We start from the raw sequence: 57,119 nt of genomic DNA, 5'->3' as shown, positions 1-57,119 counted from the left end.
GTTGCCCGTTTTAGGCTCGAATGTTCCGGGATTAGATGAAGTGATTGGTAATGACTCCTACTTATTTGAACTAGGTAACGCCCAGGAATTAGCCGATAAAATTGAGATCATTTGCAGTAGCCAAGCCCATTATGAAATGGCTACTCACTTTTTTGTCGAACGTTGTCAATCTTTTACTCTGGAGCAATTCAGAGAGAGCTATTACAAGGCTTATGATGAACTCTATGCCAGCAAATAATTACATCCCCTTGCTGGCTGCGGTTACCTTAGCCCTCTTCTTCGCACCAGTGAAAATCCAAGCTGGAGGTATCGCACTTGCACCAAGTGATATCGCCAGTCTTCTTTCACTAGGGTTGAGCGCTCTTGTGGTCATGGAAAGCAAAGCACGCAAGTTACTCCATCCGTGTATCGGGTTTGTGCTGCTGTTTACTGGTTATGTGTTTATTAACGGCTTGCTTAATCGTGTTCCTTTGATGCCGCTCATTACCGAAACCGTTCAGTGGGCAGCCATTCTGAGCCTACTCGGATTATTGTTCGCTTACGGCGCTTTCGATGATGATCGAGTGATGGTGTACTTGTGTTACGTTCTCTTCGTTGTCTGTTGTTTAGTCGCCGCCTGGCACTTTGCTCAAGGTTATCACAATGGGTTTAAACTGCTCGGGGTAAGTAAATATGCCTTTGGCCTGCTTTGCTCAATACTTTATTTGTACCGAGGCAAGATTCGTGCCTTCCATATATTTATGTTGATTGCGCTGGTGTTACTCGTTTTGTCACAAGAGCGAAAAGCCCTACTCGGTTTTTGTTTGCTCTTTCTTTTGGATCAGCTTTTCATTAAAAGTTTGATGAAAAAATCCGTCAGTGAAACATATACGTGGACCATATTACTTACCCTGAGTTTCACGGTGTTGGCTGCGGTGTCCATCACTTTGTATGTGGGCTTCGACACATTAGCCGACCAACTAGAGTTCACCCAAGAAGACATCTTGTTTGCCAATCAAGGCGAAGCGAGGTGGGTATCCAATTTGCACCGAAAACTTCTACTCGCCAATGGATTCGACATTCTCCAACAGCATCCCATTTTAGGAGTAGGAGCCAAAATGTTGCCTAGCTTTATGGTCGATTACTTTAACTATCAAGAGCTGGCGATTTACACCCACAACTTTGTCCTTGATACCGCGATCGAGTACGGGTTGCTGGGTATAGCCCTTTTGTTTGGCGGTTATTTTGGGTTCATCCGATTTTGCTTCCACAGCCTGAACGAGAACAGGAAAAGCCTGCTACTCGCATCGTACGCGCTGATTATGGTCTGCTTCGTCGCGGTCAATACCACGATCATTTTAATCCTGTTACTGCCAGTAATGATTAGCGTGAGGCCCAGCGATGAATCCAGCAACATTCCGTCACATTCGGTAAATAAAGCCACGAATTTTAGTAATCAAGGACTTGATCAATGAAATATTCAATCGCTCGACAATTTGAAAAAAACCGAGAACTTCGGGCTGACAACTTCGTCTTGGTTTACCAGATGGGTAAAGTCGGCTCATCCTCCATTGAGTACACCCTGGGGGAACGTAAAATCCCGAGTTACCACATCCATACCTTTGATGATCATGAAGAATTTCATATGTATCACAACAAACAGGATGTGAAGAAATTCTTTGATTTTAAAAACCGCGCGATTTACCGATTGGTACTCAACCAAAGAAAGCGGATTTTGCAAAAACGCGAACAGATCAAAATCGTCACTTTAGTGCGTGACCCTATCGCTACTGTATTGTCTCGTTTTTTCCAGGATCTGCATTTGCAATTTATCGAAGGTAAAAAAAATGAAGCGATCCACAACGACATGAACGTGACCTATCAGCACCTGGAACACTGCTTCGACAATTACATTAACCTTAACTATTTTGCCGACTGGTTCGACAACGAACTAAAACGTAACTTCAATATTGACGTCATGAGCCAGCAGATAGATAGCACCCAGCCTTTCTTTACCTTCAGCAACAATCAGGCACAAGTGCTTTTAATTAAGTGTGAAAAACTCAGCTCGCTAGACCAAGAGATTGGCCACTTTTTGAATGTCGATAATTTTGAACTAAAGAATAGTAACGAAGCGAAAAACAAGTGGTATTCAAACATCTATCAATACTTTAAGCAGCAGTACGATTTTTCTAAGCTGTTCTACATGTACGACTTGCCGCTTTATCAACATGTTTACTCGGCGCAAGAGCGAGAAGCCTTTAAGTCCAAATGGCAACAAACTCCGGGAACCAAGTCATCATGAAAAAAGTACTTCACATAACAGAGTCTTTTGGTGGTGGCGTTCAAACTGCACTCTACAGTTACGCGCACTCTTCACGTAATGAACCTTATCAGCATTTTCTGGTAGCCAGAGCTCGCGAGAGTGATTTAACCAATGACAGCAACCAAGATGTATTTTCGCGTGTTCAATGGGTGAAAGGCGGGTTACTGCAATTCATCAAAGATGCGAATAAAACAATTGATGAAGTAAAACCAGATATCGTGCACCTACACTCCAGTAAAGCAGGCTTTTTAGGGCGCTTTTTGCAACTCAACAACGCACGATTAGTGTACACGCCACACTGCTACGCATTTGAGCGAGAGGATATTTCCGGCTTGGCTCGCCAACTTTATAAAGTATTAGAAAAAGTGCGATTGAATAAAATCGATGTCGTCGCAGGGTGTAGCCAGCGTGAGTGCGATTTAGCCATCAGCATTGGTGCAAAACGAGCTGAGTTGCTTAATAACTATGTATCTTATAAAACTGAACAGCGTGAAAGACGAGATAAAACAGCCGCTTTAAAACTGGTCATCCTTGGCCGTGTCGCGCCTCAAAAAGATCCGAAATTTCTGATTGATACCCTCTCTCACCTCGATCTTCCCGCACTCCATCGTCAACTGGATATCACTTGGATTGGTGGTGGCGATCATGACCTTGAGCAGCAGTTAAAAGCCAAAGGCGTTCACGTCACTGGCATGCTTCCGCGTGATGAAGTGGTTAAGCAGTTAAAAGCATCAGATATTTATTTACACACTGCCGCTTGGGAAGGGATGCCGTTAACCATCCTTGAGGCCGCGAAGCTTCATCTTCCAATGGTTATTCGTCTGATTGGTGCAACGAAAGACTTGAACTATCCCTTCTTGGCACAAACGCCAGAGGAAATGGCAAAACAGCTTACTCACTGTATCAACCACTATCACGATATTGATTTTGGCCAATACACCACTGAATTGAATCACACGTTTAGTGAAGAAAAGCAGCGCCTCGCACTAAACAGCATCTACCGTTAGAGAAATTACATGTTTCAAGCGTTTCAACAAAAAAGACTGCCAGCCCCCAGCGAACAAAAAAGTTTGCTCTCGCTTGGTTTAAAAACCGCGCTCACCAGAGTGTTCAGCGCACTGTTTGCGTTTCTTCTCACGGTCATGGTATCTCGAACCACAGATGCGTCTACCGCTGGTCAGTTTTTCTTCTTATTTAACCTGGCCTCACTCACTGCGATTATTTCTCAGTTGGGCTTTGACGTTGCATTGGTGAGATATAACGCCATTGCATTCAGTAACAACGATACTCAACAACAAAGTGATAATTACAAAACAGCACTGTCCCGTAGTTTTGCATTTTGCCTACCTGCCGGGCTGCTGCTTTGCTCCGGGTTTTATCTATTTCCACACACCGTCAATCAGACTGGTGCGCCAATAATCGCAATCGTACTTGCCTTACTCTGCGTTCCTTTTTTGGTGCTTGGGCAAACCAATAGCCGAGTATTGCAAGCGAGTAAGAACGTGGTCTCATCCCTATTTGCTCTGCAACTAGGCGTAAGTATGCTGATGGTGTTATTTATTGCTACGTTAGCTCAGCTTGGTGTGCAAAACCTCAACTATTTAATGACGGCTTTGCTACTCGCCTGCATCATTGTTGCAGTCACATCGACGATAAACTGGGTGAGATCGGGGCAATTTCGCAAACCAACGTCAACGCCTAATCGCCAGCTGGCAGCTTCAGCCAAGCAAGTCTGGATTGGCAGCATATTTAACAACATGCTTCAGTGGGGAAGTTTGGTTATCGCTGGTTTCTTCATTTCCGCTTCAGAGATTGGTTTATTAGCCGCAGCACAGCGGACCTCACTATTGATCGGCTTTGTGCTCATCACGATTAATTTTGTCGTCGCTCCGATGTTTGCGTCGCTTTATAAAGAAGGTGAGATGAACAAATTACGTCATTTGAGTCGAATGGCGTGCCGGATGAACATTGCTGCCGCGTTAATTCCAGTATCAATTTGTACGTTGTTTCCAGTATTTGTACTCGGATTCTTCGGCGAAGAGTTTATTGCTGCCGCTCCGCTTCTAATCGTACTCTCTCTCGGTCAGTTAGTTAACGTTGCTACAGGCTCTGTGGGATATCTGCTTTTGATGAGCGGGCATGAACGAACCATGAAATACATTACCATCGGCTCTGGAACCATCTCCATTTTGCTATTGATCGCTTTATGCTACAGCTATGGCGTCATAGGCGCAGCTTGGGCAATGGCAATTGGTATGGCGATACAAAATCTAGCTGCACTCTACTTTGTTAAACGTTATTTAGGCTTCTTTCCAGTGGGTTAATGATGTCATCAATAATTGCGCGTATAACTTTAGGCCTGGTGTCTCTATTAACCGTTACTCTTTCGCTGTGGAAAAGTTCTGCTTTGAGTCATGCGACCTATCTCCATATGGAGCACTATGTCGGTGGCTCAACGACGCTCCATTTTACGTTCAGTTTGTTAATTGGTTTTTTTGCGGTCTTTGCATTCCCTCGATCTTCCAGTCCAAACAAAACAGATATTTTCGGTATTCGTCTTTTGCTATGTCTGCTACTGGTAATTTCTCTGGAGGAGTTTAGCCAGCTTTTTATTACCAACCGTACATTTAGCATTGCGGATCTCAGTACCAACTGGAGCGGCATGTTACTTGGTTACTTCGCCGCTAAGGCATGGCAAATGATCCGAAATCACTAAGCTGTCGGCTTCAACCGAGGATTAATAAGCGACAGCACAGATTAGGCATCTCGAGGTTATTGAGCTATCGCTATATAATGCAGTCAAATAACCTTGAGAAGCGAGCGCAACATGTCATCTCATCCAACAACGATTACCTTTTTTGAATTTCTCACTCCTTTGATCACATCGGGCAAAAAAACCATCACGATACGAGATAAGTCAGAAAGTCACTACATCCCAAATACCAAAGTGGAAGTCTTTACTTTAGAGACTAACCGCAAGGTATGTGACATCAAGATCCTATCGGTAAATCCACTTAACTTTGATGAAATTAACGAGTTCCATGCTGAACAAGAAGCCATGGAGCTAGCAAAATTAAAGCAGCTGATTAGCGATATTTATCCTAATACTGATACTCTTTTCGTTATTGAATACGAGTTGATCAAAACAAACTAGACGACCAGTCTAATTTAAAGTGAGGAATAACATGACAGACGCACTCAATCGCAGAATAGTACTTGCATCACGTCCACACGGTGCACCAACAACGGAAAACTTTAGACTGGAAGAAGTGGAGAAACCAGTACCACAAGATGGTGAAATGTTGTTGAGAACCGTTTACTTATCACTAGACCCGTATATGCGTGGTCGCATGAGTGATGCAAAATCTTACGCCGAACCAGTTGCCATTGATGACGTAATGGTTGCAGGTACCGTATGTCAGGTTGAAGTATCAAACCACCCAGATTACGAGGCAGGTGAATGGGTACTCGCTTATACTGTGGGTTGGCAAGACTACGCGATTTCAACCGGCGAAATGGTTATTAAACTGGGTAAAAATCCACAAAACCCTTCGTATGCATTAGGCGTAGCTGGTATGCCAGGCTTCACTGCCTACATGGGACTACTTGATATCGGTCAGCCTAAAACAGGTGAGACGGTTGTCGTTGCTTCGGCAACTGGGCCTGTGGGTTCGACGGTAGGGCAAATTGCTAAGCTGAAAGGCTGTCGCGTTGTCGGTATTGCCGGTAGTGACGAAAAATGTCGCTATGCAAAAGAAGAACTTGGCTTCGATGAGTGTATTGATCATAAAGCCGACGATTTCGCGCAACAATTGGAAAATGCATGTGACAATGGCATCGATGTCTACTTCGAAAACGTAGGCGGCAAGGTATTCGATGCGGTACTTCCGCTGCTTAATACAAACGCCCGTATTCCTGTATGTGGTTTGATTTCTCAATACAATGCGACCGAGCTTCCACAAGGCACAGACCACCTGCCACTGCTGATGGTTAACATTCTGACAAAGAGAATCAAAGTTCAAGGATTCATCATTTTTGATGACTACGGACACCGTTACGATGAATTTGCGCAAGACATGAACCAGTGGTTGTCAGAAGGAAAGATCCAATACCGTGAACAACTCGTACAAGGCCTGGAAAATGCACCTGATGCGTTCATCGGTCTGCTCGAAGGAAAAAACTTCGGCAAAGTTGTTGTACAGGTAAACAACCCTCTGTAAATATAGGATAAAGAATGATTAAACTTCACCATCTCAATCAGTCTCGCTCGAAACGCATTATCTGGTTACTCGAAGAGCTCAATGTGGACTATGAAGTCGTACCGTATATACGTGACAAAGTGACTTTTTTGGCTCCTCCAGAGCTTAAAAGTGTACATCCACTAGGCAAGTCACCAGTTCTGGAAGATGAAGGTGAAATCATCATTGAATCAGGCGCAATTACAGAATATCTGATTGAAAAATACGGCGATGGTCAACTGGCTCCAGAACGCGGAACGAAAGCCCATACACAGTATTTACAGTGGATGCACTTTGCTGAGAGCTCTGCGATATTACCAATATTGCTGAAACTCTTCGTAAGCAAAGAACCCGCTCAAACAGAGTTCTTATCAGGTTACGCTGATAAAGAAACCATGAGTGTGTTGAGTTACTTAGAGCAAACTTTGGAAGCGAAAACTTATCTGGTCGAAGAACGCTTGACTGGTGCAGACATCATGATGTCTTTCATCGTGGAATTGGTACATAAGTTTGGCATGAGCAAACATTTCCCTAATATTGAACGTTACGGGAATCAACTTGCCACTCACACCGCTTTCTCTAAAGCAGAGCAAATCGAAGGTAAATACGCTTAAATATGTCCCTTCGGTGTAATAAGTTCACCGAAGGGCTTATAGCCAACTATGCTCGACATTCTTGGTCCAGAGAGAACAATTTTCCGCACATTAGCGGTGTTCCCTGGACCAATTTTTCATCATTAACTTCGATTACTTTAAGCTATTCGATAATCAAGAGTTGTCTATCTACTACTGATTTTTAGCCACGGCTTTAATCAGCACAGAGGTATCCATACGCCCAAGACCGTCAACTTGCAGGTCGGCGTATTGTTCATCAACCATTTTGGTTAACGGAAGCTGCAAACCTACACGCTCTGCTTCTTTAAGGCAGAAGCCAAGATCTTTGCGCATCCAGTCAATTGCGAAGCCAAAGTCGAATTTATCTTGCGCCATGGTCGTGGCACGGTTTTCCATCTGCCATGAACCAGCGGCGCCATGCTTGAGTGTTTCAACCACTTGTTCAATGTCTAAACCCGATTTTTGAGCCAATAGCAGTGCTTCACTCAAGCCCTGTAGTACGCCAGTAATGCAAATTTGATTGACCATTTTACAGCGCTGACCCTGACCATTCTCACCCAATAACGTGATCTGTTTTGCGTATACATCCATCACTGGAGCAACCTGCTCAAAGATATTTGCCTCGCCGCCACACATGATAGTTAGGACACCATTTTCAGCGCCAGCTTGGCCACCGGAGACCGGGGCGTCGATGAAATGATTACCAACTTTGGTGCAAGCGTCTGCCAGCTCAATCGCCAATTCTGCAGAAGTGGTTGTATGGTCGACAAATACAGCACCTGCTTTTAAACCAACCAGCAGACCTTCTTCACCATAAACAACACTGCGAACGTCGTCATCATTACCGACACAGGTAAATACAATGTCACACCCTTCAGCCGCTTCAGCCGGTGTTTCACAGGCAACGCCGTTATACTCTTCCGCCCACTTATCCGCTTTCGCTTTTGTGCGGTTGTACACTTTCGTCTCAAATCCCGCTTTACTTAAATAGCCAGCCATTGGGTAGCCCATCACACCCAAACCAATAAATGCTACACGTAGTTTTTCCATTGCCTGCTTCCCTAATCAACTGAGTTTTGATGTTTTATAGTATGCTACTAAAGATTTCTGATTATTACTCGCAATTTATCTCTATGTTTTATACGTAAATAAGTGAAGTTCTGGATTCGATGACCATTTAAATGGGCAAGAAATAAAATGTGACTTATGTCAGAATAACCTATCACTCAACAACCTAGTAAAGTAATGAATTACCAAGCTGCTATTTTTGATATGGACGGTTTGCTGCTTGATACCGAGCGCGTCTGTATGCGTGTATTCCAAGAAGCCTGTGAAGTGCAAAAACTACCGTTTTACGATGAGGTATATCTATCAATCATTGGTCGTAACGCGGCGGGTATTGAAGCTATTTTCCGCAAAGCGTATGGAAATGACCTGGATAGATTACATCAGGAATGGCGAACTCGTTACAACGCAGTGGTCAAACATCAGGCTATTCCTGTAAAAGAAGGCGTAGTTGAACTACTCGAATGGTTGAAAGCGCAAAGCTTGCCTATCGCGGTAGCAACGTCAACAGCGAAAGATGTCGCTAAGATTAAGCTTCAATTGGCTGGATTAAGCAAATATTTCGATAACCTGACGACAGGCTGTGAAGTTAACAATGGTAAGCCTGATCCGGAAATCTACTTACTCGCCGCCAACAGACTGAATGTTGAACCGACTAAGTGCCTGGCTTTTGAAGACTCAAACAATGGTGTGCGTGCCGCTGTCGCCGCTAATATGTCGACTTACCAGATCCCCGATTTAGTCGAGCCATGCGACGAAGTACGCCAATTCGGCCACTCTATCGTGCCTTCACTACATGAAGTACTGAGAGAATTAAAGCAAACGCGTTAACACTCCGTCATGTAAACAAGCTCAGCCTATTGGTTGGGCTTTTTCATATTTGGCCTAATGCCAAGTCACCTGCTATTCTTTTTTCTTGTCCATCAGCCACGCAACGCATCATGTGATCAATCCAAGAGATGAACCAGTATAAGTTTGCAACAAAGTGTCAACGTACCACTCAAAGCACAGTTTTACGCTATTAACTCGTTGATAATGAGAACTATTGGTTCATATGAAACCAGTCAGCCAAAAATATAAAATGGAGAGTGTTATATGTCTTTACGTTTATTAGCAGCAACCTTTGCACTTGTTGGAGCAAGCTTTGGCGCACAAGCCAGTACCGAGTGTGAGGTATCACTAGATGCTAACGATATGATGCAATTTTCAGAGAAAACGTTAAGCGTTCCAGCAACATGTAGTGAAGTCACTTTGACTCTGAACCACACAGGTAAAATGCCAGCACAATCAATGGGTCACAATGTTGTCATTGCAGATACAGCCAATATTCAGGCAGTGGGTACCGACGGTATGACAGCAGGTGCTGATAACAACTATGTAAAACCTGATGACGAGCGAGTTTACGCGCACACTGACGTCATTGGTGGTGGGGAAAGCACAAGCATCACTTTTAGTACAGAAAAAATGACCGCAGGCGGTGACTACTCATTCTTCTGTTCATTCCCAGGCCACTGGGCAGTCATGCAAGGCAAGTTCGAGTTCAAATAATTTAAAGTTAAACGAATAATCAAAGGGAAGCATATATGCTTCCCTTTTTAGTTCAACGTCCTAATCAACACCAGGAATCCACGTTTGGTTGATGTTTATTCAGTAAGGAAACCGCCAGTCTGGTGTTTCCACAACTGTGCATAAACCCCATTTAGTTGCAGGAGTTCCTGGTGAGAGCCTTGTTCGATAACTTGACCATTATCCATCACAATCAAACGATCCATTGCCGCGATGGTCGATAAACGGTGAGCAATAGCAATAACGGTCTTTCCTTCCATCAACACCTCTAGGTTTTCTTGAATCGCAGATTCCACTTCAGAATCGAGTGCCGATGTTGCTTCATCCATGATAAGAATCGGTGCATTTTTAAGAAGTACACGAGCGATAGCGACACGTTGACGTTGGCCACCAGACAGTTTTACACCACGCTCACCTACTTCAACGTCATAGCCGACATTGCCTTGCTCATCTTTCAGAGTCTGGATAAATTCGTGTGCATGCGCTTTCTCAGCGGCGGTAATCACTGACTCCATAGAGGCCTCTGGATCACCATACAGAATGTTTTCTTTGATCGAGCGGTGCAACAAAGAAGTATCCTGCGTAATCATCCCGATATGCTGACGCAAAGACTCTTGCTCGACTTGTGAGATATCCTGTCCGTCGATGCAGATTTTACCGGAATTCACATCGTAAAAACGTAGTAGCAAGTTAACCAAGGTAGACTTGCCCGCACCTGAACGACCAACAATACCGACTTTCTCACCCGGTTTTATGGTCAGATTGAGGTTTTCAAAAACTGCCTTTTCTTCGCTGTAGTTGAACCCTACCTTGTCGAAACAAATTTCACCTTGTTGAATTTGCAACGGTTTCGCATTCGGTACATCTTTTACTTCAACATCGTTAGAAATCGTGCTGATACCATCAACAACAGTACCAATGTTTTCAAATAGCGTACTGACTTCCCACATAATCCATTTCGACATGCCTTGGACGCGCAATGCAATACTGATCCCGATTGCAATCGCACCAATCGTAACCGCCGCATCTAACCACAGGTAAACAGAAATCACACCAATAGACAGCAGCAACAAGTAGTTGATTGCATCGACACTCAACAGCAAACAAGTCACCATACGCATCTGACGGTATACCGTGACCAAAAACTGCTTCATGCTGCTTTCTGCATACTCTAACTCACGCTGAGAATGGGCAAACAGCTTAACCGTCGAGATGTTGGTGTAAGAGTCAACAATACGACCTGTCATCACAGAACGAGCATCCGCCTGATCGGTCGCCACGCGCTTCATTTTCGGAATAAAGTAGAGCTGAATGAAGACATACAGCGCAAGCCAGATAATAATAGGTAACATGAGCAAACCGTCTGCCTCACCCATCATCCATATCATCGACACAAAATAGACACTGATGTAAACCAATACATCCAGCAGCTTCATCACAGTTTCTCTCACTGCCAATGCACTTTGCATCACTTTGGTTGCAACACGGCCTGCAAAATCTCTTTGGAAGAAGCCAACAGCCTGCTTGAGTAAGTAGCGATGGATCAGCCAACGAATCGACATTGGGTAGTTACCCAGCAGTGTTTGGTGCATCACCATCGAATGCACAAAGCCTAATGCGGGCATGACGACAACCACCAGGAAGAGCATCATCAACATCTGATCGCCCTGGTCTTGCCAGAATGTGGCGCGATCTTGATTAGACAGTATGTCGACAAGCTCCCCCATGTAGCGCAATAGGGTGACTTCAGTGATCGCAATCAGCGCACTAAACACCGCCATGATAATAAGCGGCACTTCAAAACCACGAGTATAAAAACGACAAAAGCCAAACAATGTCTTGGGTGGCTTTTCGGTTTCATGCAAGGGGAACGGTTGGGTTAATTTTTCAAACCAATTAAACATAACAATTACTTTGGTACATCGATCAAATTTGCTGACGTTTTACTATCTTTTGATGCAAAAGTCAGTAAAATACCTAAACAATATATCAAATGATAATAATTACAATTTAGTTTTTTTATTTTAGATAATTGTCGGGAATGTATTAATGACAAATCATAACTACCTCGCCATCGCTGTGCGTAAAGCGTTGGTTTGTGCTATCGCGCCCGCTGCAGTGGTATCGTTTATGGCACACGCACAAGATGATGCAACTGAGATGGAAACCATCACAGTCACCGCACAAGCACTAAAAGTCGAAACGCCAGCAAAAGAAACGCCTCGCAGTGTTTCTATTATCTCTGAAGATGAACTGCGTGTTCGTGCTCCACAAAAGTTAGATGAAGCGCTACGCTACACATCAGGTGTCACATCCCAGCCTTACGGCGCTGATAACGACACAGATTGGTTTAAAGTGCGTGGCTTTGATGCGGCAACTTACTTAAACGGCAACCGTTTGTTCCGCGATGGCTACTACACCTGGCTCGTAGAACCATATGGTCTGGAAAGTGTTGAAGTCGTAAAAGGACCATCAGCGATTCTATTCGGCGAATCTGCACCGGGTGGTGTAGTAAACGCCGTGCAGAAGAAACCAACTTTCACACCACAAGGTGAAGTAAAAGTTGAAGTCGGCAACAACAATCATCAATCGGTTGGCTTTGATATCGCCGACGACGCGAATGATTCCGGTACTATGCGTTACCGTCTGGTTGGTTTAATGACCAGTCAGGATGGTGAACTGGACGATACAGAAAATGAACGTTTCTACATCGCACCAAGTCTAGAAATCGATGTGTCAGATCGTACTATGCTAACTCTGATGGCGACCTACTTAAAAGATGATGGTGTGCCAACTAACCCGTTCTTCCCAGCAGCAGGTACGCTAGTCGACTCGGAATACGGCAAAATCGATCCATCCACTAACCTGGGTGAACCAGATTACGACAAGTATGAGCGTACTCAATTCTCTCTGGGTTACCTGCTTGAGCATGATATCAACGATACTTGGACATTCTCGCAGAACGCAAACTACGGATCTAATGAGCTCTTCCTGCGCAGCGTTTACAGCATGCCATCTCCAGGCTGGGATTTAAACGACGACTCACTTTACTATCGTGGAATTGTATTCCGTGACGGAAAAAATCAAAGCTTCACTTTCGACAACAACGCAGTTGGCAACTGGATGACGGACAATGCCGAGCACACTGTGCTGGTCGGTATTGATCTGCAATACCACAAAACGAAGGGTGATGAACAAGACAACTATTCCTTTGGTACTGTTAACCCATTTAATCCGAGCTACGGGGACTACACACCACTAGACTCTGCAGACAACATCAAGCGCGAGATTGAGAAGTCTCAGGCAAGTGTCTACTCACAATACCAACTTAAGTTCCACGAACAATGGATTGGTAACGTTGGCGCTCGTTACGATTGGGTGAAAACAGAAAACAGTGGTAAAGGCGCAAGCGTTGATCAGAGTGAGTCTCGCGATGATGGCGAACTGTCTCTGAGCGCAGGTCTAATGTACCTTGCAAACAATGGTCTTTCTCCATACGCCAACTACTCTCAATCGTTTGAAGTGATTAGCACCATCGATACGGCAACAAGTAAGCTCTACAAACCGCTTGAGGGTGAGCAAGTTGAAGTGGGTGTTAAGTATGAGCCAAGCTTTATGGATGGCTTCGTTAACATCGCATGGTTCGATATCACACAGAAAAATGCACTGGTAACCAATCCATCAACTTGGGTAGCAACTCAAACCGGTGAAGTCACATCAAAAGGTGTAGAAGTAGAAGGTGCCGCTCAGTTGACTGACGATGTGAAACTGCTGGCGAGTTACACCTACACTAAAGCGGAAACGGACGAGACTTACGGTAACGGAACACAACAAGCAGGCCTTATTCCAAAACATCAGGCATCTGCATGGTTGGATTACAGCGCATACCGCTTAATTCCAGGGCTGAATGTAGGTACTGGTGTACGTTACGTAGGCGAATCTAAAGACAATCCGGCAAGCTCAGACCTCACGGTCCCATCCGTGACACTATGGGATGCTTCTGTCACTTATGACATTACTTCACAATGGCAAGCTCAGCTCAATGTGAACAACATTCTGGACAAAGAGTTTGTCTCTGGCTGCGACTACTACTGTTACTTCGGTCAGTCTCGCTCTGTGATGCTAAACGCTAACTACCGCTGGTAATTGTTCTTCCTACTCCCCTCTATTGAGGGGAGTATCATCTTGAGACCTATCCATGTTTCAACTATCTAATATTCAGATCGTTCGAGGTGGACGTCAGATCCTCGCTATCGATCAACTCAATATCCCAACCAATGAACTCACTGTAGTACTTGGGCATAATGGCTCAGGGAAATCGACCTTGGTTAACTTGCTTTCCGGGCAAATGGCACCAGACAAAGGGGAAGTCGAACTTAACGGTCAAAACCTCTCATCACTCAAAACCAAAGAACTGGCAAAACAAATCGCCTATTTGCCACAAAAGCTTCCGGCGTCTGCAGGTTTAACGGTTGAAGAGCTGGTTCGCTTGGGTCGCTTTCCATGGCGCGGCGCACTCGGCCGATGGAATGCAGAAGATAAGCAGATCATTTCGCAAGCGATGCAACGCACAGGAGTCACACCGTTCTCTAGTTCGTTGGCTGATGACCTGTCTGGTGGTGAGCGTCAACGCGCCTGGGTATCCATGCTGCTCGCTCAACAATCGCCGATTCTTATTCTCGATGAACCTACTTCTGCCTTAGACGTGCATCATCAATTTCAGTTAATGGCGTTACTGTCAGAGCTAAACAAAACCGAGAATGTCGGGATCATTGTTATCTTGCATGATTTAAATCTTGCGCTTCGTTACGCCACTCACATCGTAGCGCTGAAGAGAGGACAAATTGCGTTTGAAGGCAAAGCAGAAATGCTGCTCGACGAAACACGTTTGTCTGATCTCTACGAATCGCCAATTTCGCTGATTGATCACCCAACTCCGGCAGACACTGTTGCCAGCCGTAAGGTCGCCGTTGTATGCGCTTAGTACATCGTTTTCTAGGACGCTTGGTGAGCACATCTATCGTGATTGCCAGTATGGTGTCTTTCTCATCAGCACAGGCTGAAATTACCATCACTGATGAATATTCTACCCACACCTTTAAGCAGGTCCCCCAGCGTGTGGTCACATTAAATTGGGATATTCTCGAACAGGTCCTGGCATTAGATATTCAGCCGATTGCCGCACCCAATTTATCGGGTTATCGTCAATGGGTAGTCAACCCGTATGCGCCTGAATCGATTGCAGATATCGGTACTCGTGCTGAGCCTAATTTAGAGAAAATCGCCAGCTTAAATCCCGATGTTATCTTGGCCGCTTCACCGCAACAGGATTTAATCCCACTACTTTCACAAATTGCACCTGTTATTTATCTGCCAAACTTTTCGGAAAACGAAGCGGCCGCCGACACTGCCATCCGCCATTTTCGTACGCTGGGAAAGTTGTTTGATAAGCAAGACCTTGTAGAACGGAAATTAACCGCGTTAAACCAATCGTTTGAGCAAATGCGTGAACGTATACACCAGCATTATCCGGACCCATTACAAGTATTAGTGATGCGCTTCTCTACTCCAAACGTTGTATTTTTATCTACCGAAAACTCAACTACGGATTATGTTGTTAAGCACCTAGGGCTAACCAACCCGATAAAAGAATCGCCACGAGCTTGGGGAGTGAAACAAGCGCGTATCAATCGCCTACAGGATCTTGAAGACAGTTACATCTTATACGTCCAGCCGTTCCCACAAGAAGAGAAACTCAAAGGTTCCCCTCTCTGGCAAGCCATGCCGTTTGTGAAAAAGCACAGAGTGAATTCTGTCAGAGCCGTTTGGGCCTATGGTGGCGCGATGTCTTTGCAATACATGGCTGAAGCCATCACTGAGAGTTTAATTGATTTGGCACCAAAACAATGAGAATAAAACAATACATCGGTTACTTAGCACTGATTCTGTTGCTTAGTGTATTTAGCCTGCAATTAGATACCAGCTTGTCATTAAATGCGCAGTGGGGGTTATTGACTCAACCGCAGCTTAGCAGCGAGTTTCGTGACGTATTCTTCCTTCAGTCTCAATTACCGAGACTGTGCATCACTCTGCTCGTCGGGGCAATGCTTGGATTAACAGGCAGTTTGATGCAACAGCTGACCCAAAACAACTTAACCTCTCCGCTTACACTAGGAACATCCTCCGGCGCCTGGCTTGCACTGGTCGTCGTGAATATCTGGTTTGTAGATTGGGTGGCAGATTATTCCGCTTTGGCCGCAATGGCAGGCGCACTTATTGCGTTCGCGCTGATCGTATCCATTGCCGGCGTACGAAATATGACCGGCTTGCCACTCGTGGTATCTGGCATGGTGATCAACATACTGCTCGGATCCATTGCGACAGCAATTATCATCTTAAATGCTCAGTTCGCGCAGAATATCTTTATGTGGGGAGCAGGGGATCTCTCCCAATACAGTTGGGATTGGTTTGAATGGCTATTACCGCGATCCGCAGTCGCACTCGTCATCATTTTGATAGCGCCACGTATACTAACGCTGTTAAAACTCGGCCAGGAAGGCGCAGCGGCACGAGGTCTGGCCGTACTTCCAGCTTTTGGTGTTTTAATGGTGATGGGCATCTGGCTCGTTTCGGCTTCGATCACCGCAGTCGGCATCATCAGCTTTATTGGTTTGCTTACACCAAATATCGCCCGTGCAATGGGAGTAAGAACCCCTCGCGATGAACTCATAAGTAGCTTGTTACTTGGCGCTACCTTGCTCGTGGTTACCGACTCACTCGCCATCACACTGAGTTTGTGGTTAGAAGAAACCATTCCGAGTGGCGTAGCAGCCGCAGCCATCGGGGCACCTGCTTTGATATGGTTTACGCGTAGAAAGCTCACTGCAACCGATCAGCTCAACCTTTCCATGAGTCAGGGCAAAACGCAGTTATCAACAGTAACAGTCGCAGGCATCATCGTCCTGAGTCTTGCGGGTATGCTTGTCTACTCACTGATTACTCATGGCGCGAATGGTATCGAGATTGCGCTACCAGGAGAGTTTCAATGGCAACTGCGCTGGCCACGCATGATAACTGCACTCGCAGTCGGCATCGCTCTTGCCGTTGCGGGGATCATTTTACAGCGTATTGTCTACAATCCTTTAGCCAGCCCAGACATTCTTGGTGTGTCAGCAGGCGCGACGTTTGCCATTATTATCACTGGTGTGATTTCCGGCTCTTTACTCGCGTCTTTTAGCTGGGGAGTGGCTTTTTTAGGCAGCTTGCTCGTATTGCTGTTGTTGCTCATTATCGGTAAACGGAGTCAATTCAATCCTTCCAACTTCATCTTGTCGGGGATTGCGCTTTCCGCTCTGCTTGAAGCATTTGTCCAATTTGCCTTAGCCCAGGGTTCTGGTGACAGTTATAAGATCCTATTGTGGTTAACAGGATCTATTTATCGCGTTACGTCCCAGACTGCGGTTATGTTGACGATTGCGGTGTTAATCCTGTTTGCTAGCGTGTTTGCTATCTCCCGATGGTTGACTCTTGTTTCTATTGGTCGTGCATTTTCTAATGCGAGAGGACTGAACCCTTCTGTTGCCAACACCATAATGCTGACGATTGTTGCCTTACTGTGCGCTTTTTCGACCGCAACAGTGGGTCCCGTTTCTTTTGTCGGTTTGGTCGCCCCTCATATGGCGATGATGTTGGGTGCCAGAAAGGTAAAAGAGCAACTGCTGGTCGGAAGTTTAATTGGTGCGACGCTAATGCTTTGGGCGGACTGGTTAGGTCAGATAGCCATCTACCCTAGCCAAGTCGCCGCCGGTACTTTAGTCGCGATAATAGGCAGTACTTACTTCTTATTCTTAATGCTTAAAAGTAAGTTCAGTTAGATAAACAAAACCCGCTCTCAAAGTAGCGGGTTTTCTTTCTCTAATCGTTAACTAAATGGGTTATTTGATGTCTAGCGGAAAACGTTGCTCATAAAGGTTCATAAAATCCTGACGGATAAGATGTTCCAGGTGATTCGCTTTATCGGTTGGGCAAAAGATCATCACATGGACAACCTGTTCACCCGTCTCATTACTGGAAATATGAAGATGCGGCTCAGCGCCAGGTAGGTCGACACCTGCATGCTTTTCAATCATTGCGTTATAACGATGAGCAACGTCACTGAAGTAACTGCAATGTTCCTCAATTTTATCGCTTAAAGGTGTCAATAGCGGGTACAAATTAACGAAGTCCCTCACCACGATCGAGAAATTATGATAAACATAGCGCTTCATAAAATTCAGGTTCTTCACCGGATAAGTGAAAAACATGCTGTTTGGTAAAGTGGCCGTTTTGCCTGTGTAGTGGTATTGACCACGGTGAAGATCGATTTCTTGAATCACCGTCGCCATCATATTGTGGTCAATCACTTCACCACATAATTGGCCTACTTCAATCCAGTCTCCCACTCGAAAAGAACGTGAACTGGCGCGCTGAATTGAGCCGGTAAAGCAAAGAATAATTTCTTTTGAAGCCACCACTATCGCAACCGCAATTGCCGTCACACTTAATGCAAATTCACTGATCTCGGACTGCCAAAGAACAAAAAGAATAACAAGGGTGAGCGTAAACGTGCCATTTTTCGTTCTCGACATCCAACTACGCTGCTTTTCGGAAAGAAGCGTGTGTTCTCCACGAATCATGGCGAGAATAGACCGACGCGTTAACCACGCAGCAATAAGGATTAACGTGGTAAACAGCATTTTATGAGTGAGTAAAAAGCCGAAGACCAACTGCACTTTTTCCATTATCAACTTCCTGCTACTGAACTATTGATTCATCTTTTTAGAGCAGGGAACAATAGCAAAAAAAGCTCCAACTTGTCCGTTTGAGTTTCTCTAAATGAGTTAGAAACACATAGAATTCGGTACAGACAGACCGAATCCTTTGTGTATTAAAGTAAAAACGTCTTTTAGGGGAGCTAATCTTCGCGTAACGCTCGATTCATACTATCTTTGATGGGTTTGATTAGATAACTTAGCGGGGTTCGTGGCTCTGATAGAATAAGGACTTCCGCGTTCATCCCCGACGTTAAGTGGTATTTCGCGACATCATCCTGAGAAACCGCGATTCTCGCTAGATAGAAATCTTCTCGATCTTGCTGTGTGAGCTTATCAGCTGAGATTGTGAGAACCGTGCCATCCAACGGTGCTAAATTTTGCGCGTTTAATGCGGTGACTCTAATATGAGCTTGCTGACCGGGATTAACTAAATCAATATCCTGAGGGTTCACTCTTGCTTCAACCAGCAACTGATCGTCCTGAGGCACCAGTTCCAACAGTGTTTCACCTGAACCAATCACGCCTCTTTCAGTAAATACCTGCAAATTAACCACCCGACCAGATATCGGAGCGTTTATCGACGTTCTGGTTACCACATCCTGTGCTGAGCGGTACTCTTCACGTATGCTCACGATTTCTTTTTGGGTGTTTCTCAGCTCTTCAACCACTTCGTTCAGCCTTTGCAGCTTTAGCTCTTCTACCTTCGATTGATTTTCTTCCAGCCTTTTATTCACCGTAAGAGACTGTCGATCCAGTTGGCTAAGCGTACTTCTCACTTCGGCGGCAAGACGCTTGAGCTGAAGTAAAGTAGATTTACCCGAGAAACCTTTTTTTACTAAAGCTTGGTTACTCGTGATCTCTTCTTCTATAAAGTTGAGTCTTTCTCTTTCGATCAATTTGGTCTGCTGAAGATTTTGCAGTTCTAAATTTGCACCCGATATACTTTGTTCAATAATGCCTAGCTGGCTTTGGAAGTAACGCTGTCTGGCTTCAAATATTTTGCTTTGCACTAGCTGTGCTTCTCGTACAATTTCAACGCGAGGGAGTTGATTCAGATCGTCCGACCATATAATCGATGGCAGTTCATCTAACTCAGTACTCAAACGATTCTCCTTAGCTAACGTATGAATATACTGTCCGCTTAAGGAGTCTAATCTCGCCATTGCCTGATGTTTGGACAATTGAATCAGCGGCTGACCCTTTTGCACCAGATCACCCTCTTGAACAAACAACTTTTCAATAATACCGCCCTCTAAATGCTGGATTTCCTGTCGGTTACTCAGGACCGAAAAATCCCCGTACGCGATGGCAGCACTTTCTAATTTTACCGTGGCTGCCCAATAACCTACCCCACCCATAAAAATGCAAGTGGCGACAAGAGCAAGCAGAATAGGTTTCCTGAAACTAAGCTGGATTTGAGGAGTGAAGCGGTACACTCTATCCGTGGATGCTTCATTGACTGTTGGCAGTTGTTTGCTCATTGGACACCCTCGGTATATCCGTTTTATCTTTACCCATTAAGCGTTTCAGTACTTCGTCACGATCGCCGTACAACTTAACTCTTCCATCCGACAAATAAATCAACCGATCCATTTGTCTCAGGGTGCTCGCATTATGAGCAATCACAATAATGCTCGTTCCTTGCTGTTTTAAATGTGCAATCAGTCGTTGAAACGCGGCCTCACCTTCACCATCAAGGTTCGCATTAGCTTCATCAAATACGACGATGGAAGGTTCACCATATATTGCCCGAGCAAGCGCAATTCTCTGACGCTCTCCTCCAGATAAACCGCGTCCACGCTCTCCGATAACAAAGTCATAGCCTTTGTTCTTTTTGAGTATCAACTCATGGCATCCGGCGAGTTGTGCAGCGCGAATCACTTTGGCAGGGTCTTCATCTTTAAAACGTGCGATATTCTCCCTGATGGTCCCTGGGAATAGCTCGACCTCTTGCGCCAGGTATCCGAAATGAGCACCGCGATCTTCAGCAGCCCAAGTAGAGACCTCCATACCATCTAACGTAACTTTACCCGCTGAAGGTTTGATGTTTCCGAGCATTAACCGCGCTAATGTTGACTTACCCGTTCCTGAGGGACCAATCAACCCCACAGACACCCCCGCGGGAATAGACAATGAAACCGACGAGAGTACCGGTTCTGTTGCACCAAAGTGCCTGTATGTTAACCCGATGAGCTCATAGTTACCTTGCGGTTTAGGCAACGGCATATCCGACTCGTCAGACTTTATGATGCCGTCAATATCCTTTAACCGTTGGTAGGAGTTTCTGGCAGACATCGCACCTCGCCAAGTGCCAATAGCTTGTTCCATTGGTGACAATGCCCGGCTCATAAGAATCGAACTGGCGATCATGGCACCAGCGGTAATTTCATGTTGGATCACCAGCCAAGCACCACCACCAAGCAGTGCAACCTGCAACGTACTACGTACAAACTTGGACAAATTGCTGATATAAATCGTTTTCCCTGCGACCTTCTCTTCCAATGAGTTCACCTGAGTCATACGTGATTGCCATTTTTCTAAAAACGCATTCATCATTCCCATCGCAAGAATTGAGTTAGAATTTTGTGTCGCCTGTTCCGCTTCGTTGATTTGAGAAAGAGATTTGACTTCGCTTTCTTGTATTGTTTTTCTGGCTAACGCCTCGTTCAGAATCCCCAATCCCAGCAGCACTATCGATCCCACCAGAGCAATATGACCTAGCAAAGGGTGTAAAAGATAGACAAACAAGATGAAAAGCGGAGTCCATGGCGCATCCAGCAAAGGATAAGGTGCTTGGCTACTTAAAAAGCCTTTAATGTTTTGAATATCTCTCAGCACTTGAGAAGTAAAACTCGTACCCGTGTGAGACTGATATTGGATACTGCGCTTAAGCATAAATACGGAAAGTTTCGTATCCATCCAGTATCCAAACGATTTACTCATCTGAGCTCGCGCGATATCAATAATCGACATAGTGAAAAGCGCCGCTACCACAATGACGGTAAGCAAAGCGAGTGTGTCTGTTGAGTATGACGAGAGGACGCGGTTATACACTTGCAACATATACAAGGGTATAGAAAGAATGAGTAAGTTGATGAAGAGGCTAAAACCAATCAGCAACCCGATAAGTGCAAACAGTTTTTGTCGCACTTGTTTGAAAACCGTTTTCTGCACGATAACTTCCGTTTAATCGAAAACGCAGGCGCTAGACGAATTCGCCTAACGCCTGAGTTTACTGCTTACTTAATGCTTAGATAACAAATAAATCTGCGCCATAAGTAGTGATGTCTGTCTCAGTAACACCAATGAGCTTAACGGTTAAGTCAGCGCCATCGGTAAAGACAGCATTACCTGCCGCATCGTAGCTAAACGTCAAGTCAGCGAAGTCAGTCACTGTAGAGCTATTGATACGAATCATATCTTCACCGAGACTAAAGTCGGCAATTTTTGCCTCTCCGTGTCCGTCAAACTTATCGGTAAATATAAACAAGTCACTACCTTCACCACCAACCATGAAGTTGTCACCAGAGCCAGCTACTAACACGTCATTACCGATACTACCATTTAACGTATTATTACCCTGAAGGCCGAGGAGGATATCGTCCCCAAAGCCACCGCCCAGATAGTCATCTCCGGTACCTGCTCTAATAACATCGTTGCCCGCACCACCGATTAGCCGATCATCACCAGCACCACCGACTATTAAGTCATTACCGCCGCCGCCAACAATAAAGTCGTCGCCATCGAATCCTATAAACGCATCATAAGTGCCATCAAAATCGGATACTTCATCTGCTTCTTGTGTACCATAATAAACATTCATCTTTCCACTCCCTTTGCCTTAGCTAAACAATTGATCACGTCGCATACTTATATCTATTGTTTAATGCCTGATTGAATTACTTACTGACACCAGAAGTCTAGTCGGCAAGAGAGTGAGTAAGAGTTTGAATAAGGAATGATATTAAAAGCTAATACTAATATACTAAAATACCAGATGAAGTACTTTATAAAGTATGAGTCTATACTCATGTAGATTAAGTTTTATTTCTCTAATATTAAAGATTCCGTTTCGCCCAACTTGTGGCTTGTGTTCTATTTTTTACCTCTAACTTTCTGAAAATATTATATAAGTGAGATTTAATGGTATGTTCACTGATAAATAATGAATCAGCGATCTCCATGTTTGAGCCACCATCTTTTAACATTTTCAAAACTTGTATCTCACGTCTGGTAAGTTCCACTTCGACGGCAGGTTCAACGGCATAGACCACTTCTTTTTCTTTGTAGTAGCTCACCATCTGCTCAAGAAGCCTACGCGGCAACCAGTTGTCACCGTTCATAATGGCGACAAGTCCTTGACACACTCTATCCAACGAATCTTTTGGACCAAAGATTCCTTTTACGTTCGGCCAAGCCGCTAATTCTTCAATAGTGAGTTCGTAGCCCTGGTTGAGCATTATTGTTCCTAGCACTTTATTACTACTCTTTAAGTAAACTAAAGTTTCAGAATTCATATCAACTGAAAAGTCGACCAGTAAGAAATAACGATTTGGAATGCATTCATGATAACTCGGGTTTCTAGAATCTAAGATCGTTATTTTTGTGTCGGTGCTTTTAGAGAGCATTTCCTTAAAGTTTTCACTCTGTAGGCTTTGCTGCGTAATCATTAGGACTTCAGGCTTTTCCATATGCAGTTCCATAATGTTTCTCATACTTTCATTGACTTAATGTTCATGAATTAGTAGTTAGTCATTGGCTACTAATTCCTACCTAAGTATTAAGAAACATAGATTACGGTTATTTTCTTTTGTTTTAAATTCCAAAATAATTAAAAATTCAAACAAAAATAGTGTTTCTCATAATAGAAACACTTTCTCATTATTTAAATCCGTATAATATAAGCCCTCGCTAAATTAGGGCGTTAATAGTTTATTGATTTAGACAGGCACCGAATATTCTGAGATATTTTCCTTTGCCCAAATGAGCGCCTGAACTCTATTCTTGACTTCAATTTTTTTAAAAATATTGTGTAAGTGAGTCTTCACGGTATTCTCGCTAACAAACAATTGCTCAGCGATTTCTTGATTCGACGCTCCCATTGACAGGAACGTGATGATTTGCCGCTCTCTTCTGGTTAAGATTGTCGGGGAATGGGTATTGACAGGCTTACTGTTCTGACGAAGGTGAGTGATGTATTGCTGCGAAAATTTACGACTAAACCACATATCACCATGTAAGACCTTATCAATGCCCACTTGTAGTGTTTGGATATCATCTGAGGTATAAAAAATACCCGCTAAGGTGTTCCAAATGAAAAGGTCTTCGATAGGAATGTCTCCATCACAGTTGATCAGGATTTCTCTCACGCCCTTAAGCTCTGGCTCTTTGAAGTTTCGATACTGCGAACGCATATCGTCAGTCAGAATACTGAAGTCTAAAATAATGGCTGAAATGAGCTGATCTTGAATCGATCGGCTGGTCAGGTTTTCTGGCGTTATCAAAACAACGCTTCTACCGAGTTTCGTTTCTAGAACATCCTTCAATAACGAAGACTGTAAACTCCCCTCCGTAATTAAAAGGATATCCCCTTTAGTGTGATACTCCATACCGTAAACATTCCCCTAACCAAATAGATTGAAATGAATAATAGAGTTGGTTAGAGCGCCAACAATGTCAAGTATGAAAATGACTAATACGAGCCGCCTAAAACATTGATATAGAAATAATTTTAGTAGTAGAAAAGGCTAAAAGTATTAAAAAGGGAGTACATACTCCCTTTTACTCGTGAATTTAGTGAATTGGCACGGCGTTCTTTTGGTTAAACTTACCGAAATACTGCTCCAGAATCTCTGGCGTCAATTTGCCTTCTGCTTCTAACTTTTTCAGTTCTGCTGCAATTGCCTTCTGCTCTTCCAGCGAAGGTAGCTTCACTTCTTCTTCCTGAGAGACCTCTTGAGAAATTTGCTCTAGCTCTTGTTCGAAATCATTCATAGTACTTACCTAAATATAACCATTGAACTTTTAACTCACTCTATTCTATCCAAGTCTACCGCTTCACGCTACCAAGCATCTCTTGCGAGCACTCACTCAACTCGTAACTCCTGCCGTAAAGGCTTGTAATACTTGTCAATGACCCAATATTGAAAAGATAGTTTTTAAGTTCTCGCCGGGAACTTTTTCTACCAAATAAATGACCAATACTGATAATCAACTCAAATGGATATCGAGAGTCCACAACATGCATAAATCTAACTTCGAAACGCTTCAACGATACCTCGAATCTCAAATCATTGGCCAGCAGGACTTGGTCAAACAATTGTTGATAGCCCTTCTTGCTGACGGACACATTTTAGTTGAAGGACCTCCAGGGCTCGCAAAAACCCGAGCCGTTAAATCGCTATCAGACTGTGTTGAAGGTGATTTCCACCGTATTCAGTTCACCCCAGATTTGTTGCCTGCCGATTTAACCGGCACGGATATCTTCCGACCAGAAACTGGAGAATTTACGTTTCAGTCTGGTCCTATATTCAACTCACTCATTCTGGCCGACGAGATTAACCGTGCGCCCGCAAAAGTTCAGGCCGCCATGCTTGAAGCCATGGCCGAGAAACAAGTCACCGCCGGACGCCACACCTATGCGTTGCCTGAACTATTCTTAGTCATGGCGACTCAAAACCCGATCGAACAAGAGGGAACTTACCCGCTTCCAGAAGCACAACTAGACCGATTTTTGCTCCACTTAGAAGTGAACTACCCAGATGCGGAACATGAACTGGCAATCTTACGTATCAACCGAGGGGAAGCAAAAGGCGAAGCGGCGATTGAGCGCCCAAGTATCAGTCAGCAAGATATCTTCACCGCACGCAAAGAGGTGCTGGATATCCATATGGCAGAGACGATCGAGCAATACATCGTCCGCCTGGTTATGGCGACACGTCAAGCCCGCGAATATGACAGTGAACTGGATAAATGGTTAGCGATGGGGGTCAGTCCCCGAGCGACGATTGCTTTAGACCGATGTGCTCGAGCTCATGCTTGGCTCAAAGGGCGTGATTTTGTTTCACCAGAAGACGTACAGTCCATGGCATACCCCGTTCTGCGTCATCGTTTACTGCTGAGCTACCATGCACAAGCAGAAGGCATCAGTGCAAACCAAGTCATTGATAAGCTACTTAACCTTGTTGGCAGTGCGTAAAACAGGTGAGTAATATGTCCGCAACACAACCATTACCACCCCATGCGAATGGGGTAACATTAACCTTAGAAGAACTGCTGCATCATCGGACCCAATCGATCCGATGGTTACCACCAGCGCAAAGCATTTGGTCACAGATGAGCGGTAACCATACCAGTCGGCAGAAAGGTCGTGGTATGGACTTTATGGAAGTACGTCAATATCAGGCCGGAGATGATATTCGCAGTATTGATTGGCGCGTCACCGCACGCACAGGCAAAGCGCACACTAAATTGTTCGCCGAAGACAAAGAACAAGCGGTGATTTTATACATCGACTTGAGCTCAAGCCTTTACTTTGGCTCAAAATACGTACTGAAATCGGTACAATTGGCGCATTTTGCCAGTGTATTAATCTGGCTAACGCTGGCGAAGAAAGACCGCATTGGGGCCGTTATTGACGACGGGCATCAATGCCTGGAGTTTCGTCCGTCTTCCCTACAAAAACAGGGCTTGCGTATCCTTCATGCCATTCTCGACATACATAATGAACAGCTGTCGCTCATAGAAGAAAATGGACCCCGTTCTATGCCTTATTCACAAGTATTCGAAACACTGCATACGTTAACCCCAAAAGGCAGTGAGCTGATTCTGCTCAGTGACTTTTCACAAACAGCCGAAAAAGAATTGACCCAGTTACGTCGGCTGAAACAACACAATTCGGTGAGAGCCATTCAGTTTTTTGATCCATTAGAAAAGGGAGAAACGGACTTCCGAGGTCAGGTTAAAGCGTCTGATGGTCGTCGTAGTCAGTGGTTCAACTTTGGTTCCAAAGGAGAGAGAAGTGAGCTCGAATCGCACTTTACCGCTCATCAGGAGTCCATCAAACAACTATGCCATTCGATGGCGATTCCATTTAACAGCCTCTCTAGTGGCTCTCCATTAACGCAGCAACTAAGCTAGCAGCCTTCTTCTCATAGCAGTAATAACAATGACAACAAATAACCAAAGCTTAAACCTAGACCCTTTAATTTTACCTAATGCTCCAGATTGGTTTCCACTTGCTTGGGGATGGTGGGCACTTATTGCAGGTATTGTCCTAACTATTTTGGGTGTATATATCTATATCAAATGGCGTACTAAACGTCTGCTCGCTAAACGAGCAGCACTGAAGCTTCTGACAAACTCAGTCACGCCTCATACCCCTTCTTCTGCTTTTGAGGTCTTACGTCAGGCAGCATTGAGTTACTTTCCTCGCGAAGATATTGCACCGCTCACTGGCGCAGCTTGGTATGAATTTCTTGATAGTCATACTGAAGAAAATCGATTCACAGATAAACAACAACAGTGGCAGGCCGCCTTGTATCAGAAACCCTCTCAGGGAGAACACCAGGATTTAATTGAAGACTGTGTTTTCTGGGTCAGCCACGCTTTGCCACCGAAGAAAAAGGCCAACACCCGTGACTGAGCAAACCTTAGCAACCGGCCTAAGCCAATGGTTGAATCTTGAATTTGTCTGGTGGTGGGCACTGATTTTACTGCCCCTACCCTTGCTTGTTTACAAGCTGCTGCCACAAGAAAGCCAGCAAGCAGAGATTAAACTGGCTTATTTACCAGACAATACACACAGCAACAAGCCGAAGCAAAAGCTGCAAAAAATCTTGTCCATTGCAATATGGACGTTACTAATCATCGCCTGTGCACGACCAGTTTGGTTTGGCGATCCAATAGAGTTTCAACCGAAATACCGAGACTTAATGTTGGTGGTTGACCTTTCAGGTTCTATGCAAAAAGAAGACATGAATTTGGACGGTGAGTTTACCGACCGGCTTACCGCTGTAAAAAAAGTCTTATCTGATTTCGTCGCGAAGCGTAAAGGCGATCGCTTAGGTGTTGTATTGTTTGGTGATCATGCCTATTTACAAACACCCCTTACCGCAGATCGACAAGCAGTCATACAACAAATCAACCAAACGGTTATTGGCTTGGTTGGGAATAGAACCGCAATGGGCGATGGTATTGGTTTAGGGACTAAAACGTTTGTCGATAGTGATGCGCCGCAACGCGTGATGATTTTACTGAGCGATGGCGGAAATACCGCTGGGGTTTTAGATCCGCTAGAAGCCGCGGAAATCGCAAAGAAATACAACGCCACAATTTATACCGTTGGTGTGGGCGCGGGAGAAATGATGGTCAAAGAATTTTTCATGACGCGTAAAGTGGACACTGCCGCGGATCTTGATGAAAAGACCCTGACCCAAATTGCCGAAGTAACGGGCGGTCAATACTTCCGCGCAAGAGATGCCGAGCAGCTTGAGAGCATCTACGAAACCATTAACCAATTAGAACCTGTCTCCAGCGACACCCAAACGTGGCGTCCTCAATCTGAATGGTTCCGCTACCCGTTGAGTACTGCATTGGGTTTATCCGTGTTGTTATTCTTTCTAAGGAGAAAACATGGCTGAGTTTATTTTCCTCCACCCGCTTTGGCTTATTGGTCTGATCGCGATCCCCATCGCGCTCACTCTGAATAGAAAACTCACGGGCAAAAGATCGGCGCTTATTGCTCCTCACTTAGCTAAAGTGTTGGGGCATTCAGTGCAATCAAAGCACACCTTTATCCTTTGGGGAATCTCATGGGCATTAGCTTGCATTGCTCTGGCAGGGCCAAGTTGGCAATCAAACGAACGTCCGAGCTTTAAGTTGAGTCAAAACCGTATTTTGCTGCTCGATATGTCACGCTCCATGTACGCGACAGATATCAAACCAAATCGGTTGGCACAAACACGCTACAAGGCTCTAGATTTACTGCCGAACTGGAAAGAAGGTTCTACGGGCCTTATCGCTTACGCAGGTGATGCTTACAGCTTGAGCCCACTCACAACCGACTCGAATACGTTAGCCGGCATTATTGAGAACTTGTCCCCTGACTTGATGCCTTTTCAGGGAGCGAATCTCCCTTCCGCAATAGAATTGGCGTTAAACCAGTTCTCGCAAGCCGGCACCAATCAAGGTGACATAATTGTATTGGCGGACGACCTTGACGATGCTGAACTGGCCAACTCACTGAGTCTATTGAAAGGCAAAAACTTCCGGGTATCTGTCCTGGCAATAGGTACGGCAAATGGTGCGCCTATTACCCTACCGAATGGCTCCCAGCTAAAAAATAACCAAGGAGCAACGGTGATCGCGAAAACCCATTTAAAAAACCTACAGAAGCTTGCCAATGAAACGGGTGGCCTGTTTGCCCCGATTCAATATAACAATCGAGATGTGGAAACCCTCGCGTCTTTTACCAATAATTCCGGTAATAACTTTTCAGCGAAACAAAACGACGAAGTGCAAACTGGCTCGAGAATGAACAATGGTTTTTGGTTATTGCCGTTGCTGTTACTTCCTGCTGCTTTGCTTTTCCGTCGCGGTGTCATTTGGCTATTTATCGCCGGACTTACGCCATTGACCTGGACTGCTAAGGTTGAAGCAAACCCATTTTTAAATGAAAACCAGCAAGGTGCCGAGCTCTATCAAAAAGGCGAATTTGAAAAAGCCAAAAGCGTGTTTACCGATCCAAATTGGAAAGGTGCAGCGAGTTACCAAAGCGGAGATTATGAAATGGCAATCAAAGCGTTTTCTGACAATCCATCATTTGAAGGGCGTTATAACCTCGCGAATGCTCTGGCGCAAAATGGTCAGCTCGAAGAAGCTGCGGACCTATACAAAGAATTGCTCAAAGAAAAACCCGATTTCGACTCAGCGAAGAAAAACCTCTCGGTAGTAGAGGAGAAATTGAAGCAACAGCAGCAACAGCAGCAACAGCAGCAACAGCAGCAACAGCAGCAACAGCAGCAACAGCAGCAACAGCAGCAACAGCAGCAACAGCAGCAACAGCAGCAACAGCAGCAACAGTCTCAAAACGATAAGGATCAGGAGCAAGGGCAACAGTCACAAAATCAGCAAGATGTTGAAAATAAAAAGGAAAACCAACAAGCTAAGTCAAAACGCAATCAACAGAAAGATGACAATACGTCGGAGCAAGAAGCTCAGCCGATGAATGTACAGGCGCAGCCAGAAAAGTCGCATCAGGATGATCCTGAATTCCGCCGTCTGGAGGCAGTAGAAAGCGCGCGAGATCCTAGCTATCTGATTCGTGCACAAATGCAGTTGCAAGCACAACAAAAACAACGCCCACAACAAACTCAAAAGGAGTGGTAAGCCAGTGATGAACAAAGGCGTAAAGCTGGTCTTTATTCTTTTGACCAGCCTGTTATCGAGTGTTTCGGTAATGGCTCAAAGTCTTGAAGCGAGTGTCAACAAAACTCAGGCTGTGAAGAACGAAGTGATCAGCCTTAGGATCATGGCGGACACGGAGTTAAGTTCCGATGCGATCGATTTCAGTGTTTTAGAGAAAGACTTTTTCTTAGGGCAACCGCGCTACGGCCGTTCCAGCAATAATATTAATGGCCGTAAATATTTACGTACCGAATGGACTATCTCTATTGCGCCGATGAAGGAAGGAATATTAACCATTCCCAGCTTTAGTGTGGATGGGATGCGTACTGAGCCAATTAAATTGCGAGTAACGGCAAGTCAAACGGAGCCTGATCTCGATGACCTGTTTAGCTTCTCAATGAGCGTCGACAACCATACTTTATACCCGCAGCAATCGGCGAACTTACGTATGCGGCTCATTATCAAAGCGGATACTCGTCGCTTGGATAACCCTAAGATCATTCCTCCTCGCATTGACGGGATGAAACTCGAACCCATTGGAGAAATGCAACAAGGTCAACAAGTCATGGGTGGCCTTGAAGTGACGGTTGTAGAGCAATCATTTCGTTTGACTGCGGATACTGCGGGCACTTACACGTTAAATGGTCCGCAGCTGACAGGTTCGTACATTTACGGTGACAGTCTGACTGGCTCAACCAAAGTAATGCCAATCCAAACCAAAGTTGAGGAAATGCCGATTACGGTGAAAGCCATTCCGGCGGAGTTTCAGGGTAACTGGTTACCAGCCTCGGCTTTAGAGATGACGCAAAGCTGGCAAGACGACCAAGGTAACACGTTATCGCCAAACCGTTTGAATCAGGTAAAACAAGGTTCTTCTATTACCCGTACCATTCAAATCAAAGCACGCGGAACTCAGGCGGAGTTCTTACCTCGACTGCAAATGGATTATCCAAATTCATTGCGTGTATACCCCGAGCAAGCAAAATTTGAAACAACGCAAGATGGCACGCTTGTGATGACTGTTAAACAAGTGATCATCCCAACGGAAGCGGGCAGTTATTCCCTACCCGGCTATACCCTGAACTGGTGGAATAGTAGCCAGGATATCGCTAAAACGGCAACCCTTGATGCAATCGAACTGGATGTAGAGGAAAGCGATATAGGCTTAATTACACTACCAGAAGCATCACCACCTCAAACGTCAGCGCCAACCACAAACCCATCCGCGCAAGGTGGTGTCAATGAGAGTTGGAGAATGATGACGTTTGTTTTCGCCAGCTTATGGATAGTGACATCAATTTTCACATTGGTGCTGTGGAGAAAGCGCCCTACTGCCAATAAAGAACATGAGGCAGAAGTAGAGTTTCCACTTAATATTCATGGACTCAAAGAGACCATCCAACAAGGTGATCCTGCCAGAATTGAAAGAGTCGTTAGCGAATACCTGCAAACCAACCGAGAATCACTGAATTCAGAGGCAGTGGAGGCAGTAAAACACGATCTTGAAGTGATGAATCAGGCTCGTTTCAGCGCTCAACAGCAGCCTTGGAACTCAGATTCCCTGTTAGCTAATATCGACAAGTTAGCAAAGGCGAAAAGCACGCGCTCTACCCCTCAGCTTGAGAAACTGTAAAAAAAAGCCCCTCATAAAGAGGGGCAAAGTTACCATCGCTTATAGTTATGTATTTATGCCAATAAATTTTGTTAATTAACCAAAGTCACCGTTTACGTAACCTTGAGTTCGGTCATCTTGTGGATTGCTGAAGATCACCTGTGTTTCGTTATGCTCAACCAGCTCACCCATCAGGAAGAATGCAGTGCGGTCAGAGATACGACGCGCCTGTTGCATTGAGTGAGTTACGATAACGATGGTGTAGTCCTTCTTCAGCTCTTCCATCAGTTCTTCAATTTTGTGCGTTGCAATTGGGTCCAGTGCCGAGGTTGGCTCATCCATTAGGATTACATCCGGTTCCATTGCAATCGTACGTGCGATACACAGACGCTGTTGCTGACCACCAGAAAGTCCAAATGCATGCGACTTAAGACGGTCTTTCACTTCGTCCCAAAGCGCTGCGCCACGCAGTGAACGCTCAACCACTTCATCAATGTGCTTTTTGTCTTTCACCCCTTGAGCACGCAAACCGTAAGCCACGTTCTCGTAAATGCTCATTGGGAATGGGTTCGGTTTTTGGAATACCATACCGACTTTGATACGAAGATCTGCGACATCAATGTTGCCGTAAATGTCTTCTCCATCCATTGCCAGTTTACCGGTGATCTTAACGCCTTCGATAAGATCGTTCATGCGGTTCAAACAACGTAGCAATGTAGACTTACCACAGCCTGATGGGCCGATAAGCGCCGTTACCTGGCGAACAGGAATAGGCAGGTGAATAGATTTCAGTGCTTGGTTTTCGCCGTAAAATAGGTCTAGGTTTTCAATATCAAACTTGTTCATGTTCTTAATCTCTTAAATCTTAAATTCGTGTCTTTTAACGTGCGTTCTTAATTGGTTTAGTTAGTAAGTTGCGGTGTTAAAACGTCTTGCAATCAGTTTAGTTACCATGTTGATCAAAAGCACAACCACGATAAGCACTGTTGCCGTACCGTATGCCTGATTCCATTCTTCAACGGTAAACAGTTCGGTAGTCAGTTTGTATAGGTGAACGGTTAACGTACGGCCCGAATCGAATAGAGAATCAGGAATACGAGCCACCATACCTGCTGTCAGGAATACTGGAGCAGACTCACCAATGACACGACCAATACTAAGAATGACCGAGGTTAAGATACCTGGCATTGCGCTCGGAAGAATCAAACGCCAGATAGTGTAAATTTTAGAAGCGCCAAGGCCGTACGAGCCTTCACGGTATGTTTGTGGTACTGCCATTAATGCTTCTTCCGTGGTACGGATGATAACTGGCAGAATCAGAATACTTAGTGTCAGTGCACCCGATAGAATCGAGAAACCAAGACCAAGAATTGCCACGAAGAAAGTCATACCGAACAGACCGAAGATGATCGACGGGATACCTGCCAGGGATTCAGTACAGAATCGAATTACTTTCACTAAACGGCTACCGACTTTTGCGTATTCAGTCAGATAGATAGCCGTCATGATACCGAGTGGCGCTGCCACAGCGATAGATGCGATAACCATATAGATGGTTGACACGATCATCGGGAAGATACCGTGTTCATCACCTGTACGAGTGTAGTTATCAGTAATGAATTTCCAATCTACGTGTTGCAGACCGTTTGATAGGATGTACCAGATAATCCAGAACAAAAAACCTACCGTTAATCCTGCCGAAATCCAAACGAAAGCGTTAAAGACGTTATCTTTGAACTGGCGAGCTTGTTTTAGTTTTGCGCGATCCATAATAGTCACCTTTAACGAGCGATTACTTCGCTTTTTCTCGGTTTAGGTAAAGAAGTACAGCGTTCAACGACATGATGAAGACCAGCAGTACCACACCAGTAGCGTAAAGTGCGTTCGCGTGAACACCACTTGCGTAAGACATCTCAATCGCAATGTTCGCGGTTAGTGTACGTGCAGAGTCCAGAATGCCTTCTGGCATTGCCGGTGCGTTACCCATTACCATGATGATTGCCATCGTCTCACCTAAAGCACGACCGATACCAAGAATCACACCCGTCATAATTCCTGAACGAGCCGCAGGAACAAGCAATTTGAAAATGGTGTAAATTTTTGAAGCGCCAAGTGCCAGTGAACCTTCTTTGTATGCGCGAGGTACAGCACGGATAGAAGTTTCAGAGACCGTAATAACCGTCGGTAGAATCATCACACCAAGAACGATGATACCGGCAAGAATCGTGTTACCTGCTGGCACGTTAAAGATATTTTGAATCAAAGGAACGATGATAACCAGGCCAAAGAAGCCATAAACTACCGAAGGAATACCAGCCAGTAGTTCTACCGCTGGGCGAATGATGTCAGCCAAACGTTTTGGTGCGATTTCAGCGATAAAGATTGCAGTCAAAACACCAACCGGAACACCGACCATTACCGCTCCAGCTGTCGAAACAACGGAAGCAACAATCATGGTTGCAACACCGTAAAGTGCAGGTGGTAGCCAGTTTTGACCTAAAACAATGCCCGAGACCCCAACTTCTTGAAATGCAGGAATACTCTCTCGAACAATAAAGTAAGCAATTACTGCCAATGATACGATGCCGATAACGGCACTGGTGAGGAACAAGCCGTGGAAGATACGCTCTTTCCAGTCTACACGGCGTTTCTCGCGCAGGCCTGGCTTGCTGATAGCTTTAGCGTCAGTATTCATAAGCTTTTCACTATTTGTTGCGATGGTCATTTAAAAATCTCACGGTTCTGGTTGTTAGCCAACGAACGCTATGGATGAAAAGGCTCAGCCCTAAACAGTGGGCTGAGCAAACTTAAGTGTCACGATAAGATTAGTGAACTGAGATGTAACCGTTTTGGTCAACTAGCTTTTGAGCATCTTCAGTTAGCATCCAATCTAGGAATTTTTGCGTTTCAGCAGATGGCTTGCCTTCTTTGTAAAGAACAAGGAAAGGACGAGCGACTTTGTAAGAACCGTTTTTAACGTTAGCCACTGTCGCATCTACGCTGTCGATTGCTAGCGCGTGAACTGTGTTGTCTACAGTACCTAGTGAGATGTAGCCGATTGCGTATGGGTTAGAAGCAACCATAGTTTTTAGAGCACCGTTACCGTTAGCAACTTGTGCACGTTGAGAGATAGCAGAAACTTTCTTACCAGAAACTTTCATTTTAAGCGCCATGATGTCTTCGAATGCACCACGAGTACCAGAAGCAGTGTCACGAGTGATAGCTACGATTGGCTTATCTTCACCGCCCACTTCTTTCCAGTTTGATACTTCACCCTTGTAGATAGAAGTTACTTGTTCCGCAGTAAGACCTTTTAGGTTGTTCTGTGGGTTAACTACAACCGCGATACCGTCACGAGCAACAACTTCTTCGATAAGCGTTGGTTCTTTTTCTGAGTCTTTTAGGTTACGAGAAGACATACCTAGGTCAGCCGAACCATTTTTTGCTGCTTTAACACCAGCAGAAGAACCAGGGCCCTGAACTTCGATAAATACTTCAGGGTTCGTCTTCATGTATGTTTCAGAGAAAACTTCCATCAGTGGAGTTACGCTGCTAGAACCCACTGCAGAGATAGTTTCTTTAGCAGAAACAGGAGTCACTGCCATTGCGCCTAGAAGTGCGATTGCACCGATTACTGTCTTTTTCATCACAATTTCCTTAAAGTGGCTTTATTGCCGTTGTGTTTCACTTGAACGGTGCTCACTTTAGAACTCGAATGTGACAGTTGTGTTTCACTTAGTTGAAGCCTCTATGACACATTACCCACCCCGTATGGAAATTGACCGATTAATCTGATGCTTACATTTCTTCTCAATTTATATTTACGATTTACCTTCAATACCTTCATCACTTGAATAGCCATTTCAAACTTGAACTATTTATATAACGTCAATCTATAGAGATATAAATCTAACCTATTGATTTAAAAAAGAGATTGATTAAAATTCAAATCCAATAATAAAACACATAATAATTCATTCAGTTTGAGGTTAACTATGCGTCAATTTCTAAGCACGCTATCTATTAAGTTACAGGTATTTTTACCTGTTTTATTTACTGTCGTTTTACTTGTTATAGGACTCACGGTCGGAATAAATAAGTTAGATCACGCATTCAATAAGGTTTCGACGTCCACACACTCTCTTGTCGTTCATAAAGATGAGCTGAGCGCCATTGTCGACAATACCTATGCAATGCGCATTAAAGCGATTTACAGCCTTTTTCAAGCCGAGGATGTCCAATCCTTAAATCAAGAGTTATCGCAACGACAAACAGAAAGCCGTGAATTCTTAGATTCCATTAATGATCTACCAGGCGTTCAGTCAGAAGTTACCGCCATGCGCGAAGCCATGAACCATTATGTGGATTTCACGCGGGTCACGATGACGCCATTACTAGCCCAAAAGCACGCAAATCAATACGCTACCGCTGACTTCAATCAGAAGTTAGAAAGTGCGATGGAACATTACCGAGTCGCGGGCGAGGAGATGATTACCGCTATTGATAACCTGTCGGAAAAGCTGAATCAGACCGTAATCAGCGACGTCGAAGCCAACGGAAAGGTGCATTCTGACACCTTAACTCAAAGTGCCATATCTATCGCAATTATCCTGTTAGCCGCATCCCTGATTAGCTGGATCTTAGCCAACTATATTGTGACCCCAATTCGTAACTTACAAAACACCATGCGTGAAGTTGCGAAGGGAAACCTGTTAGTTACCGCTGAAGAAGTCGGAAAAAACGAAGTATCCCAACTTTCTCATGATGTGAACCAGACTATCATTCAGCTGCGTAACACCGTCGGATCACTGGTTCGTATCAGCGAAGATGTCGCCTCTGCCTCCACCGAGCTTGCGACGGTCATGACACAGAGCAGTGCCAATTCCGATCAGGAAAAACAGGAAGTCGAACAGGTTGCCTCTGCAATCAATCAATTGGAATCGGCAGCCGCAGAAGTCTCCAATAATGCACAATTGGCAGACGGCGCTGCGACAGAGGCTCGACAGATCGCCACAGACAGCCTAAACATGTTCGAAGAGAGTACTCGAGCAAGCGCGAAAATGGCCGACCAGCTTAATGCTGCCGCAGTAGTTGTCACGTCATTAAAAGAACAATCTGAGCAAATTGGACGTGTTATTGACGTCATTGAAGGCATTTCTGAACAAACTAATTTGCTGGCACTAAACGCAGCAATAGAAGCAGCTCGAGCAGGTGAAAGTGGCCGTGGCTTTGCTGTCGTGGCAGATGAAGTGCGCATGCTCGCGGCCAGAACTCAAGAGTCAACCAAAGAAATCCAGGTGATCATTGAGGACCTTCAGCAACAATCAGGGACAGCAAATGAAAGCATGCACTCTAGCCTGGCAATGTTAAGAGATAACCAAGCAATTGCGGAAGAAGTCAGCCTTTCACTCAATAATATCAGTAAGTCTATTTCTGATTTGAATGCCATGAACGCACACGTGGCGACCGCGTCAGAAGAACAGAAGCAAGTGACAACAGACATCAACAATAACTTGTCAAATATCTATCAACTGGTCAGTGAGAACGTCACAGGTATTACTCAATCAGCGGCAGCGGCACAAGAGCTGTCTGGCCTAGCAGAAAATCAACAACAGGAACTGAAACAGTTCCAGATTTAGTGACTGGCTTTTCTGACTTAGAAATATAAAAAAGCTCCGCGATTTTTGCGGAGCTTTTTCTTGGCTAGAATGGGGAATATTCTAAAAATTAATCTTCTGTCTTCGGTTCTGTAGGTTTCTTTTTAGGGATGAATACATCATCACCAACAGAGACATTTTTGTAGAAGGTCTTGTCGCGCTTAATCGGCTTCTTCGCAACTTTCTTAGCCTCAGGACGCGATTTTTTAGCCGTCGTCTTCTTGTTACGCATATCCGGTTTGCGTGGCTTAAGCCCTTTAAACTTGCCTTTTAGGTCTTCAAATTCTGAGAACGACAAGTCTTGTTGCAAGTATGCCTCAACACGTTTAAAGCTATCCCAGTCTTTTGGACCCACAAGCGAAATTGCGTCACCTTTATTACCCGCACGCCCTGTACGGCCAACACGGTGAACATATTCTTCGGTGTGCTTCGGCATATCAAAGTTAATGACATGCGTAACGGTTGCAATATCCAAACCTCGAGAGGCGACATCGGTAGTAACAAGAATCTTAAACACCGCGCGCTCAAACTGGCTCATAATGGTATTACGTTGCGTCTGATTTAAGTTGCCACTCAATGCAACGGCCTTAAGCTTTTGCTCATTCAGCTTAGCGGTCAAACGTTCAGTGTCATCACGCGTTGCCGTGAAGATAATCACCTGACGGTATTCAGCTTCAGTCAGGACGCGTTCAAGAATCGCCTCTTTATGATCCAGGTGATCACACAAGTAGAATTTCTGCGTGATATCTTTGTGCTCTTCATTAGAAACACCGATCGAGATACGTTTTGGCGCATTAAGCATCTCAGAAGCAATGCTGTTTACTTCTGCATGGTCTAGCGTTGCCGAGAACATCAACGTCTGACGACGGCGGTGTTTCGCGGCATTATGAATACGACGAAGTTCAGGTGCGAAGCCCAAATCCAACATACGGTCCGCTTCATCCAGAACCAGAGTTTCTAGTCCATCAAGAAATAGAGAGCGGTGCTCCAGGTGGTCCGCTAAACGCCCTGGTGTTGCCACGATAAATTTAGGGTAACGACGCAGTGCTTTGACTTGATCGTTAAAGTTTTCGCCGCCAAGAATCAAGGTTGCTTCGTATGATAAACCAACCAGCATCGAGCGCAGTTCACCATAAACTTGTTTGGCCAATTCGCGCGTTGGCGCCAGGATGACCGCTCGAGGATCTTTAGCAGAAAACGATTTTGTCTTAAGTGACTTGTGAAGCATCGGCAATACAAACGCCAAAGTCTTGCCCGAACCCGTTTTCGAAGATGCCAATAGATCCTTGCCTGCAATCGCAACAGGAATTGCTTGCTGTTGGATCTCAGTCGCTTTTTTGAAATCGTAGTGTTTTAGGTTCTTCAACAATCGGTTGTCTAGGCCTAGATCTTTAAATTGCAAAGTATTCTCCAATAAATCAGTCAATATGAGCGCTCTGTAATGTCGTTCCGCTCTAACGTAGCAAAAAATAAAAGCCCGCTATAATACCGCAAATCATAGGAGTATAGATAGAGATCACACAAACTAATTATTGAAGAAAAAATAGAGTTACTTTTGAGACTCATACAAGTTCAGGGGGCACAGCTTCAATCTATGCCCTAAACTTATGTTCATCAATACACGGTTGTCATGGCGAATACGCGGATTATTAAGGCTTATCCATGCATATTGCGTTTATTTGTGGAGAGAAGCTTTCATTTGCGTCAATATCGTCTAAATTATTGATATCAGGCACGTGGCAAAAATGTCTGCTATGAGGACTGTTGTGGGAGTCAATGAAAGGGTAAACACGACCTTTTGTTAGGCTCAGGTAAAAGTTAACGTCAGGTACTCCATGAAATTCTTGGATTTTTTTGACTTTTGCTACATCATGTACTGATACAATGTATCCACATTTAACCTCGCCTCTAACAAAAACTATGGAGCGAGACTTCCACTATAAGCAAGGAGTTCTTATATGAACAAAACGTTGATCGCAGCTGCAGCAACTTCAGTACTTCTACTAGCAGGTTGTGCTTCTTCTGATGACGCAACTACAGCTAAACTAGACGAACTAAGCAACCAAGTTAGCATGCTAAGCCAAGACGTACAAACTCTTCAATCTGACGTTCAAATGTCTAAAGACGCAGCAATGTCTGCTCAAGAAGAAGCTGCACGTGCTAATGAGCGTATCGACAACATCGCTCAATCTTACACTAAGTAAGACGAACCATAATATATAACCTTTATTTATCAATCATTTAGATATTTAATAGGGTTTGAATGGCGATGAAGTGGCGACGCAATTTGATGTCGCCACTTTTGTTTCCAAGCACTGTTCACTGAAACAGAGCTAGCTAGAAGCGTTCTAATAGTTAAGTTCAACCTGCCTTTTGCCCTAGAATTCCCACACGGTAAATTTATGGATACCTGACAAAATCACGTTTTCTGTCATTGCTTTATTCTCTTTTTCCGTTCACTTTCCCATCTTCATCCTATGAACAAATTTGAAAAAACAGTTTTGTTGTTAAATTGGCGCTAAAGCCTTATTCCACCTGCTTTTGCTGCCAACTAAAGAGATCTTTAATTTTGCACACCAGATCTTTAATAAACTGACAAAAAACACACTGCAACATTAATAATCAATAACTTACAGCATCACATCAGATCTTTGCAGATCGTTATTACTGCAATTTATCGAAAAAAATCGCAATTGTTGAATTTGTATTAAGCGCAATATAAGCCCTTTCCAGCGGCTTTTAATATCACTCGAAGCCCTTATAGCAAAAGGCTTTAGAGCGTGTTTTACGCCTCTTCTGGCCCCGTAGATTTTCACTAAATCAAAATTGCGAAAAAACCAGATCGAAAACGTCGCAGGTGGGGAGGAGGAGTGCGGATTCCGTCACCTATAGGTCGCGTTCCGTCACTGGATGCTCCTGTTCGTGGTTTAGCCGCATCGGGCGCGTAATTACTGCTGATATTCGAGGCAAAAGAAAAGCGCCCTTGGTGGGCGCCTGGTATGGCTAGAATCGGTTTCTAGATTATTGGATGTTCTCCGGCAGAGCTGCCACTCGATATGTTTGCTTTGGCATTTTGTGTGATTTCGTCATACACGGCATTGGCGATCGCTTCTGCCATTTTCCCTGCCATGGCGAATTCACCTGTAAGAACGAACCCTTGTGCCTGGAGTTCGGTTTCCAACTTCTGTTTAAGTGATGTTTTACTCATTGCCATGTTATTTACCTGCCTTAACTGTCGATGACAAATCAGAGTGAGGTTTGCCCGTGTAGGCACAAATGCAGTCACCTTGCACAACACCTTTACCGCCATTCATGGTGATGAGGTCAGCGACTTCTATGATTTTCTTTGCAGTAGTGGTTTTGTTGTTGGTGATTTCTTCGATTTTATCTTCCAGCACTTTGATGCGTTGGTTTAAACATTCGGTGATGTTGTCTTTGTCGGTCTTGCTTTCAAAGTTACCTTCTTCGTCGACCAACTGGTAAACACCTTGGCGCTGTTGGTAACGGCTTTCACCTTGCTTAATCGCTGGTAATTTGAATCCCAATGGCAGCACACAACGAATAAACGGTTTATCCGGTTGGCCGAACATAAAGCCTATTTCCACAATGCTTCCGATTGCAGGCGGCTCAAGTCTTCCTGCATATTCACCTACACCAGGTATTGGTAGTGGTACTGCCTGAAGTGGTGATTTGTCTTTGAACTCCACGCCCCTTTCATCAAGCAGCTGAACGTCCACCGCGTAATGCGGGTAAAAGCGATCAGACATGTCGCCCTCTTCTGGCAACTCAGGTAACGCAACCACTTTACCCCAACGCGGTAAATGCCAACGTCCAGTCAGCTCAGGAAACAGTCGGAAGATGATCCGCTTAATTGCATTTACGTCCATGTCAGCTTCACCTCTGTTCCTTGGAAATCGACACCCACCAAGCGTAGGCCATTGACGATTGCACCAGGTCTTAGCTTAGGGCTTGCGGGGATTTTCACTGACTTGGCGGTAGTGTGCCCCGTCATTAAGCTATCAGGAATAGTCACCGGCTTATCTGCCCAGTAAGAATCCTTCCAAGTGCCCACATAGATTTGGCCGTTTCCCTGCTGCTGCCAAAACAGGTCTTCAATACCGAAGGCTTGAGACAGCTCGTCCATCACTCGATATCCATTACCATCACTGTAAAAACAAGGGATAGAAGTTTTACTGTAGGCCGCTTCTGGTACCACAAACTGCAGTCCGGTTTTGTTGGTTACATCGCTAAGCAATTGCATCAATGTCGGATGACGAAGCGTAATATCGAGTGGCTTAAACAACAATGCCGCCAGTTCGCGACAAAACAGTTCTGACCACCCTTTTTCTGATGCTTGCACCCGTTCGATGTAACCAAGAAATACTCTCGATATGCTGTCACCCCATCCAATATCTACGGCAATAATGGTGTTTACCTTCGGAGTACCTTCAACGGAAATCGAGCAGCGACCAGGTGTATTCACATCAAAGAGAATGCGATGGTTCTTTGCTTTAACCTTTTGGCTGCCAAGATAGGCTCTGCAAACAAACTTATGGCTTGGTTCCATCACTCCTCCCTATGACAATATTTCGTCTAGTGATTTTAGAAACTTCATGATGCCTGTGAGTTCGACGCTGGTATCCGGCGGAACGTCTTCACTTTGGCCTGTTTCTACCGGAGTAGTCACCCCTTGCACCTGCTGTTGTGTCGCTGGTTTATCTTCCTGCCGCTGTTCAACACGCTCAGGAACGGATAAGTGCTCGACCAACTCAAAAGCCACGTTCCATTGTCGGTTGCTCTCTTGTTCATCGGCTCGGATAGTGCCTTGGAATTTAACCTGGCGGATTTTGAGCGCAGCGGCGGTATTATTGCTGATGCGATAAATTTGGCGGGCACTGTTATCTTGCCCGCCAGCCATGGTGAAAAGGTTGCTTAGGGTTTCACTCTTATTGAATGGGATCACGCCACTGACGGACAACACTTTGCCTTTGTTACCTGTTTCAGCTTGGTCAGTCGATGAGGACTGGCCGGACATATCTTGTCCGGCGAGTTGTTGGCGAACGCTAATGCGCAGGTTCTTGAGTGAGATTTGAGTTCCGTTGAGAGTTAACATGCTCTAGTTCTCTTTAAAACCAATTAGCTATCTACTGCACCTTGAAAAGGTTCTAACGTCTTTAAATAGTCATAGGCCTGTTGGTGATAATTAACACCTTCTGGGTCAGGGGTAAACGTGAATGGAAACAAGCCAACCGTTCCTTTGGACTCTGACGTCTGTAGCACCTCTACTTGTACGAGTAATTCGTCTTTTGACCCCTCTAACTTTAAAATTCGCCAATAGGCGTCTGGATAAATGATTGGCTCAGCCATTCCAGCCACACTCTTTGCGTAAGTCATTGTTAATGCCATATTACACCCCAATTAATCCGATACTTGTATTCGATACGTTTTCACCACCCACCACTTGAGCGATGACCCTAAAGTAATAAGCTTGATTGCCTGATAACTTAATTTGAACAGTTCCGCTATTCGATGCGGTCACGTCAACTCCAATAATGTTCCCAGGCTTCACTTCCCATAAACTTGTTTCACTATTGAAGACCGACTTGGCTGGCCATTGGATAATGGTTTCAGAAGTAGATTGAAGATTGTATATGGTGCATTCTCCGGCCCTCTCCTGATAGCCATCATACTGACCGACAAAGTACAGCTTCATCACTGAGTAATCCGGCACAACAGTGGTGAGCGTCCAGGTCATTTCAGCAACGCCTAACGGTTTAGATATCCTAAAGACTTTTTTGTCTAAATCGCACTGACCTCTCGGTAACACCTCAGACGTCGCATCGACATTAAACTCCGCACCAATCTTAGGCCCAGAATGACCACCTTCTAAAACAATTGTTCCGTTGTTCAGCGCCTTAAATAAGCCATCTTCCCAATAGTCCTGACCGACCACACCTCTGGCCATAATTAAGGAATTTTCAGCAATCAACATGCTTTTAGCGCGATTAGATGCGTCTCCGCCTTGCATGAAAAAGCCATCAATGCCGACATACTTTTGCCCAATCGCATGCAGACCAACATCAGAGAACTCACAATAGTGGCTGATGATAGTGTTGTTCCAACCAGAACGAGTGGTATCAGATCCGCAGTCCAACAATACTCCCGTACCGTGTAGACCATCAGGCAGCACATCATTGGTTACCCCATCAGCACGTTGGCCTTGTGTGGTGCAACCTATTAAGGTTCCACACATCATCGCAGCCCAGATCCCGACTTCACCACCTTCGCAATAGACTTGATCCATCACAATGGCATTGTGAAACCAGCCATCTTCCCAACTGTTCCAGCCCTTAGTCGGCAATGGGTTACTGTTGTCGGCCTGATAAGCATGACGAGAAAGTCGAATACCACAGACGTTATCGATGAAATTGAGGTTTCTAAACTCGTTCCAAAGCGAGTAGCGGTGCCAAACACCAAAGCGAAAGCCCTCAATAATAGAGTCTCGATGACTGGATACTGAAGACTGCTTTGTGTTATTGGTAGCAACACCACGACCAATCTTGTTTGCGTGTGTATTGACCAACTTAACTCGGTTCAATGTTAAACGCTCACGAGAGACAATAACGTCGATGTCTTGGTCAGTTTCAATTCTCGCTGTGTTCTGGCTTTCCCCTTCAATAACAAATTTGCCAGCGGTATCGGATTGGTCTGGAATGACGGGTGTTTTCACGGTATACCGCGTCGATGGCATAAACATTTTGCCGCCGCCTGCCGCCAGCATTTCTTCTCGTGTGTCTCTAAATGCATCATCGGCAATGATTTCATTCTCTGCATCCCCGCCAACCTCACCGAATGACGAAACATCAAACAGACCAGGTCGATACCACTCTGTTTGTTTTTCATTACTCGGTTTTGCACGAACCGTAAGACCTTTTTTTGAGCCAGTCTTATCGACAAAGTTCTCCTTTACCCAGGATTCCGGCCTCAAATCACTCACCGATCCATCGGCTAAAACCTCAGCAATTTTGCACACGAAATGTGGGATATCTTTGCCTGTTGATGAGTCGATGTAATCGTCTTTCTCTTCGGCCGTGATGACGAAATCAAACAGGGTAACCTGTTCACCAGTTGGAGTGCCTTCGCGGTGTGCATCGATATAAATGAACGATGGTTTGTTGGGAACCTGAACGCTGCGGTCAAATTCCATGCTTACACGGTTGCCCGACACATAACCGGCACCCGCTTTGATGTTGTAGGCTTCACCTGATGGTGTGACCAAGAAACCGTCTTCGATAAACCAGTCTTTGCCATTTTGGTCGATGATGGATTGCGCCACATCGCTGTCCATCTTTTTCATGCGGTCAGTGGCGTTATATTGCCAGCTTGATGCATCTACCGTGATATTGGTGATTTCTGCAATGTCTTTGTATTCAAGGACGACCGAACGCACCAAAGTATTACCCGCGACACCCGGCTCATCAGCTGTTTTAGGTGTAAGCGCGTGATGGTCAATCGTGACTAGTACGCCATATTCAGAGCAGTATGCGCCAGTCCAGTTGAACTCAAACGGACCAACATCGCTGGTCAAAGTGGTGCTGTAGATCACCGAGTCTGCAGAAAGACGGCCGCGCTGTTCAACCTGTTCTTGATGAACAATGTCGTCAGTCGGTACCACATCATCTGGCTGCGGAAACTCTGGGCGGTTGGGTACATTGGCGAACATCATCTTGTCGATGATTAGTGGTTTTTCTTCAGCGTTGAGCTGTGCCAACAGTGCTTTACCTGCGGCGGTTAAAATTGACTTGTCAGTGGTATTTGCCATGTTTAGTAATTCCTTAACCCTTCACTGTGGCTTGGTAATATTCGCAGTCGACGTTCAGCACACTTGGAAGCATGCCAACGTTGAGTCGAGTCTTAACGTGAGACGTGGTGTATTGCGCTTCGACGTTCTTGCTTCGCGCTGCCAACGGCATTTCGACATAACTGGTGTATTGATAGCGGCGGCAGGTTCTGCCGTATTGTCTGATTACTGTATCTAGCAGCTTGGGAACATTGGTTAAATCGCCGTCGCGGATTTTTAGACTGATTACATCCCAATCCACATTGGCTAAACGCTCGTCTTGCCCGATGTGCGGATAACCCAACTTGGCGAACATATCTTCCCAACCTGCTATCGTTCCCGCGTCACGAGCGAAGCCATAAGCGTGAGCAACACGGATTCGAAATAACTCTTCCGGCTCTTGCCCTAAGCGTTCTATTTCACGTTGCCAGGCGAGAATGTTTACCAGTGCAATTGGGGCGGTTAACGGATCATGCTGCTGCAGTGGCATTTCGAATGCCGCTCTCACGTGTTCCCAGTAATTGCGCATGGCTCGGGCGAACTTAGCCAGCTCGCCTCTTCCCATCCAATAACGCAGATTAATCTCAGGAATTTTCAATCGTCACCCCCAAAGAATTAATTCGCGGCACCGCCAGATTGTTGATGATGTCGGCATTCTCGAATTCGAGCGATTCAATCTCTGAGAACTGCGCATGCAATTCCTGCCCTAGCCTTGAAAAACTGAATCGTAGAACCGGATTAGTGACCGTTGGTGAGTAGTCGGTGTTTTCACGGAAAGCCGCACCAATGAACTGCTCCACTTTAATGCGCAACGCGTCTCGGTCTTCCATCGTTAAGGAACGAAGCGGCCAAACCCGGCAAACAATATCGTGGGTCGTTTCTGGCATCGCTAGCACTTGCAGATCATCACCATGACCGTGCTGACCTTCGACACGAATGTACTCATTCAAATCTGCCAACATTTCTGCCGATGGTTCACCCGTGTCTAAAAGGATGAGCGCGTTTGCAGTACCAGGACCACGCGGGGCGTTGTGCTCAAAATAGACATTGTCGTCATTGATACCTGCGCGACTGGTGAGCAGTGAACGGTAAGCCGCATCAATGTGCCATCTTGCGACTGCGCTCCACTGGTTACGAATACGCAGGCGGAGTTCGTCATTACTCTCTTTGTCTGCCCCTGCTTCATTCAACCATTCGGCAGGGTTCGTCACTGCGCCGATGCCCGGTATCGCAGTAGGTAAAATGTGGTAATAACCTTCACCTAGGTTGTAAGCCGCCCCCTCGTTCTCCGCCTCGACCTCTGCCATCACCATGGTGTCGTTTTCTGGCATCGTGGTATCGGCAAGCACCTTTACCCGGTAAATCGTGCCGTTAATCGGTTCGGTTTGAACCCATGTATCTTTGGGGATCACCAAGGCGGGGCCTTTAGCCGCAGAACGTTGAAAGGCGATCATGCCTTTGGCTTTGGTTGCTCCTTTACGGGTGAGTTTGCATTGCCACGCCAACAAGTCGAGCCATTGGTCAACGGCAGTTGCAACAAACATGTTCGGTAAAACATAGCCAACCAATAAGGTATTGATGAGCCACATCGTGACTTTCACGACCGTGGCTTCGATAAGGCGCCAAAATGGAGAGAACGGCGAGTCGTTTGAGATGATGGAACCTTCTTTGTCCATCTCCTCTTTGAGTACTTTCTTCCAACCTGCTTCATCGGTTGGGATACCGGATTGCTTCACCAGTTCGGAATAGTCTGGTTTTGGAATATCAGTCATTAACGCTCTCCGTTATTCACTATCTCTAATTGCAACTCGCCAAAGTCCATGGTGTCGGCAAACACGTAAATCGTGCCCTCGGTCGGTTCATCCAAACGCACGGTACCTGGTACCAATCGAACGTCTTCTTCAACCAGCAGTTCCAGCTTGGTACGGATATCGGCTTTCTTTGACGGGCTTCGCTCAGCGATTAAGTCCACCGCTAAGTTGCTCTCGATGATGGCGTGTTTGATATCTTGGGCGATCACCGCACGGTCTTGAATCAAGATTGGGTTGCGGCCTGCATCGAGCACCACATCCCCGTTCTCAATCAAAATGTCCTGGTATTTGTAATCCGCCATTAGCCTGCCGCCATTTCTATTTCACTCGCCATGTCTTGCGGGCTGTTCATGTAGGTTGGATAAATCGCCACTCCACCGTAGTTGGTCGAGCTGGTTTGGTAGCTGGCAATGTTCTTAGCTGCGCCACCTGGTTGAATTTGTGCACGAGGCGTAGCGCTTTGAACCGATTTAGATTTCACATCTAAACTGTCATCACCGCTAAGACCTGGAATCCAATCAATGAGTCCTTTCACTGAGTCCCAAATTCCCGCTAGGCTCTGGGTAATCCAATTGAACACTCCGGAAAAAACTTCCTTCATTGAGTTAGCCATATCACCGATAAATGCAAATCCACTAGTGTCGGTAAAGCCGCTCATGACCCATTGCCAACCTGCCTTGATGAACTCAAACATAGCTCTGAATGGGAGAGTGATTAGAGTGATCGCCCCTTCTAGTACTTGGAACCATGTTGTGTCACCAAACGAGGCTTTCAAATCATCCCAGTAGAAAATCAGCGCACCAACTGCGGCAATTGCGGCTACTACAGCACCAACAATGAATCCAATTGGGTTAGCCATCATTGCGATGTTTACCGCTAGCATTGCAACGCGAAGCGCTGCCATTCCTTTGGTTAGTAAAAAGTTCACCCCTGTAAACATCTTCATGGTGAGCATATAAGTCGCCATGGCTTGTTTACCGACACCCATCATTAAGGTAAAAGCACCACCTGCTGCTGCTGCACCTAAAATCGCCATGGCAGCAAAACCAATGTACTTTGTCAGGTTCGGGAACATCTCTGTCCATTCGATGATTTCTATCGCACCATCGGCCAAGCTCGAAATCACTGGCAAGAGAGCAGGCAACAACGCCGCGCCAAAAGCAGTTCGAACCGCAAACACGCCTTGTTCAAGTCGTTCCCATTGGTCGGTCATCGCTCCAGCCATGTTAATTGCCGTATTTAAGTTACTGGCATCATTTAGGTCTTTGACGCTTGATTGCAGCTCACCCGTTTTACCTATCAAGTCGGTGATAAGCAGCACGGCTTCATCCGAGCCGAAAGCTTGCTTAATCTGGTCAATTTCCAGTGAATCTAAGTCACCGAATTGGTTGCGTAGTTTCGACATAATGTCGAACATTGGCAGCATCTTCCCGTTGCTGTCGGTAAACGCCATGCCTAGCTTGTCTTGCGCTTTTACCACGCCGCTCATAAAGGCTTTATAACGAGTTCCCGCTTCACTTCCTGTCATAGAACCTTGCAGCAGGCCAAGCACTGCCATTTGCTCCTGAATGGCTACGCCGTGAGTTTTACCTAATGCGCCAACACCTTTAAACGCATCCGACATTCCTTGACCCGTGGTTTTGAACCTCTCGACAGATTTTGCGGTCATACCTGCAACTTGTTCAGCCCAGTTGTCTTTACCAATCCGATCGGCTTGGTCTTTAAAAACCGAGTACATGGTACCCATGTAGTTGGTAATGGTGGCCGTATCTGCTTTAGTCGCAGCGGCTAAAATAGCCGAGCTTCTTGTGACACCCGCCAGTTCATCGCCTGTCATATCCCCCATAGCAGATTTGATATCATACGAAGCCGCCACAAATTCAGTGGCCGACTTACCGTATTCAACCGAAAACTTCATTGCTGTTTGGGTAAGGGTTTTTAGCTGGTCATCGGCAACACCAAGTGATTTCACTTCACCTAATGCCCTGTCCATCTCAATCGCTGGCATCAAGGCTTGTTGCAATGCAAAACCAGCACCCACCATGCCTGCCGCTCCTGCCATCATGGTATGAGTACCCTGACGGTAGGTATTGGTGACATCATTCAAATTGCGTTGAATATTGCCCAGAGGTTTAGAAATCTGGTCAATCAATCCAACTTGAAATCTGAGTGCTTCTGGTAACATCGTGTTCCTTATCAGCTAAACGCCTTGGCAACCCCGTTAGCGGTGGCAGCTTGCATGTTTTCCCAATACTGACGCTCTAACCAAATGGCCCTTGCAAGGTTCTCTTCGCTGTCTGTCTCACCCGGCAACCACTTACGGCGCCAGGTGAGCATTTGTTCGAGCTCGTTGGAGTCCATAGCCCGAACAAGGGCATCTATTTTTTTACTTTGATTTGCAGCTTCGGCGTGTATTCCTTGAGAACTTCACCCACAACCTGAATCGCTGCACCTGGGTTCTCGTTCGTCAGTTCACGGAATACTTCTTTGCTTTCTTCTGTAACAGTGTTCATCAGAAAGTTATGTGCAGAGTTCACGATTTCCCCCTGTGCCAACGCGTTCATGTAGTCGTTGTAATCTGCTTCTGTTGGGACGAACGTGATATCTGCATCACCGACCGTTAGTACAATTTGCTTGCTCATGCTACATCTCTCTCTTTATCTAACTTGGTTTCCAAACGGTCGAACCGTCCGTTAATAGAATCTTTCAAATCATCTACGGCTTCCCGTAGTTCGTGCTTAGTGGCGTACTTTTCGGCGACATCACCGCGCAGTCGCTCAGTGGCTAGCTCATTGGCATGGATACGACGGTCATGATCTCGGGCGGTGTTTTGCCCTTTATCCGTTCTGCCGAAAACCACATTGATGATGGCGATAAGCAGCGCTATCGTTGCCACAATCGCCGATATCCATGATGAATCCATAGCTATTCCTTCTGTGGAATTTCTTTTAAGCGTTTGCCTTGTAATGCGTTGATGATGTCATCCACGGTTTCTTGCATCACATCATTGCTAGTTAAGCCTTTTAGGGTTTCTAAGCCCCACACCACTGAGCGTGTGGCGAAACGTTCAAGGATGATTGACCAACTGATTTGAAAGAACAGACCTTTCAGTACTTCCAACAATGTCTTGCCAACGATTCCAGTTAAGAAATTCATGCTGCTTCTCCGATTAGGGATTGATATGCCTGTAGGTAGTCTTCTGCTGTTGCTTTACCTGCGCTTGTGTTCCAGTACTTCTTCGCGTACCGAGCCAAACCTTCTAGGTCATCGGCTTCTGGCAAGGCTTCTGGGAACCGAATTAAATTGAGTCGTGCGGTTGCCACTGCGAACTCGGGTGAAATCACCATGTAACGAGGGTCTAAGTGCTCAACGGGGCAAAACATCGACAGTGAATCCAACAAGTGAGGGCGACTGTTACCTAACCACTCGACAAGCCAGTTGAAGGTGGCTGGCTCCATTTGGGTAAAGCCCAATGCAGGACCACGTACTTGTTTTGAGTAAGTAAACTTTCCAGACTCATGGGCAATAATCATCAGGATCAGATTAATGGCCGCTTGGGTGTTCATTGTGCCTTTACCACCGGATACCATATCTAAGTGGTCAAGGACTGGCTTCATGATTTTCTCAACAAAGAGCTTTGCTAAATTCATCGGGTCATTCGCTCCAATTCGCTTTGACACTGGGTGCAGTAGATGCAACCTGGTACTTTTTGGCGGCGTTTTTCTGGGATTGGGTCGCCACATTCGCCGCATTCATGTGCGCTTTCCCGTTCTTCAATTCGCTTAGCCCTTGCCAGTTGGTTGGCAAGCGCCACTTCTGTGAATTGGGTTTCAAGACCGCAGGCATGGTCGATAACATCTGCCATCATGCCTCCTTGTTATTGAACCAAGTCTTCGGTTTCATCCGGACGCAGGTACGGCACACCGTTGATGCTGACAAAGTCTGGGCTTGTCACCTCGAACGGCAGCTTGTGAACTAATGCACTACCTCCATTCGAATCGGCATCAAGTAGATCAGAGATTTTGATACGACATCCGAAGGCTTCAATTTTGAGCTCATCCTTATCAATCTTGCCGTAGAACAGCGCGTCAAAATCAGGCATTCCACGCCAAGAGCCGGCTTGTTTAGCGGCTTTGCTGAGTAGGTTGAATTGCTGCGTGGTCAGCTCCATTTCACCACTTGCTTCAACGTCACCATCGACCCAACCATCTGGCACACCAGAGGTTTTATTGACGGCGGAATTATCGGTAATGGATAACGTGACTTTTTGAGCTTTGAGCTTGTAGTCACCCAAAGAGAAATGCATGTTCTTGCCAGAAATTCTCATGCTCATGGATTACGCCTCCGAATCTGCAGGGTTAGTAAGATCAAGCGCGATGTTGACCACGATGTGTTTCGGGCAGTTGTGAGGACGAACCATCAAACCGATCGACACTTTGGTTTTAGTCATCCACTGAATAGTCACGTCACCATCTTCTGGCGGCATGATTTCACCAGGGAAGGTAATGCCTCCAACTTCTGTCGTTTTCGACATATCACGCATCTCTTTGCGGAAGTAAGTGCGGTTGAGCTCAATACTCGCTGGCGTTGAGTTAAGAATGCGGTCTGCAATACGACGAATCGCTTTGATACGTACACGACGGTTAAGCTTGTGAACCGGACGAACGTATTCGAGGTACTGATAATCGCCGCCTTTGGCTTCCAATGTGGTCGCGTCCGACCAGTACACCCCTTCTAAATCGGCGTACCACTGAGGCAGTGAGTAACGGGCGTCTGCCAGCGTAGCGATGGTGCTCATCTCTAATGCTTTTCCTGCGCTGTCCGTTGGCATGTCACCCAAACTCAAGACTGAGCCAGTTGCTACACGCATCGGGCTATCTGCTACCGTGACGCTTCGGTCACACAAGCGACCAGCCAACACACCTAGGTTGTTGCCGTTAAGTTGAGGAACGGGTGTCACTAGGTTTGCAGAGACATCTTTCACCAGGTCAAGCATGGCGGTTTCGTACTCTGCCCACGTTTGGCCTGTATCAGGGGTTGAATCAATGCCCGCACAAGCGGCGAGGAAGAACACCCAACGACCAAGTTTGCTAGTCAGCTCGGTTGCTTTGGACTGCATATCATCAAACTGAGTTTTGACCGTGACTGGGTCACAAATGGCAATGCCTTCGAATGAGTCAGTCCGGTTCGCCAGATCAACAGCATCTTGCCACGTATCATCTGCATCTAAGCCGACAATCGCACCCGTCCAGTTTTGCTTACCGTTAAGCTGAGCTGCCTTCACGTTAAGACCAAGCGCATCATCAGCGACAACTTCATCAAGGTTGGTCATGTTATTAATGCGGGTCACTTTGCCTTGCAGTTCTACCTGGTCAGTGCGCCCGATGAAAAGCACGTGACGTTCTATCTCAGGGATACCGCCTTGTGCCAAATTGAGATTGTTAACCTCTACCTTTCCGGTTGCCATTGGTTATTTCCTCTGTTTTGCCTGCTCAAATATCTTGATGAGCTGGCGGTTCACTTCACGTTCTTTACTACCGAGAATCTGACGCTCTGCTAATGGAATATCCCAACTGGTGATATTTGGCTGATTAGAGAGTTCTCGAATAAGTTGTCCTGCTTGTCCGTGGGTAATGGTTGCCATCAACTCACGTAAACTGGGTTTCTTTCGTCCTTTACCGCTTTTTCTTGGTACCGTGTAGCCCAGTTCTCTCAGCTTTCTAGCTTGTCCTTTGGTACAAGGTGCTGAGTAATCCGGTTTACCCCATCGCTTTTGCATTTGGCGCTTGGTCATTTTTTGCTTTTGACCAACGTGGTGCCTTGCTGCGATTTTTGCGGTTAACTTGTTATTCCAAGTCAAATCAAGCTGGTTGGCGTTTCTCACATAAGGCGTTAAACCTTTTGCCATCCGCTTTAACACTTTGCCTTTTTTCTTTCCTTTCCTTGGCTGCAGAGCGCTTCCGTTAATGTCTTTTTGGGAGCTAATGCGTTTTCGTGTATTGGCTTTTTCCCAACGGCCAAGGGTTTTCAGTATCCAGACTCGCTTTTTTGGTGGCAGAGCCAGTAAGGCCAGCTTTTCCTGCATGTTGAGCACATCGCGCTCATTGACCTTAATTTGCGGCTTCATTCACCAGCTCCGCTTCTTCGGCGGTGTAGATTTCAACGGCCTGTACTCGGTAGGTTTCCCCTCGCCATGTGATCATTCCTGCTGGGTCAGGAATCAGCTCAATCGGCTCAATCATTTCCAGCTCAATGGCTACGTCCGCCACTTCACTGCTTATCACATCAACAGAAAGGTCTGGGTCGCCTAACTCATCTTCATTACGAGTAACGTCGTAATCGCTCAGCCAACAGGCAACCAATGCCAGCAGACAACGAGGGTCTAAAAGACGATGCGGAAACTCTTCAATACTGATCACTGCGTTGTACTTCCAGTTACAAACGATGTAACCGCCGTTCCCTCGGTCTTCACCGTTTGGCACGATGGAGCCGTTTTCCTGCCAGGCGTCGATTTTGTTATCGAGTACATTGGTATTCAGGTGACTGACGATGTAATCCGTCAGGTGTTCCAGCTTGGTTTTGTTGTAAGTGGTTTCGCTCATATCGAGTCAATCCCATTCGCACTGCGGCCAAGTAGCGCACGCACATCTTTGTTACTCTGGGCAAGAAAACGTGCCTCTTGTTCCGGTTCATCCGTTGCCACGCTTTCGCCTTCTTTTCGGCGGTCTTGAGTCGCAAACTCTTTCATCAGTTCGGCGTGAGCCCGACCATAAACCGCACGTTTGTAGAGCATGATCTTCGGGTTGCTCAGCACTGGCTTTTCACCATCTACGATCAGGCTTTCTAATCGTTCTTGGATATTTAGCGAGGCGATGGTCACCGCATAATTCAAAGAGTCGTTATCAAACGTATGGGGAACACGGCGTAAACTACGGAATTCATCCGTGGATAAATCCGGCCATCCTTCACCAGGTATGGCGATATCGACTGCGCTGTTAACATTTCCGCCAAAGCTCATAACGGTTCCTTACTTATTTAAATTAGGGCGCCTCTAGCCACTGGGTCGACGGTATCGAGTTAGCCGACTGGCTTCTCTTACCTCACCAGCCGAGGCGCGGTGGCGTAGGAGTCTTTACAGATTCTTGCCTTCGTTAATGGCGCGAATACGAGATTCAATCTTTTTGATTTGGGTACCCACACCCACTTTGCTGTTCTTATCGTGCGCGTGTTGAAGCAGAGCCAAAGCTTTTTCCAACGTTTCCACGTTGCCGATGGCAGTAGCTTGCGGCTGGCCTTCTTCATTTCGAATCAGGTATAAACCCGCGAACTTGTACCACTTGGCGTGAACCTTCTCGTGCAAGCGCCAGTCTTTCTCTACCTTTTCGAATACCTGGGAGAAATAAGGCTCGATGGAATGACCACGTTCCGATTCTTTCTCCGCCCATGCCAACACTTCGTCAGCACAGAACGTCGGCCAGTCACGACGAAAGTTTTCTGGTGTAGGTAAGTCCAGCTCAATGGCTTTCATGCACCATTCGATTGCGGTATCCAGCTCTTTAATGTCGAATAGCCAAACCACCAAGTTGGTAAAGATTGGGTTTTCGAACGCTTCACCACTTTCTAAGTAGGCCTGAACATACGGCTTGTACTTCGGTACCAGCACTTCACGCTTGTGCTTAATTCGATCAGCGATGGCATTTAAAGAGCGCAAATACTTGCGGTCTTCTTCAAACTCAATCAGCTTGATGTGCAGGCTGTCGGTATCTGCACCGGAACTCACTCCCGGTGCAGACTGGTTAGCCTGCTTTTCAATGAGCTGTCGACGCTGTTTTGCTAATGGGCTAACCATGCATCACTCCTTAAACTGCAGGCTCAACAACGGTCACCGCTTCAATTGCAGCGAACTTTTTAAGGTTGCCCACTGCATAACCTTCCATACGAATATGGTTAGCTTCGAAGCGTAATTCGTCATCGTTGTTTTTCTGGCGACGCTGTTGAGTATTGGCTTGCGTAAGAACTTGAAGGTTCTTAGTGTTCGTAACCCAAAGCTGATCAGCAGGGAAGAACGGCGGTGTATACGCCTTTTTACCCGCAATGGTTTTAGCTAGCGCTTGAGCAGCTTTATGCTCCGTTGGCGAATTTGCTGATTCCAGTAAACGATGCTGCTCTGCTGCGACCAGGTTTGAACCGACCAGCACAACAAGATCAGGGTCTTGGCGGTGTTCTGGCGCAATGGTTGTGTTGATAAGGTCTTGTGCCAACGAGTCTAGGTTTTTGTATGAGTCAGCCGCTGCACCTGTTGGGTCAAGTTTTGCAGATGCTAATACTTGGCTAGCTTTCTTCTCTTTAACAATGGTTAACCAACCTTTGTTAACGTCTTGACCTAGCGGATTAGCTTCTGGGTCTGTTGGTGTGGCAATAGAGGTACCGTTAAAACCGACACGAAGAATATCTAATGCAAAGATGCGTGAAATCGCATTAAGCATTAATTTAAGCCACTCGCCTTTCTTGCCAGAGTTAGCCCATTGCGTCATGGTTTCCCACAGAATGTGAGCACCAGAATCTGTTTTTGTCAGCTCGTAGGTGTTACCACTTTGGCCCATTTCACGGCTAAAGCGACCTGATGACGTGCGACCAGTGGAAAGACCATCGTTACCAACATCAACTACTTGGCCTTTAATTTGCTGAACTGGCAACAACGAGATCATGCCAAGGAATTCGTGCGATTCTAGAATCGCTTGGCGCAATGCCGTTTCCATTGGAGGTGTGATATTGAAAGTACCGTAAGGGACTTCTAGCCCAGCAGCTTTTGCTACTGAAAGGCTAAATTCGGCCAGATACTTAGTTGAAACAGCATTTAGCATTAAAATACCCCTTGCATTGTGTCACTTGCACCCGAATTACCTGGCTCTTGGTCTGGTACTTCTTGCGAAAGTTCGTTGAATTTCGTTTCTAAGCCAGTCACTTTTTCAACAAGCGGTTTAAGCTTTTCGTCTAGCGTTGCAGAGAATTGCTCTACTGTTGCGCCTTCCGGTTTAACTTCCGGCGCTGGCTTTGGTTCTGGTTTTTGCAAGCCAAACTCTTCTACGAGTTCGCCTTTAATTGCGCTAAATTTCTTATCAAATAGCGCTTCTAGTTCCTCTGGAGTCACGTCAATGTCCTCTGGTTCAGGCTCTACAGGTTTAATTGCTGGCAGTTCCCCACCAGTTTGGAAATGCTTTGCCAAGTCCGAGAAAAACTTAGAAATGGGATTTGTCGTGAAGCACTCTGACACGTCTAATTCTTCAAGGTCGCTACACTCAATCTTGGTGACTTCACCTTGCTTACGTGAGAACTCAAGGCGGTCTGTTCCTGTAGATGCTGGGGAGTCAGTCACAGCTAGGCCCATTAGGTAACAGCGCCCTTCGCCCTTGTAATCTGGATTTGGTTCAATAGATGTGAATAGCTTCTGGCCGTCTTGGTTAGCGTCTAGTAAATATTGGTTAGGCGTAATCTTGGCGAACAAACGCAGCTTGCCGTCTTTCTTCTCAGCTTTGAGCTCTTCGACAACACCCCAGTTCTTACCTTCAAACACATTCCAATGAGAACGAGCATGCTCCGGCCAAATCATTGCTGTGAATTCAGAAGTTGAATACAGCGATGCCATGTCTTTAATCCATGCTGCTGTAATCTGGCGACCGTCTACGGTTGCGCCTTCTGTAGCAACAATTTTCCAATCACTGGTTTTGCTCATGTTTGTCGTTTGCCTAGTTAATTACGTCAAATAAATCTTGGTCACGGCAAACAATACGCCTTTGAATAACGGCTTTCAGCCACTTCATTTCCTAAGAATTCGGATTTAGCCAAAATCCGAATTTATCCGAATTTTAGTTAGTCATTTGCGAGTTTTCGGCGCGTATGATGCAGCTATGGCATATTCAGATGAAATAAGAGAAGCCGCGAAAAAGCTCTATTTACGCGGTGTTCCTCCAAAAGAAATTGCAGCGCAACTTAACCTTAATAGTGAGCGCATCCTTTATACCTGGGCGGAGAAATTCGGCTGGGCTTTGTTGCTTAATGAACTTTCTGTTGAGGAAATGATTAACCGCCGTCTGGCGGTGCTGATAGATAAGGATGAGAAAACCGATCAGCAGCTCAAGGAAATGGACAAGCTTATCGATCACCACGTTAAGCTGTTAAAAGCTCACGCTGA

62 protein-coding genes (2 of these 62 only partly in view) are annotated in these 57,119 nt (G+C 45.6%); 24 read left to right on the top strand and 38 right to left on the bottom strand.

Annotated elements, in window-relative coordinates; genetic code table 11:
* The 9 genes from RXX31_RS12725 to RXX31_RS12685 form a co-directional block, all read left to right on the top strand.
* Positions 1-238: the 3' end of a glycosyltransferase gene (locus tag RXX31_RS12725; RefSeq protein WP_317589796.1), read on the top strand. 809 nt of this gene lie to the left of the window's left edge; 238 of the gene's 1,047 nt are visible here — the last part of the coding sequence; its start codon lies beyond the left edge, outside the window; it ends in the stop codon at positions 236-238.
* Complete coding sequence (locus RXX31_RS12720) at positions 216-1,454, top strand: O-antigen ligase family protein (protein WP_317589823.1); 1,239 nt, start codon at positions 216-218, stop codon at positions 1,452-1,454. The genes RXX31_RS12725 and RXX31_RS12720 overlap by 23 nt, the downstream gene beginning before the upstream one ends.
* Positions 1,451-2,284, top strand: a complete 834-nt coding sequence (locus tag RXX31_RS12715) for a putative capsular polysaccharide synthesis family protein (protein ID WP_317589794.1) — start codon at positions 1,451-1,453, stop codon at positions 2,282-2,284. Before RXX31_RS12720 ends, RXX31_RS12715 begins: the two co-directional genes overlap by 4 nt.
* A complete protein-coding gene (locus RXX31_RS12710) occupies positions 2,281-3,312 on the top strand; it encodes a glycosyltransferase (protein ID WP_317589792.1) in 1,032 nt (343 codons plus the stop codon). Before RXX31_RS12715 ends, RXX31_RS12710 begins: the two co-directional genes overlap by 4 nt.
* 9 nt (positions 3,313-3,321) lie before the next feature.
* Positions 3,322-4,629 (top strand): oligosaccharide flippase family protein, encoded by a 1,308-nt coding sequence (locus RXX31_RS12705; protein ID WP_317589790.1) that lies wholly within the window; start codon positions 3,322-3,324, stop codon positions 4,627-4,629.
* A gap of 2 nt (positions 4,630-4,631) precedes the next feature.
* Positions 4,632-5,021, top strand: coding sequence for a VanZ family protein (locus RXX31_RS12700; protein ID WP_317589788.1), 390 nt, complete (start codon positions 4,632-4,634; stop codon positions 5,019-5,021).
* Between the two features lie 111 nt (positions 5,022-5,132).
* On the top strand, positions 5,133-5,459 hold the full coding sequence (gene yqfB / locus RXX31_RS12695; RefSeq protein ID WP_317589787.1) for a N(4)-acetylcytidine aminohydrolase: 327 nt from the start codon (positions 5,133-5,135) through the stop codon (positions 5,457-5,459).
* Positions 5,460-5,490: 31 nt separating this feature from the next.
* On the top strand, positions 5,491-6,525 hold the full coding sequence (locus RXX31_RS12690) for an NADP-dependent oxidoreductase (RefSeq protein ID WP_317589786.1): 1,035 nt from the start codon (positions 5,491-5,493) through the stop codon (positions 6,523-6,525).
* A 14-nt stretch (positions 6,526-6,539) separates the two neighbouring features.
* A complete protein-coding gene (locus tag RXX31_RS12685; RefSeq protein ID WP_317589785.1) occupies positions 6,540-7,157 on the top strand; it encodes a glutathione S-transferase family protein in 618 nt (205 codons plus the stop codon).
* Between the two features lie 171 nt (positions 7,158-7,328).
* On the opposite strand, the gene RXX31_RS12680 is transcribed toward RXX31_RS12685, so the two are convergent.
* Complete coding sequence (locus RXX31_RS12680; protein WP_317589784.1) at positions 7,329-8,207, bottom strand: NAD(P)-dependent oxidoreductase; 879 nt, start codon at positions 8,205-8,207, stop codon at positions 7,329-7,331.
* 195 nt (positions 8,208-8,402) lie between these two features.
* On the opposite strand from RXX31_RS12680, the gene RXX31_RS12675 reads away from it, so the two are divergent.
* Positions 8,403-9,053 (top strand): HAD family phosphatase, encoded by a 651-nt coding sequence (locus tag RXX31_RS12675; RefSeq protein ID WP_317589783.1) that lies wholly within the window; start codon positions 8,403-8,405, stop codon positions 9,051-9,053.
* Between the two features lie 264 nt (positions 9,054-9,317).
* Positions 9,318-9,770: an azurin gene (gene azu, locus RXX31_RS12670; RefSeq protein WP_317589782.1), complete on the top strand. Its 453-nt coding sequence runs from the start codon at positions 9,318-9,320 to the stop codon at positions 9,768-9,770.
* Positions 9,771-9,865: 95 nt separating this feature from the next.
* Here azu and RXX31_RS12665 read toward each other — a convergent pair whose 3' ends face one another.
* Positions 9,866-11,692 carry an ABC transporter ATP-binding protein gene (locus tag RXX31_RS12665; protein ID WP_317589781.1) on the bottom strand — a complete coding sequence of 609 codons (1,827 nt, stop codon included), beginning with the start codon at positions 11,690-11,692 and terminating at the stop codon, positions 9,866-9,868.
* A gap of 145 nt (positions 11,693-11,837) precedes the next feature.
* On the opposite strand from RXX31_RS12665, the gene RXX31_RS12660 reads away from it, so the two are divergent.
* From RXX31_RS12660 to fhuB, 4 genes are read left to right on the top strand one after another with little or no spacing between them, the layout of a single operon-like run.
* Complete coding sequence (locus RXX31_RS12660) at positions 11,838-13,934, top strand: TonB-dependent siderophore receptor (protein WP_317589780.1); 2,097 nt, start codon at positions 11,838-11,840, stop codon at positions 13,932-13,934.
* 52 nt (positions 13,935-13,986) lie between these two features.
* Entirely contained in the window at positions 13,987-14,772 is a 786-nt protein-coding gene (locus RXX31_RS12655) for an ABC transporter ATP-binding protein (protein ID WP_317589779.1), read from the top strand.
* A complete protein-coding gene (locus RXX31_RS12650) occupies positions 14,763-15,698 on the top strand; it encodes an iron-siderophore ABC transporter substrate-binding protein (RefSeq protein WP_317589778.1) in 936 nt (311 codons plus the stop codon). Before RXX31_RS12655 ends, RXX31_RS12650 begins: the two co-directional genes overlap by 10 nt.
* Positions 15,695-17,662, top strand: coding sequence for a Fe(3+)-hydroxamate ABC transporter permease FhuB (fhuB, locus tag RXX31_RS12645; protein ID WP_317589777.1), 1,968 nt, complete (start codon positions 15,695-15,697; stop codon positions 17,660-17,662). The genes RXX31_RS12650 and fhuB overlap by 4 nt, the downstream gene beginning before the upstream one ends.
* Before the next feature lie 60 nt (positions 17,663-17,722).
* Here fhuB and RXX31_RS12640 read toward each other — a convergent pair whose 3' ends face one another.
* The 7 genes from RXX31_RS12640 to RXX31_RS12610 all read right to left on the bottom strand — a co-directional run bounded on the left by RXX31_RS12640 (position 17,723) and on the right by RXX31_RS12610 (position 24,595).
* Entirely contained in the window at positions 17,723-18,568 is an 846-nt protein-coding gene (locus RXX31_RS12640; protein ID WP_317589776.1) for a mechanosensitive ion channel family protein, read from the bottom strand.
* A gap of 173 nt (positions 18,569-18,741) precedes the next feature.
* On the bottom strand, positions 18,742-20,082 hold the full coding sequence (locus RXX31_RS12635; protein ID WP_317589774.1) for an HlyD family type I secretion periplasmic adaptor subunit: 1,341 nt from the start codon (positions 20,080-20,082) through the stop codon (positions 18,742-18,744).
* Positions 20,054-21,775 (bottom strand): type I secretion system permease/ATPase, encoded by a 1,722-nt coding sequence (locus tag RXX31_RS12630; RefSeq protein ID WP_317589773.1) that lies wholly within the window; start codon positions 21,773-21,775, stop codon positions 20,054-20,056. Before RXX31_RS12630 ends, RXX31_RS12635 begins: the two co-directional genes overlap by 29 nt.
* Before the next feature lie 76 nt (positions 21,776-21,851).
* Positions 21,852-22,424, bottom strand: a complete 573-nt coding sequence (locus tag RXX31_RS12625; protein WP_317589772.1) for a calcium-binding protein — start codon at positions 22,422-22,424, stop codon at positions 21,852-21,854.
* Between the two features lie 235 nt (positions 22,425-22,659).
* Positions 22,660-23,316: a LuxR C-terminal-related transcriptional regulator gene (locus RXX31_RS12620; RefSeq protein WP_317589771.1), complete on the bottom strand. Its 657-nt coding sequence runs from the start codon at positions 23,314-23,316 to the stop codon at positions 22,660-22,662.
* A gap of 225 nt (positions 23,317-23,541) precedes the next feature.
* Positions 23,542-24,210 (bottom strand): LuxR C-terminal-related transcriptional regulator, encoded by a 669-nt coding sequence (locus RXX31_RS12615; RefSeq protein WP_317589770.1) that lies wholly within the window; start codon positions 24,208-24,210, stop codon positions 23,542-23,544.
* A 184-nt stretch (positions 24,211-24,394) separates the two neighbouring features.
* Positions 24,395-24,595 (bottom strand): restriction endonuclease subunit S, encoded by a 201-nt coding sequence (locus tag RXX31_RS12610; protein WP_264908477.1) that lies wholly within the window; start codon positions 24,593-24,595, stop codon positions 24,395-24,397.
* Positions 24,596-24,842: 247 nt separating this feature from the next.
* Between RXX31_RS12610 and RXX31_RS12605 the strand changes: the two genes are divergently transcribed.
* From RXX31_RS12605 to RXX31_RS12580, 6 genes are read left to right on the top strand one after another with little or no spacing between them, the layout of a single operon-like run.
* Entirely contained in the window at positions 24,843-25,799 is a 957-nt protein-coding gene (locus RXX31_RS12605; RefSeq protein WP_317589769.1) for a MoxR family ATPase, read from the top strand.
* Positions 25,800-25,813: 14 nt separating this feature from the next.
* A complete protein-coding gene (locus RXX31_RS12600; RefSeq protein ID WP_317589768.1) occupies positions 25,814-26,740 on the top strand; it encodes a DUF58 domain-containing protein in 927 nt (308 codons plus the stop codon).
* 28 nt (positions 26,741-26,768) lie between these two features.
* The gene (locus RXX31_RS12595) at positions 26,769-27,245 is read left to right on the top strand and encodes a DUF4381 domain-containing protein (RefSeq protein WP_317589767.1); all 477 of its coding nucleotides are present in this window, start codon (positions 26,769-26,771) and stop codon (positions 27,243-27,245) included.
* A complete protein-coding gene (locus tag RXX31_RS12590) occupies positions 27,238-28,242 on the top strand; it encodes a VWA domain-containing protein (protein WP_317589766.1) in 1,005 nt (334 codons plus the stop codon). Before RXX31_RS12595 ends, RXX31_RS12590 begins: the two co-directional genes overlap by 8 nt.
* Complete coding sequence (locus RXX31_RS12585; RefSeq protein WP_317589764.1) at positions 28,235-29,989, top strand: VWA domain-containing protein; 1,755 nt, start codon at positions 28,235-28,237, stop codon at positions 29,987-29,989. The genes RXX31_RS12590 and RXX31_RS12585 overlap by 8 nt, the downstream gene beginning before the upstream one ends.
* Positions 29,990-29,996: 7 nt before the next feature.
* A complete protein-coding gene (locus tag RXX31_RS12580; RefSeq protein ID WP_317589762.1) occupies positions 29,997-31,640 on the top strand; it encodes a BatD family protein in 1,644 nt (547 codons plus the stop codon).
* A 75-nt stretch (positions 31,641-31,715) separates the two neighbouring features.
* Here RXX31_RS12580 and pstB read toward each other — a convergent pair whose 3' ends face one another.
* From pstB to RXX31_RS12560, 4 genes are all read right to left on the bottom strand, one after another.
* Positions 31,716-32,465, bottom strand: coding sequence for a phosphate ABC transporter ATP-binding protein PstB (pstB, locus tag RXX31_RS12575; protein WP_264908464.1), 750 nt, complete (start codon positions 32,463-32,465; stop codon positions 31,716-31,718).
* Between the two features lie 60 nt (positions 32,466-32,525).
* The gene (gene pstA / locus RXX31_RS12570; protein ID WP_317589760.1) at positions 32,526-33,389 is read right to left on the bottom strand and encodes a phosphate ABC transporter permease PstA; all 864 of its coding nucleotides are present in this window, start codon (positions 33,387-33,389) and stop codon (positions 32,526-32,528) included.
* A 22-nt stretch (positions 33,390-33,411) separates the two neighbouring features.
* Positions 33,412-34,344, bottom strand: a complete 933-nt coding sequence (gene pstC / locus RXX31_RS12565) for a phosphate ABC transporter permease subunit PstC (protein WP_317589759.1) — start codon at positions 34,342-34,344, stop codon at positions 33,412-33,414.
* A gap of 100 nt (positions 34,345-34,444) precedes the next feature.
* Positions 34,445-35,266, bottom strand: coding sequence for a phosphate ABC transporter substrate-binding protein (locus tag RXX31_RS12560; RefSeq protein WP_317589757.1), 822 nt, complete (start codon positions 35,264-35,266; stop codon positions 34,445-34,447).
* Positions 35,267-35,614: 348 nt separating this feature from the next.
* On the opposite strand from RXX31_RS12560, the gene RXX31_RS12555 reads away from it, so the two are divergent.
* Entirely contained in the window at positions 35,615-37,258 is a 1,644-nt protein-coding gene (locus RXX31_RS12555; RefSeq protein WP_317589756.1) for a methyl-accepting chemotaxis protein, read from the top strand.
* An 88-nt stretch (positions 37,259-37,346) separates the two neighbouring features.
* On the opposite strand, the gene RXX31_RS12550 is transcribed toward RXX31_RS12555, so the two are convergent.
* Positions 37,347-38,690 carry a DEAD/DEAH box helicase gene (locus tag RXX31_RS12550; RefSeq protein WP_317589821.1) on the bottom strand — a complete coding sequence of 448 codons (1,344 nt, stop codon included), beginning with the start codon at positions 38,688-38,690 and terminating at the stop codon, positions 37,347-37,349.
* 544 nt (positions 38,691-39,234) lie between these two features.
* Here RXX31_RS12550 and RXX31_RS12545 point away from each other — a divergent pair.
* Positions 39,235-39,480, top strand: coding sequence for an Lpp/OprI family alanine-zipper lipoprotein (locus RXX31_RS12545; protein WP_014234915.1), 246 nt, complete (start codon positions 39,235-39,237; stop codon positions 39,478-39,480).
* 812 nt (positions 39,481-40,292) lie between these two features.
* Here RXX31_RS12545 and RXX31_RS12540 read toward each other — a convergent pair.
* From RXX31_RS12540 to RXX31_RS12425, 24 genes are all read right to left on the bottom strand, one after another.
* Positions 40,293-40,490, bottom strand: a complete 198-nt coding sequence (locus RXX31_RS12540) for a hypothetical protein (protein WP_317589754.1) — start codon at positions 40,488-40,490, stop codon at positions 40,293-40,295.
* Position 40,491: 1 nt separating this feature from the next.
* Positions 40,492-41,163 carry a hypothetical protein gene (locus RXX31_RS12535; RefSeq protein WP_317589753.1) on the bottom strand — a complete coding sequence of 224 codons (672 nt, stop codon included), beginning with the start codon at positions 41,161-41,163 and terminating at the stop codon, positions 40,492-40,494.
* On the bottom strand, positions 41,154-41,843 hold the full coding sequence (locus RXX31_RS12530) for a hypothetical protein (RefSeq protein ID WP_317589752.1): 690 nt from the start codon (positions 41,841-41,843) through the stop codon (positions 41,154-41,156). Before RXX31_RS12530 ends, RXX31_RS12535 begins: the two co-directional genes overlap by 10 nt.
* A 9-nt stretch (positions 41,844-41,852) precedes the next feature.
* Complete coding sequence (locus RXX31_RS12525; RefSeq protein ID WP_045607489.1) at positions 41,853-42,389, bottom strand: hypothetical protein; 537 nt, start codon at positions 42,387-42,389, stop codon at positions 41,853-41,855.
* Between the two features lie 23 nt (positions 42,390-42,412).
* Positions 42,413-42,682: a hypothetical protein gene (locus tag RXX31_RS12520; RefSeq protein ID WP_317589751.1), complete on the bottom strand. Its 270-nt coding sequence runs from the start codon at positions 42,680-42,682 to the stop codon at positions 42,413-42,415.
* Position 42,683: 1 nt separating this feature from the next.
* A complete protein-coding gene (locus RXX31_RS12515; protein WP_317589749.1) occupies positions 42,684-45,098 on the bottom strand; it encodes a phage tail protein in 2,415 nt (804 codons plus the stop codon).
* Positions 45,099-45,111: 13 nt separating this feature from the next.
* Positions 45,112-45,714 carry a phage tail protein gene (locus RXX31_RS12510; protein ID WP_317589747.1) on the bottom strand — a complete coding sequence of 201 codons (603 nt, stop codon included), beginning with the start codon at positions 45,712-45,714 and terminating at the stop codon, positions 45,112-45,114.
* Positions 45,701-46,888 (bottom strand): baseplate J/gp47 family protein, encoded by a 1,188-nt coding sequence (locus RXX31_RS12505; protein WP_317589745.1) that lies wholly within the window; start codon positions 46,886-46,888, stop codon positions 45,701-45,703. Before RXX31_RS12505 ends, RXX31_RS12510 begins: the two co-directional genes overlap by 14 nt.
* Complete coding sequence (locus tag RXX31_RS12500; protein WP_025589745.1) at positions 46,888-47,229, bottom strand: DUF2590 family protein; 342 nt, start codon at positions 47,227-47,229, stop codon at positions 46,888-46,890. The genes RXX31_RS12505 and RXX31_RS12500 overlap by 1 nt, the downstream gene beginning before the upstream one ends.
* A complete protein-coding gene (locus RXX31_RS12495) occupies positions 47,229-49,112 on the bottom strand; it encodes a phage tail tape measure protein (protein WP_317589743.1) in 1,884 nt (627 codons plus the stop codon). Before RXX31_RS12495 ends, RXX31_RS12500 begins: the two co-directional genes overlap by 1 nt.
* Before the next feature lie 11 nt (positions 49,113-49,123).
* A complete protein-coding gene (locus RXX31_RS12490; protein WP_162836293.1) occupies positions 49,124-49,264 on the bottom strand; it encodes a DUF6890 family protein in 141 nt (46 codons plus the stop codon).
* Positions 49,265-49,305: 41 nt separating this feature from the next.
* Complete coding sequence (locus tag RXX31_RS12485) at positions 49,306-49,569, bottom strand: putative phage tail assembly chaperone (RefSeq protein WP_025517572.1); 264 nt, start codon at positions 49,567-49,569, stop codon at positions 49,306-49,308.
* The gene (locus tag RXX31_RS12480) at positions 49,566-49,850 is read right to left on the bottom strand and encodes a hypothetical protein (RefSeq protein ID WP_025517570.1); all 285 of its coding nucleotides are present in this window, start codon (positions 49,848-49,850) and stop codon (positions 49,566-49,568) included. Before RXX31_RS12480 ends, RXX31_RS12485 begins: the two co-directional genes overlap by 4 nt.
* A gap of 2 nt (positions 49,851-49,852) precedes the next feature.
* On the bottom strand, positions 49,853-50,083 hold the full coding sequence (locus RXX31_RS12475; RefSeq protein WP_031429740.1) for a hypothetical protein: 231 nt from the start codon (positions 50,081-50,083) through the stop codon (positions 49,853-49,855).
* On the bottom strand, positions 50,080-50,577 hold the full coding sequence (locus RXX31_RS12470; protein WP_317589740.1) for a hypothetical protein: 498 nt from the start codon (positions 50,575-50,577) through the stop codon (positions 50,080-50,082). Before RXX31_RS12470 ends, RXX31_RS12475 begins: the two co-directional genes overlap by 4 nt.
* Positions 50,574-50,792: a TraR/DksA C4-type zinc finger protein gene (locus RXX31_RS12465; protein WP_069515543.1), complete on the bottom strand. Its 219-nt coding sequence runs from the start codon at positions 50,790-50,792 to the stop codon at positions 50,574-50,576. The genes RXX31_RS12470 and RXX31_RS12465 overlap by 4 nt, the downstream gene beginning before the upstream one ends.
* Before the next feature lie 12 nt (positions 50,793-50,804).
* Entirely contained in the window at positions 50,805-51,260 is a 456-nt protein-coding gene (locus RXX31_RS12460; protein WP_025517560.1) for a phage protein, read from the bottom strand.
* A gap of 3 nt (positions 51,261-51,263) precedes the next feature.
* Positions 51,264-52,394, bottom strand: coding sequence for a DUF2586 domain-containing protein (locus RXX31_RS12455; RefSeq protein WP_317589736.1), 1,131 nt, complete (start codon positions 52,392-52,394; stop codon positions 51,264-51,266).
* Positions 52,395-52,397: 3 nt separating this feature from the next.
* Positions 52,398-53,054 (bottom strand): virion morphogenesis protein, encoded by a 657-nt coding sequence (locus tag RXX31_RS12450; RefSeq protein ID WP_317589734.1) that lies wholly within the window; start codon positions 53,052-53,054, stop codon positions 52,398-52,400.
* Positions 53,038-53,529, bottom strand: coding sequence for a phage tail protein (locus tag RXX31_RS12445; protein WP_267400586.1), 492 nt, complete (start codon positions 53,527-53,529; stop codon positions 53,038-53,040). Before RXX31_RS12445 ends, RXX31_RS12450 begins: the two co-directional genes overlap by 17 nt.
* Entirely contained in the window at positions 53,526-53,945 is a 420-nt protein-coding gene (locus tag RXX31_RS12440; protein WP_317589730.1) for a head completion/stabilization protein, read from the bottom strand. The genes RXX31_RS12445 and RXX31_RS12440 overlap by 4 nt, the downstream gene beginning before the upstream one ends.
* Before the next feature lie 114 nt (positions 53,946-54,059).
* On the bottom strand, positions 54,060-54,776 hold the full coding sequence (gene gpM / locus RXX31_RS12435) for a phage terminase small subunit (RefSeq protein ID WP_317589729.1): 717 nt from the start codon (positions 54,774-54,776) through the stop codon (positions 54,060-54,062).
* Between the two features lie 10 nt (positions 54,777-54,786).
* Entirely contained in the window at positions 54,787-55,791 is a 1,005-nt protein-coding gene (locus tag RXX31_RS12430) for a phage major capsid protein, P2 family (RefSeq protein ID WP_203494239.1), read from the bottom strand.
* Positions 55,791-56,660: a GPO family capsid scaffolding protein gene (locus RXX31_RS12425; protein WP_203494240.1), complete on the bottom strand. Its 870-nt coding sequence runs from the start codon at positions 56,658-56,660 to the stop codon at positions 55,791-55,793. The genes RXX31_RS12430 and RXX31_RS12425 overlap by 1 nt, the downstream gene beginning before the upstream one ends.
* A 175-nt stretch (positions 56,661-56,835) precedes the next feature.
* Here RXX31_RS12425 and RXX31_RS12420 point away from each other — a divergent pair, with 175 nt between their 5' ends.
* Positions 56,836-57,119, top strand: partial view of a terminase large subunit domain-containing protein gene (locus RXX31_RS12420; RefSeq protein WP_317589727.1) — the 5' portion only. 1,489 nt of this gene lie beyond the right edge of the window; the window shows 284 of its 1,773 coding nt (coding positions 1-284); its start codon is at positions 56,836-56,838; the stop codon falls past the right edge of the window.

It is taken from the genome of Vibrio sp. EA2 (assembly GCF_033042495.1).
Classification (GTDB): domain Bacteria; phylum Pseudomonadota; class Gammaproteobacteria; order Enterobacterales; family Vibrionaceae; genus Vibrio.
This window is presented reverse-complemented; position numbering and strand designations above follow the sequence as displayed.

Bases quoted from the DNA above. Each gene is read 5' to 3' on its own strand.
- RXX31_RS12720 (WP_317589823.1), top strand. From the start codon at position 216: ATGAACTCTATGCCAGCAAATAATTACATCCCCTTGCTGGCTGCGGTT.
- RXX31_RS12715 (WP_317589794.1), top strand. From the start codon at position 1,451: ATGAAATATTCAATCGCTCGACAATTTGAAAAAAACCGAGAACTTCGG.
- RXX31_RS12710 (WP_317589792.1), top strand. From the start codon at position 2,281: ATGAAAAAAGTACTTCACATAACAGAGTCTTTTGGTGGTGGCGTTCAA.
- RXX31_RS12705 (WP_317589790.1), top strand. From the start codon at position 3,322: ATGTTTCAAGCGTTTCAACAAAAAAGACTGCCAGCCCCCAGCGAACAA.
- RXX31_RS12700 (WP_317589788.1), top strand. From the start codon at position 4,632: ATGTCATCAATAATTGCGCGTATAACTTTAGGCCTGGTGTCTCTATTA.
- yqfB (WP_317589787.1), top strand. From the start codon at position 5,133: ATGTCATCTCATCCAACAACGATTACCTTTTTTGAATTTCTCACTCCT.
- RXX31_RS12690 (WP_317589786.1), top strand. From the start codon at position 5,491: ATGACAGACGCACTCAATCGCAGAATAGTACTTGCATCACGTCCACAC.
- RXX31_RS12685 (WP_317589785.1), top strand. From the start codon at position 6,540: ATGATTAAACTTCACCATCTCAATCAGTCTCGCTCGAAACGCATTATC.
- RXX31_RS12680 (WP_317589784.1), bottom strand. From the start codon at position 8,207: ATGGAAAAACTACGTGTAGCATTTATTGGTTTGGGTGTGATGGGCTAC.
- RXX31_RS12675 (WP_317589783.1), top strand. From the start codon at position 8,403: ATGAATTACCAAGCTGCTATTTTTGATATGGACGGTTTGCTGCTTGAT.
- azu (WP_317589782.1), top strand. From the start codon at position 9,318: ATGTCTTTACGTTTATTAGCAGCAACCTTTGCACTTGTTGGAGCAAGC.
- RXX31_RS12665 (WP_317589781.1), bottom strand. From the start codon at position 11,692: ATGTTTAATTGGTTTGAAAAATTAACCCAACCGTTCCCCTTGCATGAA.
- RXX31_RS12660 (WP_317589780.1), top strand. From the start codon at position 11,838: ATGACAAATCATAACTACCTCGCCATCGCTGTGCGTAAAGCGTTGGTT.
- RXX31_RS12655 (WP_317589779.1), top strand. From the start codon at position 13,987: ATGTTTCAACTATCTAATATTCAGATCGTTCGAGGTGGACGTCAGATC.
- RXX31_RS12650 (WP_317589778.1), top strand. From the start codon at position 14,763: ATGCGCTTAGTACATCGTTTTCTAGGACGCTTGGTGAGCACATCTATC.
- fhuB (WP_317589777.1), top strand. From the start codon at position 15,695: ATGAGAATAAAACAATACATCGGTTACTTAGCACTGATTCTGTTGCTT.
- RXX31_RS12640 (WP_317589776.1), bottom strand. From the start codon at position 18,568: ATGGAAAAAGTGCAGTTGGTCTTCGGCTTTTTACTCACTCATAAAATG.
- RXX31_RS12635 (WP_317589774.1), bottom strand. From the start codon at position 20,082: ATGAGCAAACAACTGCCAACAGTCAATGAAGCATCCACGGATAGAGTG.
- RXX31_RS12625 (WP_317589772.1), bottom strand. From the start codon at position 22,424: ATGAATGTTTATTATGGTACACAAGAAGCAGATGAAGTATCCGATTTT.
- RXX31_RS12620 (WP_317589771.1), bottom strand. From the start codon at position 23,316: ATGAGAAACATTATGGAACTGCATATGGAAAAGCCTGAAGTCCTAATG.
- RXX31_RS12615 (WP_317589770.1), bottom strand. From the start codon at position 24,210: ATGGAGTATCACACTAAAGGGGATATCCTTTTAATTACGGAGGGGAGT.
- RXX31_RS12610 (WP_264908477.1), bottom strand. From the start codon at position 24,595: ATGAATGATTTCGAACAAGAGCTAGAGCAAATTTCTCAAGAGGTCTCT.
- RXX31_RS12605 (WP_317589769.1), top strand. From the start codon at position 24,843: ATGCATAAATCTAACTTCGAAACGCTTCAACGATACCTCGAATCTCAA.
- RXX31_RS12600 (WP_317589768.1), top strand. From the start codon at position 25,814: ATGTCCGCAACACAACCATTACCACCCCATGCGAATGGGGTAACATTA.
- RXX31_RS12595 (WP_317589767.1), top strand. From the start codon at position 26,769: ATGACAACAAATAACCAAAGCTTAAACCTAGACCCTTTAATTTTACCT.
- RXX31_RS12585 (WP_317589764.1), top strand. From the start codon at position 28,235: ATGGCTGAGTTTATTTTCCTCCACCCGCTTTGGCTTATTGGTCTGATC.
- RXX31_RS12580 (WP_317589762.1), top strand. From the start codon at position 29,997: ATGAACAAAGGCGTAAAGCTGGTCTTTATTCTTTTGACCAGCCTGTTA.
- pstB (WP_264908464.1), bottom strand. From the start codon at position 32,465: ATGAACAAGTTTGATATTGAAAACCTAGACCTATTTTACGGCGAAAAC.
- pstA (WP_317589760.1), bottom strand. From the start codon at position 33,389: ATGGATCGCGCAAAACTAAAACAAGCTCGCCAGTTCAAAGATAACGTC.
- pstC (WP_317589759.1), bottom strand. From the start codon at position 34,344: ATGACCATCGCAACAAATAGTGAAAAGCTTATGAATACTGACGCTAAA.
- RXX31_RS12560 (WP_317589757.1), bottom strand. From the start codon at position 35,266: ATGAAAAAGACAGTAATCGGTGCAATCGCACTTCTAGGCGCAATGGCA.
- RXX31_RS12555 (WP_317589756.1), top strand. From the start codon at position 35,615: ATGCGTCAATTTCTAAGCACGCTATCTATTAAGTTACAGGTATTTTTA.
- RXX31_RS12545 (WP_014234915.1), top strand. From the start codon at position 39,235: ATGAACAAAACGTTGATCGCAGCTGCAGCAACTTCAGTACTTCTACTA.
- RXX31_RS12540 (WP_317589754.1), bottom strand. From the start codon at position 40,490: ATGGCAATGAGTAAAACATCACTTAAACAGAAGTTGGAAACCGAACTC.
- RXX31_RS12535 (WP_317589753.1), bottom strand. From the start codon at position 41,163: ATGGACGTAAATGCAATTAAGCGGATCATCTTCCGACTGTTTCCTGAG.
- RXX31_RS12530 (WP_317589752.1), bottom strand. From the start codon at position 41,843: ATGGAACCAAGCCATAAGTTTGTTTGCAGAGCCTATCTTGGCAGCCAA.
- RXX31_RS12525 (WP_045607489.1), bottom strand. From the start codon at position 42,389: ATGTTAACTCTCAACGGAACTCAAATCTCACTCAAGAACCTGCGCATT.
- RXX31_RS12520 (WP_317589751.1), bottom strand. From the start codon at position 42,682: ATGGCATTAACAATGACTTACGCAAAGAGTGTGGCTGGAATGGCTGAG.
- RXX31_RS12515 (WP_317589749.1), bottom strand. From the start codon at position 45,098: ATGGCAAATACCACTGACAAGTCAATTTTAACCGCCGCAGGTAAAGCA.
- RXX31_RS12505 (WP_317589745.1), bottom strand. From the start codon at position 46,888: ATGACTGATATTCCAAAACCAGACTATTCCGAACTGGTGAAGCAATCC.
- RXX31_RS12500 (WP_025589745.1), bottom strand. From the start codon at position 47,229: ATGGCGGATTACAAATACCAGGACATTTTGATTGAGAACGGGGATGTG.
- RXX31_RS12495 (WP_317589743.1), bottom strand. From the start codon at position 49,112: ATGTTACCAGAAGCACTCAGATTTCAAGTTGGATTGATTGACCAGATT.
- RXX31_RS12490 (WP_162836293.1), bottom strand. From the start codon at position 49,264: ATGCTCACCTGGCGCCGTAAGTGGTTGCCGGGTGAGACAGACAGCGAA.
- RXX31_RS12485 (WP_025517572.1), bottom strand. From the start codon at position 49,569: ATGAGCAAGCAAATTGTACTAACGGTCGGTGATGCAGATATCACGTTC.
- RXX31_RS12480 (WP_025517570.1), bottom strand. From the start codon at position 49,850: ATGGATTCATCATGGATATCGGCGATTGTGGCAACGATAGCGCTGCTT.
- RXX31_RS12475 (WP_031429740.1), bottom strand. From the start codon at position 50,083: ATGAATTTCTTAACTGGAATCGTTGGCAAGACATTGTTGGAAGTACTG.
- RXX31_RS12470 (WP_317589740.1), bottom strand. From the start codon at position 50,577: ATGAATTTAGCAAAGCTCTTTGTTGAGAAAATCATGAAGCCAGTCCTT.
- RXX31_RS12465 (WP_069515543.1), bottom strand. From the start codon at position 50,792: ATGGCAGATGTTATCGACCATGCCTGCGGTCTTGAAACCCAATTCACA.
- RXX31_RS12460 (WP_025517560.1), bottom strand. From the start codon at position 51,260: ATGAGCATGAGAATTTCTGGCAAGAACATGCATTTCTCTTTGGGTGAC.
- RXX31_RS12455 (WP_317589736.1), bottom strand. From the start codon at position 52,394: ATGGCAACCGGAAAGGTAGAGGTTAACAATCTCAATTTGGCACAAGGC.
- RXX31_RS12450 (WP_317589734.1), bottom strand. From the start codon at position 53,054: ATGAAGCCGCAAATTAAGGTCAATGAGCGCGATGTGCTCAACATGCAG.
- RXX31_RS12445 (WP_267400586.1), bottom strand. From the start codon at position 53,529: ATGAGCGAAACCACTTACAACAAAACCAAGCTGGAACACCTGACGGAT.
- RXX31_RS12440 (WP_317589730.1), bottom strand. From the start codon at position 53,945: ATGAGCTTTGGCGGAAATGTTAACAGCGCAGTCGATATCGCCATACCT.
- gpM (WP_317589729.1), bottom strand. From the start codon at position 54,776: ATGGTTAGCCCATTAGCAAAACAGCGTCGACAGCTCATTGAAAAGCAG.
- RXX31_RS12430 (WP_203494239.1), bottom strand. From the start codon at position 55,791: ATGCTAAATGCTGTTTCAACTAAGTATCTGGCCGAATTTAGCCTTTCA.
- RXX31_RS12425 (WP_203494240.1), bottom strand. From the start codon at position 56,660: ATGAGCAAAACCAGTGATTGGAAAATTGTTGCTACAGAAGGCGCAACC.